The sequence below is a fragment of the Robinsoniella sp. KNHs210 genome, assembly GCF_000686105.1.
Lineage (GTDB): Bacteria > Bacillota > Clostridia > Lachnospirales > Lachnospiraceae > Robinsoniella > Robinsoniella peoriensis.
On the sequence record NZ_JMLZ01000001.1, the window covers coordinates 461,373 to 519,043 of the forward strand.

The 57,671-nt window shown below is 43.1% G+C and carries 28 protein-coding genes (2 of these 28 cut by a window edge); 1 reads left to right on the top strand and 27 read right to left on the bottom strand.

The annotated features are described in order from the left end of the window. The 19 genes from CD03_RS0101815 to CD03_RS0101915 all read right to left on the bottom strand — a co-directional run. Positions 1-708, bottom strand: partial view of a MalY/PatB family protein gene (locus CD03_RS0101815; RefSeq protein WP_027292169.1) — the 5' portion only. The gene continues 471 nt to the left of window position 1, outside the view; 708 of the gene's 1,179 nt are visible here — the first part of the coding sequence; it begins with the start codon at positions 706-708; its stop codon lies off the left edge, out of view. Positions 709-811: 103 nt separating this feature from the next. Then, the gene (locus tag CD03_RS0101820; RefSeq protein ID WP_027292170.1) at positions 812-1,426 is read right to left on the bottom strand and encodes a LysE family translocator; all 615 of its coding nucleotides are present in this window, start codon (positions 1,424-1,426) and stop codon (positions 812-814) included. A 57-nt stretch (positions 1,427-1,483) separates the two neighbouring features. Next, positions 1,484-2,029, bottom strand: a complete 546-nt coding sequence (locus CD03_RS0101825; RefSeq protein ID WP_027292171.1) for a cyclophilin-like fold protein — start codon at positions 2,027-2,029, stop codon at positions 1,484-1,486. 61 nt (positions 2,030-2,090) lie between these two features. Further along, positions 2,091-2,957 carry a DUF3737 family protein gene (locus CD03_RS0101830; protein WP_027292172.1) on the bottom strand — a complete coding sequence of 289 codons (867 nt, stop codon included), beginning with the start codon at positions 2,955-2,957 and terminating at the stop codon, positions 2,091-2,093. A gap of 60 nt (positions 2,958-3,017) precedes the next feature. After that, positions 3,018-3,650, bottom strand: a complete 633-nt coding sequence (locus CD03_RS0101835; RefSeq protein WP_027292173.1) for a cyclophilin-like fold protein — start codon at positions 3,648-3,650, stop codon at positions 3,018-3,020. A 115-nt stretch (positions 3,651-3,765) separates the two neighbouring features. Continuing rightward, a complete protein-coding gene (locus CD03_RS0101845) occupies positions 3,766-6,114 on the bottom strand; it encodes an ABC transporter permease (protein WP_027292174.1) in 2,349 nt (782 codons plus the stop codon). Between the two features lie 11 nt (positions 6,115-6,125). Beyond that, the gene (locus CD03_RS0101850; RefSeq protein WP_027292175.1) at positions 6,126-6,887 is read right to left on the bottom strand and encodes an ABC transporter ATP-binding protein; all 762 of its coding nucleotides are present in this window, start codon (positions 6,885-6,887) and stop codon (positions 6,126-6,128) included. Continuing rightward, positions 6,862-8,247, bottom strand: coding sequence for a phenylacetate--CoA ligase family protein (locus CD03_RS0101855; RefSeq protein WP_027292176.1), 1,386 nt, complete (start codon positions 8,245-8,247; stop codon positions 6,862-6,864). Before CD03_RS0101855 ends, CD03_RS0101850 begins: the two co-directional genes overlap by 26 nt. A 15-nt stretch (positions 8,248-8,262) precedes the next feature. Further along, on the bottom strand, positions 8,263-9,357 hold the full coding sequence (locus tag CD03_RS0101860) for a linear amide C-N hydrolase (RefSeq protein ID WP_027292177.1): 1,095 nt from the start codon (positions 9,355-9,357) through the stop codon (positions 8,263-8,265). A gap of 203 nt (positions 9,358-9,560) precedes the next feature. After that, on the bottom strand, positions 9,561-10,169 hold the full coding sequence (locus tag CD03_RS0101865) for a hypothetical protein (protein WP_027292178.1): 609 nt from the start codon (positions 10,167-10,169) through the stop codon (positions 9,561-9,563). Continuing rightward, positions 10,166-12,604, bottom strand: a complete 2,439-nt coding sequence (locus CD03_RS0101870) for a glycoside hydrolase family 3 C-terminal domain-containing protein (RefSeq protein WP_027292179.1) — start codon at positions 12,602-12,604, stop codon at positions 10,166-10,168. The genes CD03_RS0101865 and CD03_RS0101870 overlap by 4 nt, the downstream gene beginning before the upstream one ends. Positions 12,605-12,680: 76 nt before the next feature. Beyond that, positions 12,681-15,713: a glycoside hydrolase family 3 N-terminal domain-containing protein gene (locus tag CD03_RS32025; RefSeq protein WP_044288847.1), complete on the bottom strand. Its 3,033-nt coding sequence runs from the start codon at positions 15,711-15,713 to the stop codon at positions 12,681-12,683. 127 nt (positions 15,714-15,840) lie between these two features. Then, complete coding sequence (locus CD03_RS35635) at positions 15,841-17,163, bottom strand: ATP-binding protein (RefSeq protein WP_052377618.1); 1,323 nt, start codon at positions 17,161-17,163, stop codon at positions 15,841-15,843. A 1-nt stretch (position 17,164) separates the two neighbouring features. Further along, positions 17,165-17,869, bottom strand: a complete 705-nt coding sequence (locus CD03_RS0101885; RefSeq protein ID WP_044288849.1) for a LytR/AlgR family response regulator transcription factor — start codon at positions 17,867-17,869, stop codon at positions 17,165-17,167. A gap of 332 nt (positions 17,870-18,201) precedes the next feature. After that, on the bottom strand, positions 18,202-19,374 hold the full coding sequence (locus tag CD03_RS0101890) for an iron-containing alcohol dehydrogenase (protein ID WP_027292181.1): 1,173 nt from the start codon (positions 19,372-19,374) through the stop codon (positions 18,202-18,204). Between the two features lie 139 nt (positions 19,375-19,513). Beyond that, positions 19,514-20,065: a flavin reductase family protein gene (locus CD03_RS0101895; protein ID WP_027292182.1), complete on the bottom strand. Its 552-nt coding sequence runs from the start codon at positions 20,063-20,065 to the stop codon at positions 19,514-19,516. Between the two features lie 15 nt (positions 20,066-20,080). Continuing rightward, positions 20,081-20,488 (bottom strand): MerR family transcriptional regulator, encoded by a 408-nt coding sequence (locus CD03_RS0101900; RefSeq protein WP_027292183.1) that lies wholly within the window; start codon positions 20,486-20,488, stop codon positions 20,081-20,083. Between the two features lie 96 nt (positions 20,489-20,584). Next, entirely contained in the window at positions 20,585-21,280 is a 696-nt protein-coding gene (locus tag CD03_RS0101910; RefSeq protein ID WP_027292184.1) for a response regulator transcription factor, read from the bottom strand. Continuing rightward, positions 21,281-22,774 (bottom strand): HAMP domain-containing sensor histidine kinase, encoded by a 1,494-nt coding sequence (locus tag CD03_RS0101915; RefSeq protein WP_027292185.1) that lies wholly within the window; start codon positions 22,772-22,774, stop codon positions 21,281-21,283. It abuts the gene before it with no gap. A gap of 262 nt (positions 22,775-23,036) precedes the next feature. Between CD03_RS0101915 and CD03_RS0101920 the strand changes: the two genes are divergently transcribed. Further along, positions 23,037-23,957: a LysR family transcriptional regulator gene (locus CD03_RS0101920; protein ID WP_027292186.1), complete on the top strand. Its 921-nt coding sequence runs from the start codon at positions 23,037-23,039 to the stop codon at positions 23,955-23,957. Between the two features lie 274 nt (positions 23,958-24,231). Here CD03_RS0101920 and CD03_RS0101925 read toward each other — a convergent pair whose 3' ends face one another. The 8 genes from CD03_RS0101925 to CD03_RS32060 form a co-directional block, all read right to left on the bottom strand. Beyond that, complete coding sequence (locus CD03_RS0101925) at positions 24,232-29,220, bottom strand: LamG-like jellyroll fold domain-containing protein (RefSeq protein ID WP_027292187.1); 4,989 nt, start codon at positions 29,218-29,220, stop codon at positions 24,232-24,234. Between the two features lie 112 nt (positions 29,221-29,332). Further along, positions 29,333-35,224, bottom strand: a complete 5,892-nt coding sequence (locus CD03_RS0101930; protein ID WP_027292188.1) for a glycoside hydrolase family 97 N-terminal domain-containing protein — start codon at positions 35,222-35,224, stop codon at positions 29,333-29,335. A gap of 336 nt (positions 35,225-35,560) precedes the next feature. Then, complete coding sequence (locus CD03_RS35640; RefSeq protein ID WP_052377619.1) at positions 35,561-41,200, bottom strand: glycoside hydrolase family 3 C-terminal domain-containing protein; 5,640 nt, start codon at positions 41,198-41,200, stop codon at positions 35,561-35,563. An 84-nt stretch (positions 41,201-41,284) separates the two neighbouring features. After that, positions 41,285-42,832, bottom strand: a complete 1,548-nt coding sequence (locus tag CD03_RS38425) for a C40 family peptidase (RefSeq protein WP_052377620.1) — start codon at positions 42,830-42,832, stop codon at positions 41,285-41,287. Next, on the bottom strand, positions 42,804-44,513 hold the full coding sequence (locus CD03_RS0101950) for a hypothetical protein (protein ID WP_027292189.1): 1,710 nt from the start codon (positions 44,511-44,513) through the stop codon (positions 42,804-42,806). Before CD03_RS0101950 ends, CD03_RS38425 begins: the two co-directional genes overlap by 29 nt. A 117-nt stretch (positions 44,514-44,630) precedes the next feature. Further along, on the bottom strand, positions 44,631-49,496 hold the full coding sequence (locus CD03_RS35650) for a glycoside hydrolase family 3 C-terminal domain-containing protein (protein ID WP_052377621.1): 4,866 nt from the start codon (positions 49,494-49,496) through the stop codon (positions 44,631-44,633). Between the two features lie 181 nt (positions 49,497-49,677). After that, positions 49,678-52,425: a glycoside hydrolase family 76 protein gene (locus tag CD03_RS35655; RefSeq protein ID WP_027292190.1), complete on the bottom strand. Its 2,748-nt coding sequence runs from the start codon at positions 52,423-52,425 to the stop codon at positions 49,678-49,680. A gap of 19 nt (positions 52,426-52,444) precedes the next feature. Continuing rightward, positions 52,445-57,671, bottom strand: the 3' portion of a protein-coding gene (locus CD03_RS32060; protein WP_052377622.1) for a glycoside hydrolase family 2 TIM barrel-domain containing protein. Its footprint extends 764 nt past the window's final position; 5,227 of the gene's 5,991 nt are visible here — the last part of the coding sequence; its start codon lies off the right edge, out of view — the gene reads right to left on this strand; it ends in the stop codon at positions 52,445-52,447.

A 57,671-nucleotide genomic window follows, 5' to 3' on the forward strand; every position in this document is an offset into this window, starting at 1 on the left:
CCCTGCCAGATTAAATGCCTTGGTAGGGGATACACATGTTATACTGTTGTTTTGGCAGTTTTCCGATACTGAGGCAAACGGTGTATAATCAGAACCAGGCTCAGTAATATCACAGTGTATCTCATCCGATAAAACAGTCACATGGTATTTGACACATAAATCCCCAATCCTCTTAAGCGTTTCTCTGTCCCAGATTTTGCCCACCGGATTATGTGGATTACAAAGGATCAGTAGGGTCGTCTGGGCATCTGCCAGTTTCTCTTGCAAATCTGTAAAATCAATCTGATATTCATTGCCATCGTATTTCAATGGGTTTTCCAATACATTTCTGCCATTATTACTTATAGAGTTAAAAAATATGTTATATACCGGAGTCATTACTACAACATTTTCCCCTACGGTAGTTATCTTACGGACTATGCTGGAGACAGCGGGCACTACACCAGTGCAAAAAACCAGCCACTCTTTCCTGATTTCAAACTGATGCCGTTTTTTCCACCAGGTCTGGTAAGCCCCATACCATTCATCTGTCACCAATGTATATCCAAATACTCCCTGTCTGGCTCTATCCACCATGCTTTCTGTTATTTCCGGTGCTGTCTGAAAATCCATATCAGCCACCCACATGGGAAGTTCATTTTCATTCACATCCCATTTCATGGCCCCCGTATTCCTGCGCTCTATTTTTTGATCAAACTGAAAATTCATGCCTTTTCCTCCTATTTTCTTTTAATTTCAAGCTCAGTGCCCGCTTAGTATTCAACAGTCTTCCATCTCATTCTAAGCTTCCCTTTTTCAGCGAAACCCAAATTTAAGATATAATTGTTTGATGTAGTACTACTGCACCAAAAAGGATTAAAATGATACCGAATATGCGGTTTATAGCTGCGAGATGATCCTTCTTTGCTTTTTTCTTTAGTAATGTAACCACTCCGGAAAGTGTTCCCCACCAGATATAGGTCCCGATAAATACGCCGCACACCAATCCGATCCCGGATGTAATTCCCGTCTCTCCATCTATACCAAACCAGGAAAACGCAAACAGAAAGGTAAGAATGGCTGCCGGGTTTGTTATTCCCACTGCAAAGGACGAAACGAACATCCGGATACCTCTGACAGGATTCTGTACATTTTGAGGCCTGGCATTTTTTATCGTCAGCATACTGATACCCATGCCCAGAATCAGGCAGCCTCCCCCCAGATGAATGATACTTTGATGCCGAAGTAAAAAATCGGAGATAAAGGTAAATCCACAGGCACCGATACAAGCATACAGGCAGTCCGCAGCAGAGGATCCTAATCCCGTTATCAGGCCTGCTTTCATGCCATAATTCATGGTTCTTTGTGCTGTCATTGCCCCAACTGCTCCGGCCGGCATGCCAAAGATAAGCCCGATTAGAATCCCCTTTATAATAAAAATACCCATTTGTTCCTTCCTCTCCTCTCCCGCCTGTTCGTCTGGCGGAAATCCTCATCTTTTCTTTTACTCACCGTTTACTGCTTCAATCTTTAGTTTTCCTGATAAAGTTTCAATCTGTTCCGTACCAGACACAGCTTCGCCAAGTGCATACAGGCCGCTTGCGCCTCCACACTCACCGTAGTAAAGAACCACATTCCCCCACGGTTCATAGTAAGCCAGTGTTCCTGCAGGTCCCTTGGCCAGGGGAGTGTCCCTTGTATCCAATTCATTGGGGGGATAAAATATTTTTTCATCATTGCTGTAATCTTCTGCCGGGACAGAAAGAGGGAGCTGGTCATACAATGCATGTGCTGCGGAGCTGTTATTCAACTGAAAAACAATATTCTGCCCGTCTTCTCCTTCTACCCGGATTTGTAATTCCTTTATGGGGGGTTCCTTTGTATCAGAAGCTGTTTCTTCTGATGGCGGGGGCGGGGCCTCCGTTACAGGAATGGTTTGTTCTGTCTGGTCTGCATTTATACTTTCCGTATGCAGCCTGGAACTGCTGCTGCAGGCTGAAAGGATAAACAGCAATACGACACAAAGGAAAAGGGGGGTTAATTTTTTCATGTGCAATACCTCCTGTTGTGGCTGTTGTTCTCATATATATCCATTATGTATGTTTCATTGGTTAAACCGCCATTTTGTCTGGACTTTGGTCCATTGTGCAGGTAATGACTGTTTTATGCGGATCCACTTTGTCTTTTTCAATAATCAGTTCCTTGATGTAATCTGCCCGGATACTTCCTCCTGTTGGATTCATAACGCTGTCAATCTTTCCGTCAATTTCTACATCCACGGTAGAATACTCGAATGCAAGGGTGGTATTCAGCAGCCTGCAGTTCTTCATAACAAGATTGTCAATATAACACATTCCCTGCAGGCTTTCGACGGTACAGTTAATCAGTGTCAGATTTTTTGCATTCCAGCCAAGATATTCCCCTGATATAAAGGAATCATATACCGTCACGTTTTCACTGTTCCAGAAAGCATCTTTGGAGAGCAGTCTGGCATTATGGATTTCCATATTTTTTACCCCGTCAAAGGAATAGTTCCCGATCAGTTGAAAATTCTGAAGCTTCATGTTCCGGCTGTTCATGGCAAAGTAGTCTCCTTTTGCCGTAACCTGCTCCATGATGACTTCATCACAGTTCCACAGGGTTTCTGCTGCATTTGGAAAATGTACATTCTGAAGAGTCACGCCATGACACCGGCGGAAATTCTTTGGTGCCTCAATGACTGCATTCTTTACCGTGATATTGTCCGTATACCACACCCCTGCACGGCCCATTTCAAACCAGGTGCAGTCCTCGGCAATGATATTCTTGCTGTACCACAATGGATATTTCCATTTGAACATACTGCCGAAAAGCTCAATATCATGACTTTCCTTCAGCGGTGATTCCCCATCCGTAAATATGGTGTCGTATATTTTTAAATTTTCTCCTTTAAAAAGTGCACGTTCTCCTGTTAAAAACTCACGTCTGATTTCTTTCATTTCTACCTCTCCTTTAATATGTTGTCTTTATGTTATTTTTATGTTATTTTTATGTTATCTTTATGGCTGTGCAATCTGCACGATCTTGTTTCCCCAGCCTTCTAACACAGGGTTTTCCTCTACAGCAGTCACAAAGTCATCCGTTGTATCAAAGGTTCCTATTTTGGTATATTCTCCCGTGATTTCTGCGTCATGATAAAACAATACGATACGGTTTGGGTCCGAATAATAGACTTCCCCGGCTTTTTCCGATGTTACTGTTTTCCCATTGGATGGGATATTATATCTGCCGGATACATCGTAATACTGCATCACGTCATAGTCCGCATCATCATCTCTTTCATAAATGGGAAGTCTCCAGTCAGAAGTTCCCACATAGCGGGCAATCGCTGCCGCGGTCTCGTTATCTTCCAGCTGCATCATGAACGGGGAGCCGTTATCTCCGAACCGTACTTCCAGTTCAGTTACTCCGCTTGTATTCTGGCTGTCAGCTGAATTGCCGCTTTTGGCCTCTGTTTCTGTTACTGTATCCGTCTCTGTTCCTGCATTGGTGCCGGCCACAGTATCTGATGTACTTTGTCCGGTGCTTACGCTCCCCTGTCGTTCCTCCTTGCCGCAGCCAGCCAGAAGTGCCGCAGATAGCATAATTAAAGTTGCTGCTCCCATTGCTTTTTTTACGAGTCTATTCTTCATAATCCATACTTATTGAGATGTTTTTCCTCAATAAGATCTCCTTTCTGCGCATTTGCGCTCAGCTTATTTCTCTTTACCATGTCCTGACTCCTATCTAATGATATGTGTTACACGACTATTCAGCCGTCAACACTGTCATATCTGACTTCTTTATACGGCCGGCTGCCAGATAAGAAAATCCCAAAAACAACAGGATAACGATGAAACCTGGCAGAACCATAGTGAGAATATCCGGATGAGATGCAAAGTTGCTGATTCCCGCAAGCCGCATGACTGCGGAAACCAACGGGTCTGTAAAAATGGATGCCAGTACAGTCCCCACTGCCGCGCCCGTCACTGCTGCGATGCCAAACCGCAGCGAAAATGACAGGCGCAGCATTCTGGTGGAACATCCAATGGCTTTATAAATCCCCATGTCCTTCTGCTCCGCTGTAAGAATCTTGCTTCCGGTCATGATTGTCACAATCAATACAAATAATGCGATCATCCCGTACATAAATGCCAGAAGCCCATGCATAGCCGAAATGATTCCGAACAACCCCGGCCAGGAATTCTCATGCACAAGTACGTCACCTCCAAAAGCTGCCTGAAGCTCCTCTGTTATCGCTGTCCTCTGTGACTCGTCTGAGAGGAAATAATGGTGGCACCATAATTGGGGGGCATCCTGCCCGATAGTGAGATATCCTTCCCGGCTCATCCCGATATTGGCCCCCATGTCATTTGCACAGTGGTAGATTCCGGAAACCGTAAAGGTACCGCTCCCCATGTCCCCACGGATCGCCACCGTATCTCCAATGGATACCCCCAGGTCGGAGGCGGCGGTTTCTGTCAGTACCACCTCATCTTCTCTCAGGCTGGTCTCACCCTGGCTGATATGGAACCGTTCCGGCTCTGTGATTACGTTTGCCGTAAAATTGGTCCCATTTACGGATATACTTGGCATGGCAAGTTGGTAGCTATCGGTGATGTCGGTGTAAGAGCGGACCATGTCCTCCATCACCTCCGGTTCAAGCTCTCCCAGCGCCTGCACGCCGATATCCAGATCCGCCGGATTAAATGCATCCATCATTCCTTTGCCCTCTGGTCCAAGCCATGCATTTGTCCTTCCTGTCAGTGCGGCAAAGAAAACCAGCAAAACCGCAATCAGGCAGGCGCTTATGTACTGCTTTTTTCCAGTCTGAAGCTGGCGCATTGCAAGCCTTAGAGGAAGCCCTTCTTTTTTCATCTGGACTGTTTTTAGCGGTTTCCATTTTCGTTCTGCTGTTTCACCCCGGATCGCCCTCATGGGTGTGACAAACATGATTTTCCTTAAGTTAAAAACTGCGAATCCCACCAACAGGAGAAAAATCACTGCAAAAACTATAAGAGAAGGCAGAATCGGTATATTCTGGGGCAGAAGGACTCCTGTGGCCGTCAGCGTAATCTTTCCTGCCATGCTGACTGCAGGAAATGCCGCCAGTATTCCTGGCAGGATCCCGATGCACATGGCTGTGGCATACTGCACAAGCTGCAGCCGGACCAGCCGGTTTGCGGTAAGCCCGATGGTTTTTAATATCCCCAGATTTTTATATTCCTGTTCGATCACACCGGAAATGCTGTGCCCCAGAACCACCATGGCTGCCGTTAGAAGAACCAGGGCAAATGCCGCCAGCAGCCCACAGAAGGCATTCTGCAGGATACCCATAAAGCTCCGGATTGCCTCTGCACTGTGTATAAACTCTGTGTATTGGGAAATGGGGGTGTTTTCATTGAGTCTCTGGTTGATTTCGTTTACACTGAACTGTTTATTATTCGTAAAGATATGGATCATCGCACCGTTCCTGGCCAGACTGTCCATCCCAGTCTCTTCAATCATCTTCTGAATCTCCGCGTAATCCGATTCTGATACCAGGAAGCCTTTCATTCCAATCATGGAGCTGCCCATGAACGGATCCTCATAATATCCGGAAACCGTAAAGCTTTTGGTGATTCCGCTTCTAGCCACAGGAAATGTGATGGTGTCACCAATTTTAAGGTCCATGACGGAGACCATGGAAGGAGATACATAGATTGTTCCCGGAACGATTTCCTTTGGAGCGTCCCTGTAATCGTTCAGCCCGTCACGGAAGAAATGATAAGTTTCTGTTCCCGAATTCCAGGGGATTAGCTGTCCTTCGCTGTCTGACTTCACGCCATTTGCTTCGTAACCGGAAAAGATAAGGTCCTGTACTTCTGTCCTTTCAATCCCCTCCTGTGTCCCTATGCTGTTGGTCAGTGCCGCAAGATCCGGCACACCCGATACCCAGGCGGTAAGGTTTCCAAACCCAGCCCGCTGCATCTCCTGCTGTATATGCCTGCCGCCGCCAAGGTACACCGTGAGTACTGTGGTCAGGGACAGGGAAACGAAAAACAAAAGGACTGCGATTCCGAAAAGGCTTGCTTTATGCCTTCGGATTCCGGCTCTGCATATGATTGTATTTTCCATGTTGTATCCTCCTACCACTGTAATTCGGAAAGCCATTCTTTTAATTTGTTTTCCCTCTGCCTTTCCTCAGCCATCTGATATTTTGTCATGGTCAGCTCATCCAGGACTTTTCCGTCCTCCAGATATAAAATCCGGTTCCCTCTTAGAGCTGCCCTAAGGTCGTGGGTTACCATCAGGATACTCTGTCCGCAATTGTTTAAGGAGGTCAAAAGGTTTAAGACCTCATCGGTATGGGATTTGTTCAGAGCCCCGGTAGGTTCATCCGCAAACAGGAGTCCGGGATTTCCAATCATGGCTCTCGCAATGGCGGCACGCTGTGCCTCGCCGCCTGACACCTGGGAGGGAAGACGGTTCTCTGCTTTTTCTACACCCATCTGGGTCAGCAGCGTCCTGGCACGTTTCCGGATTTCCCCCGTACTGCCTTTTTTACTTACGAAGCCTGCGACCGCCACATTTTCAAAAAGTGTAAGATTGCTTACCAGATGTGTCTGCTGGAATACAAATCCAAATTCCTCCGCCCGAAGCTTCGCCATCTGCTTTTCCTTTAAGCGGCTGATCTGTATTCCTTTGTATTCCACCGTCCCATCTGAAATAGCATCCATTCCGCTTAAGGCATATAAAAGTGTGGATTTTCCGGCACCGGAGGAGCCCATGATAATGGTAAAGTCCTGTTCATAGATATCTACATCCACCAGGTCCAGTATCTTATTCTTAACCTGGCCCTGCACAAAGACTTTGCTCACCTGTCTACCCTGCAATAACACTTTTTTCATACTGGCCTTCTGCCCCTTTCTGAAGTATCAATGATTTTTTGCCTGTCCTTGGATCCGGAAGGATTTCATTTGTAAAAATCACATAAAACTGTACATAATCCAGCTTCTTGCCGGCAAGGATCTTTTTCATCTGATACAGCATTTCTGCTTTTATTTTTTCTCTGGAGGCAGATGCAGAAGTTTCTGCGTACATTTCAAATGCATCCTTTCCGACCTGCCGGAACTGGTAATCCATAAGCCCTTCGATACAAAAGCCCTCAATGGCAAGAGGATGCAGGAACTCTTCGTTTCCGGATCCGTCTTCAAACCAGAGGATATCTTCGTTTCTGCCCAGAAGACCGACCGCCCTGGTAAATGGATAGGGACTGTTGACCTCTGCCGCTTTCAGAACAAGACTGTCAGAAATACGGTAACGGATCAGAGGCTGTGCAAAGTTATACAGACATGTCAGATACATCACTCCGCTCTCCACTTCAATAAAGTTCATATCATCAAAGAGTATCATACCTTCCTCCGGGTTCAACTCCACGCCTATAGTCAGTGATTCACTGGCTCCATAGAAATTGACCACCTTTGTCTGAAAACTTCTTTCCAGGTAGTTCCGAAGGCTTGCCCCAAGAGGCTCCCCGCAGGAAATCACCCGTACTGCATTTACTTCTACCCTGCCTTTTTCTACAAGTTCCGCCAATATCTTGATGGCGGATGGATATCCAATGATAATATTGGGTTTGAATTCTTTGATCTGCCGTATCCACTCGTCAAGCGGTGTCTTGATATCCAGATACATCCGGCTCGCACCCACTCCGTCAATTCCGTCACCGACTGCCATTGCGCCCCCGTATCGTCCATCCGTTGCTGCAATATATACAATTCTGGGACGTTTTGCCAGCAGGGACAGTATCTGGGGCATGGTCATGTTCCAGAGCGCTGCCCGGATCATGCCAAGCAGCATATGATTCCATGCCGCTTCATCATATACAAAATATCCCGGTTTTCCGGTACTCCCGGAGGAATGTACCACATGGTATTTCCCTTTGTATGGCTTTCGGTCGGATGAATCTGCCGCATCAAATTCACGGAGTTCTTTCTGGCGCAGATCTATTGGAACAATCAGCTCGTCAAAATGCTCTAAAAATTCTTTCTTATCGATGGTAGGGAAGCAGGATAGCGGGAGTTCATCCAATTGTTCCTCTGTGATGCCTGCCGCCGTAAAGGTTCTTCTGTAGTAGGCAGAATGTTTCCATGCGTAATGCAGCATGTTTCTTAACTTTTTATTCTGCAGGGTGCGCATCTGTTGTGCGGTAAGCTTTGCCTGTTTTTTCAAACGGTATAGATCCACCAGCGTCTTAAAATAATTCATCGTTCTCCTCCTTTTCTATTCAACCGATATGGTATATCCCTGCTTATAATTTTCCCTGTGATAGTAAGTCAGTTCCTTTGTCTCCTGATTCATGACGATGCTCCATTCCGTAGATTCAAACTCTCCGAAATTGTCTTTACTCACGCTGTCCAGTGCATTTCTCACATCCGTTTCCGTCATGCTTTCCTGCTTTTCCAGTGTCTCGTTCAAAATATCATATCTCGTATGGGACTGGGAAGTTCCTATCCCGTATTTCTCTCCTGCCGACAGGTAAAAATTGGTGACAACCGGGGTCTCTGTTACAATCATCTGATTGTTTACATATTCCACCACGACACTGTTTCCTTCTGCATCAGAAAGTGCCAGATGGATCATCATTCCCATAGAAGCATGGAAGTCGTACCGGGAAAGCAGATTCAGTGCTTCCTCCACATTTGCGGCCTGATCCAGAAGCAGGCGGATGGCTGTCGTGGTTGTAATGTCCGGCTTATCTGTATTCTGTTCAATGGTGTCTGAATCCTCAATCATGTTGACAGATACCGCGAATCCTTCTTCATTCATACCATCCAGCGGCGCATACAATCCGATTATAGCCTGTGCCATGTCAGGCAGTTTAGAAATATCAAGCCCGCCAGCCTGAATAAAATCCATGTTGACAGTTGAAACGGATGCGTAACCATTGTCCGGTTTTGAACTGATAATCAAAGCGTTACAGGCATCCCAGTCAAAGTTTCTGCCGAACAGGTAACCGCCATCGGTATTCTTCACTGAAAGTGTGCTGCACCCGAATGGGTTCCCGCCAAATAGCAGTTCTGGTATGCTTGATGTGAGCTGGCTGCTCAAATACTCCACCACCCCTTCATCGGAGACAGCGCCGCCCTGCTCCAGAAAACTGCCGAAGCCATAGTCTCCTTCATAGCGGACTAATGACAGCCCTTCTTCCAGCTCTGTGATTTCTGTTCCCGGTTCTACCTTTTCCATAACCATATCTTCTCCTTTTGCTGTTTCCGTCTGTACTGTATTTTCAGGTGTTTTTGTATTCTCTCCACAGCCGACGACTGTACCGAGAATCAATGACATCATGAAAGCCATGTATATTTTTTTCTTCATCTCATTTATTTCCTTTCTTCATCTGCTACTACTGTAACTCCCACGGATAACATGCATCTAACAAAAAGATAAACAATTTCTAAACGGATTCTTTCGTATTGAACCAATAATTCCAGATGCATCATTTTTTTAATGACAGAAGCCCTATTGTCTCAGCATGTTTACTACGGTTCCATTTATGACTTTTTAGACAACATCAATTTTTAGTTCTTTTGCGCTTCACCTTCCGGAAAGATAATCTTGAATACAAAAAAGAAAATAATCATAGATACGCCACCGGTGATAAATGTCACCAGCAGGTTATAGACTGCCGGGGCCACATAAACGGAGGCAATCGGCATCCATAAGTTATTGAATCCATTGCAGATCAGGGAAATCACGACCCAGGCAAGGAAATACCATACAGCCTGATACCAGGGATTACCGTGGCTTTTAAAAGTGATGTTCCTCTGCAGTGGGAAATTGATACACTGGGCAAGAAAAGACCCAACTTCATAACTGATAAAGTATCCAAGCCCTCCACCTATCATCACAGCGCCTCCGGCATCATAGAGAACATTGTAGCCAAGAAGGCTCCATGTGAAGTCAACACCGAAGAGATGCAGCTCTTTTTGCGGCCACATAAACCTGGTTCCGGCAAGCCCCATTCCCAGAAATCCCGGCAGAAAGGTAAAGACCAGGTACTGAAATACCGTTACCATCATGCTGAATACAAAAAAATAAAAAATCTGATATACCCACTTGGAAAGTTTCGGGTGCTTTTCTTCAAAGCCGTTCCATCTCGTAATCCATTTTCCTTTTATCTGACTCATCTTGTTTTCCCCTTCTTTCCTGATAATCTTCTTTCATATGCCTTATTTGCCCTGGCATTGCCAAAGAATCCACCTATTATCTTTTTCATTCCCCTAAAGAACTGACCGTTCACAACTGCTACAATGCCATCTACCATATCCATGCTGACTGCCCCTGCCGTCATTTTTGCCAATGCCCGAAACGGCATGTTATAAATAAAGAGGATATTCAAATCCGGTTTTCCCCTTTCCTCACTTTTCTTTTTTATGCTGGTCAGACGGTTATAAATGAATCTGGCAAGTCCGCTCTTTGCATAATACATTTGACAAATGGCATCATTCGATGTAAGTTCCCCCGTCCATTTTCCTTCCGGAATCGGATACCCCAGAAGTGTCTCAAATTCCAGGTCAGATATCTGCTGTACAATCCCTGTATAATAGTAGGGAAGCATTGCCGGATGATATGGATATTCAGAAGTGGTGCCTTCCACTTCCCATTCTGCCTCCAGCCGGATATCATTTACACTTGCACCGACCATAATGCGGTAGGTTCCCATTTCTTCTTCCCAGCAGTTCGTTTTTATGTTCCAGTAACGGAAGGTTTTATCGTCGAATGGAATATGCACTTTACGGCTTTCCCCTGTTTTCAAAAATACTTTTATAAATCCTTTCAATTCTTTTTCCGGGCGGAACACAATGGCATTTGGAAGTCCCACATACAGCTGCACCACTTCTGCGCCATCCATGTTTCCGCTGTTTGTCACATTCAAGGTAACCCCCTGGCTGTCAGTTTTCATATCCGAATAGGTAAATTCGGTATAGGACAGGCCGAACCCGAATGGATACTGTATCCGGACTTTGCTGGTATCATAATAGCGGTACCCCACATAGATACTCTCCCGGTACTCTGCATTTCTCTCTGTGCTTGGAAAATGCCTTAGTGCCGGTGTATCCTCATACCGGATAGGATAAGTCTCCGCAAGCCTTCCGGATGGGTTTGTTTTTCCGGTCAGGATATCCAGCATGGCGCTGGCTCCCGCCTGTCCAGAAAGGTATCCATGCAGAATCGCTTTGCAGTTCTTCTGCCACGGCATTTCCACAGAGGCCCCAGCGCTCATAATTCCAACGATATTCTCATTTACCTGCAGAATGGACTGCAAAAGTTCAATCTGGTTCTGCGGGATCCGCATATGTGTACGGTCCAGCCCTTCCGACTCACTGAGTTCATCCAGTCCAAAAAAGTACAGTATAACATCTGCCGTGGAAACAAGATTCAATGCTTCCTTCTTCAAAACTTCGTCCGCCTCACCGGTACGTCTATAGCCCCTTGACACTCCAGCCACCTGCAAGTCATACTCTGTAATGGAGTTCTCTATGGTCTCTATTTTTGTGGGTTTCACCATAGATGAGCCTGCGCCCTGATATCTCGGTTCTGCCGCAAAATCCCCGATTACTGCAACTTTACAGCCTGCGTTCAGCGGAAGTATGTGATCGGCATTTTTTAGAAGCACCGCACTTTCAGCCGCCGCTTTTTTGGCAAGCTTGTGATGTGCTGCCTCGTCAAAGTGCGCTTTCTTTACTCTGTGGATTTCACTTACTGTGAACACGGCATCCAGCAGATCGTCTACACAGTCATCCAGTTCTTCCATTGTAAGCTCCCCATCTTCGATGGCAGATAGAATCTGTCTTGCCGAGTCCAGTCCCGGTGCAGGCATTTCCAGAGTTGAACCTGCTTTTACGCCTTTCACATGGTCGTTAGAACCGCCCCAGTCTGTAATAACAATCCCATCAAACCCCCACTCTTTTCGCAGAATGTCTAAAAGAAGATGCTGGTTTTCATTGGCATATATTCCATTCACCTGGTTATAGCTGGACATTATAGCCTTCGCGCCACCCTCTTTTACAGCTATCTCAAATCCGGTCAGATAGATTTCCCGAAGCGCCCGCTCATCCAGCACTGCATTCATCGCCATCCTGCGGAGCTCCTGGCTGTTCACTGCAAAATGCTTCGGGCAGGCATACACTCCCTGGCTCTGTATTCCCCGGATATAAGAAGCTGCCATTTTCCCGGACAGATAAGGGTCTTCCGAAAAATATTCAAAGTTCCTGCCGCAAAACGGACTTCGTTTGATATTAAGTCCCGGTCCCAGCAGCACTTGTACATCCAGTACCGCGGCTTCTTTGCCCAGTGCTTCTCCGATTTCTTTTCCCAGATTCACATCCCAGCTGTTTGCTATGGTAGCTGCTGTCGGAAAACAGGTGGCCGGCAGAGACTCATTTAACCCCAGATGGTCACCGGCTCCCGCCTGCTTGCGGATTCCATGAGGTCCGTCAGAACAGAACACAGAAGGAATACCAAGGCGGGGGATATCACGGGTATCCCATTCCCCTTTCCCGCTTAAGAAGGCTGCTTTCTCCTCAAGAGTCATTTTTTCTATCATATCTAAATGTTTCATTACATTCTCCTTTTTCTAAAGGGCAGTTGAGAACGAAAGGGCTTCCCATTACTGAGAAGCCCCGTTATCCTGCCTGTTACTCTTCTGTCTTTGGAACTATTTCAATGGTAACTTTTTTTCTCTTTTTAAAGTACCTGACAAGAACAAGTGCCATAATACCAAGTGATACCACTGCTACGGCAGCATCAATTCCAATGAATAATTTTGTCATATTCGGCATCTTGTCTGCATTTGGATCCTCTATGGTGTAGTTTCCGCTGTTAGAAACCGTATAGAGAATGTTTTTAGCCGCCTGCCGCATAGCCAGAACCATTGTGGGTGAGGTGTTTGTAATCTGGTTGGACTCTGCTGCAAAGAATCCAAGCATAGCATCGTTTCCATTACGGACAGCGTCATCCGTATTCTGATATCCGTAAGAACCATTCCAGTCAGATAATACCATTCCCTGGAATCCCCATTCATCCCGAAGTACGTTATTCAAGAGGTTTGCATTGGCACCAGTCCATCTGTCCCCGATAAAGGTAAAGGAGGACATCACAGCCAGTGACTTTCCGTCAAAGTTCTTTACACAGATCTCAAACGGTTTCAGATAGATTTCCCGGATGGCCTGTTCATCAGAATAGGTCAGGAGCAGACTGCAGCGGTTTGTCTCCTGTTCATTCAGTGCAAAATGCTTCAGATATGCATAGACACCTTTTGTTGCCATTCCATTTACCGTGGCCGATGCCATATGACCGGACAGCACGCTGTCCTCGGAATAATATTCAAAGTTTCGTCCGGTAAATGCAGAGCGGTGGATGTTCATGGCCGGCGCGTAAGCCCCGAAAATTCGGCAGTCAGCATATTCTGCGCCAACGCCTTCACCAATGCGGCTGGAAAGATCTTTATTCCATGTCTGTGCGATGAGAAGCTGTACCGGGTAAGCAGTACCATATACCCCGATATACCAGTCATTTAAACCCGATGTGCCATCGGAATCCAGTGTTCCGACTTTTCCAATAGAATCCACGGCAACGGTCTGGAACCCTCCAAGATTGACCATGTTAATCATATCTTCCACGGACAGCTCATCCAGCAGTTCCTCCCACAATGGGTCGTCGTATTCTTTTCCCGTCAGATCCGCTACGGTTACTCCATTGTCTGCCTCTGTTACAGGCATCTTATCCTCCGGATTATCGTATTTGGTGGAATCATAATGTGCAACAGATTTCTCTCTTACAAACGCTTTTGTTTCCTCATCCATCTCATACAGCTCTTCGCCTGGCGCTGCTGTGGCTGCCTCATAGTTTGCAAAGCCATTTGCCCGTGACAGATAGGTGACTCTGCCTGCGGAATACTCCTGGAATTGATTTACTGCTGTGGTATCATCGGATACACGGCCATCTGCAGCATAATTGATATCTGCATCCACATGGAAAGTCTCCTCATCCAATACCGTATGGGAATCGGATCTGACAGAAAGGTTATAATCTCCGGCTTCCAGGATGTAACCGCCATTTTCTACCTTGATGCCTCTGGAGTCATAAGCAGCCATATCTTCCTTCATGATCTCAAAGGAAACTACTTCTGATGCTCCCGGCTCCAGCACTGCTGTTTTACCAAAATCGATTAAGTTCACAGATGCTTTTTCAATTCCGCCATTGGTATATGGAGGGGTATAGTAAAGCTCAACTACATCTTTTCCTGCTGTGTTTCCCGTATTTGTAACCGTCACATCTACAGAAACAGTATCCCCATTATCTTTCAGATTTTGAAGCTCCTGAGTGAATGTGGTATAGCTCAATCCATATCCAAATGGGTACTGCACTATTTCGTCATAGTTAATTAAATTTTCCTGTGCAGCCGTCTCATAGAATTTGTATCCCACATAGATATTCTCCACATAGTTTACAAAGGGAAGCCCTCCCTCATATGCCTCGTCTGCTTTTGTGAGTTCTTCTTTTAAATCCTCCACATTGCTGAATGGGAAATTCCCATAGTTGTTGTATGTAGGGGTACTTTTCAAGTCATATACATATGTGTCCACGGTTTTACCTGATGGGTTCACAGAACCGTTTAAGATTTCTCCTAAGGCAGCCATACCGGTTGCTCCGGTGCCCGGTGCCAGAATCACAGAGCCAATACTTTCGTATTCGTCTACCCATCCAAGCTCCATTGTATTATTTGCATTGATGACTACAATGACATTGTCAAATTCAGAGCATACTTTCTGAATCATAGCCTCTTCTGTATTGGAAAGCTCCAGATAGCTTTCTCCTTCATCAAAGTCATCATAATCACCGTTATTATCGTATTTGCAGGCAAAATAGTTATAAAGGTCATTTCCATTAGCCACCTCGTCACGGGGATCGTAGGTTCCGTCAATGACTGCTTTCATATCAAGGGGAACATCCTGCCCCTCTCCGCCTGACCTTGACAGAACGATGATGGACGTGTCAGAAAATTCTTTTGCTTCCTTCATCAGATCATCTGTGTAATACTCTTGCGTTGGTTCCGGCAGAGACCAGTCAGTATAAAAGACGCTGCCGGCACTTCTGGTGGGACTGTATTCCTTATACATATCTGCAAGTTCCTGATTTACTTGAAACCCGGCATCCGTCAGCGAAGTAAGGATATCCACACTTCCGGAATTATCAGCCGCCCCTGCCCCTGTACCGCCATAAATCGGATTGGTGGATGCCCACCCAAATACATTCACATTGGTATTGGCTTCCAGAGGTAAGGTTCCCTCATTTTTTACCAGTGTCAGTCCTTCCTCACCGGTTTCTTTGATAATCTCCCTGGATGATTCTATGGTTTCCTCAGAAACAGAACCTTTGCCATTCAGAATCGGCGCTAAGTTATTGTACATGGGGCCAAAGGAAATCATATTGGCCAGAACTGTCACAATGAGTATCCATGAAATACCGGCGGCCCAGCGGACAACATGTCTGGTTCCTTTTTTTACCACCCAGTGGGCTGCTATCATAATAACAACTGCTGCAACCAGCAACCCTGCAATCATATAAATATAACCGCCTAAAGTATGTACATACCGCTGTACATCCGTTTCACTGACACCCATGCTGTTAAAAATAGGGGTCAGCCAGTCAATTAAAAATTGAAGCATGTTTCTTCCTCCCTTGCTTTAAAAATTATAGTTGATTTCTTTAACTGTGTTTATTATAGCAGGGAAAAGTCTATGTAAATGTAAATGCGAAAACTGGTCGTTTTTTTACGATAATCGGTAAACTGGTCTATTCTTCTGCCAATGACGGAAGTAAGATATCCAGATTGAACTTACCGTCCCGCACAGACATTACAATATCACCATGATATTTATCCACAATATAAGTCATGCTTTTTACACCAAAACCGTGTCGCGTCTTATCTTTTTTTTCTGTGACAGGCATACCGTTTTCAAAGGAAATCGAGCTGCTGCATCTGTTTTCCAGATGAATCAGCATCATATCATTATGGTGTTTGATCTGAAAGCTGATGATACGTTCCCCTCTCTTTTCCTTCATCACACGTTCCAGTGCATTGTCTAATGCGTTTCCCAAGAGAGCATACACATCGGCAGAGGTCATGTATGAGATCATTTTACCTTCCACCATACAGCTGAACTCAATCTGTCGTTCATTGAATATCAGTGTTTTTTCCCGGAGCACATAATCCAGCGCGCTGCACCCGGTATGGTAGGTAGCGTCATAAATGGATACCGCATCCCGAATCTCCTGTAAATACTCTGTTCTGGAACTGTCATCTTCTATCTTCGCCAATGCTTTCATCTGGTGTTTCAGGTCATGGCACTTCATATTGATGATATCGATGGCTTCTTTTGAGCTTTTCTGCTGTGCAGTTGATATTTGGAGAAGCTGCTCCATCATTTCCTGTTCATGTTTCAAGCTGTTTTCCCGGAGCACGTAATACTCCATCAAAAGTACAAGCACGCAGCATAAAAAGCTGTATGCAGGACAGATGATGTCCCCAATCCGGGTGCCGATATATTCCTTGGGATAGGACCAGTAAACACTGAATCCAATGGCAAAGACCATGATGATAAAACCAAGCACTGCAATCCTAAAATCACTGTCCCTCAGTTTATTCTCTTTTTTCTTTGTTCGGATGATTAAAAGGTATACCGCCGCTGCCCCAAACACATAAATAAGGTATCGTGTGACCAACAGGTGAAGCAGGCTGCCATATAATTGATATCTTACACGTATCAGGTGCAGAACAATCCTGCTGAGTGCAAAAGTCATATGTTCTGTCGCATATCCACCTGCCAGAATAAAAATCAGCTCCTGAATTCCGATATCGAAACTGCCCAGAATGGGTATCATCGTTAAAAGCGCGTAGCCAAAATACAACAGGACGTATTGGAATAAGGATTGAGGTAATAAGTATGTTAGTGCAGATTCCCACAGAATGCCCAAAATGATTTGCAGAGCCAGGCAAATGACCAGCCTCGGTACAAAGCGCTTTCTTCTAGGTACATCAAGTAAAAAGATCCCTTCTGAAATAAGCAGCTGAAATGGAAATTGAATACAAAGATTTTCAAAAAAGTTATATATCATCTTACAAGCCTCCCATGAATCTAATATAATCTTGTGCAAACAGTTTTTTTAACCTTCTGGAAAGCGGAAGCTTCTGATCTGTAGTCAATACCACACTTTCTTTCTCTACCCTCCTTACATAATTCAGATTGATTAAACAGCCGGAGCTGCACTCGGCAAAAGGAAGGGATTTCAGTTTATCCTTGATTTCCTTCATACTCCCTCTGCTCTTGGAACATCCCTGCCTTGTATAAAACAAAAGATAATCACGGTCTTTCTCTATGTAAAAGATATCAGAAGCTGTTATTCGGACAATGCCATCTTTATTGCTGATTAAAATATCCTGCTCTTTATGAATTTCTATAAAACGGAATGCTTTTTCCAGTTTCATCGAAAAATTGTAGTATCCGACTGGTTTTACCATGAAATCAATTGCCTGGACCTCATACCCCTCAATGGCATACTGGGCCAGACTGGTAATAAAGATGATACCGACTGCCTGGTCTCTCCCTCTTATTTCCCGCGCCACCTCTAAGCCATTACTCCCGGGCATTTCGATATCCAAAAAAATAACATCGTAATCCCCACAATATTCTTCTAAAAAGTCAAAGCTGGCATAAAAGACTTTTGTCTGAAAACTTTGGCTGTTTTCTCGTTCAAACTGCTCTAAATATGATACAATACGATCCGCATCCTCTATTGAATCATCTACTACCGCTACTCTCATATCCTTTATTCTCCTTTTTCCTGCGTTGTTCTGCTTTCTGCGGCGAAATACTTTCCATCTTTACTTCCATATTAGCATGTGCTACGATTTATAACAAATACGTATCCTTAATGCATTTCTATAGCTTTAAATAATGCAAAATAGTAATGAGAGTTCTTTGAGTAATACAGAAAGTGTTTGAATTATAATTAAAACAAGGATGTACCAAATCCGCTTAAGATTGGTGCATCCCTGAAAATATATAACATTATAAAAATTCTCAGCCCATACCACTACCTTTAGATGTAGCGAATGGTATGATAGACTGGAAACAGGCCTTTTATATATCCATATTACAGACTTTCTTTAAAAATCACCTTAATTTCTTCAGGTGTCAGCACTTTATAACCACCTTCCATAACAAGGGTACTCTTAAAAAGGTCATCCAGCATCTCCTCTGTCACACCCAGTTCCTTGATGTTCATCACTACACCAATCTCTTTCATCCAGGCTTCCATCGCATCTAAACCAGCTTTTGCAACTTCCTTATCACTCTTTCCTGTCGGATTAATATTCCAGACATTCTCTGCAAATCTTTTAAACTTCAAAAGCCCGTATGGCATGATATGTCGGTAATAGGGCAGCGAGACAGCAGAAAGTGTCATACCGTGTGTTGCATCTGTATGAGCACCCACTGCCTGGCCAAGCATATGCACCATCCAGTCTGTGGTTTTTCCCATAGCTACCAGGGTATTCAGTGCCCATGTGGCCGTCCACATGATATTGCTTCTTGCCTCATAGTTTTCCGGCTCCTTTATTGCAATTCTGGAGCTGTGGATCAGTGACCTCATCAGTCCCTCCATCAGATAATCAGATGTATTATCATCCTCTCCTGAAAAATACTGTTCGCAGATATGATTCAGGATATCATAAAATCCGGATACCATCTGGTACTTCGGCAGGGAATAGGTAAAGGTCGGATTTAAAACGGCAAATTTCGGGAATACCCGTTCTCCGAAGATATGTCCGATTTTCAGCTTACTCTCATGGTTTGTTATCACTGCGCCGCCATTCATCTCAGACCCGGTCCCAACCATAGTCAGCACACATCCTACCGGGATAATCTTTGTGTCTGCATCCACGTCCTCGAATTTCAGATAATACTTTTCCCACGGATCCTCCTTGCAATTGACAGATATAGAGACTGCTTTTGCATAATCGCAGCAGGAACCGCCGCCCACCGCCAAAATAAAGTCCACCTTATTCTCCCTTGCAATCTGAACACCCTCATAGAGCTTTTCAACCGTTGGATTTGGCATAACGCCGCCATCCTCGAAGATTGCTTTTCCATTGGCTTTTAAGATTGCTGTGACCTTATCGTAAATGCCTGTCTTTTTAATGGAGCCGCCGCCATATACAAGCTGTATATTCTTTCCGTATTTTGGCAGTTCCTCATTCAGATAGCTTAAGGAATCTTCTCCAAAATAAAGTTTCGTTGGGTTTGTAAACGCAAAATTTCCTAACATGTTTAAATTCTCCTTTTTATCTTCTAATTTCTATTTTATATGTAACAGTTTTCTCTGCATCTGATATGCTGCAAATAGGAAATCTAAATGCACGATGCTGCAAATACTGTTTGTTTCTCGATTATCAGCAAACTGCCTGTTATGCTTCCTCTTTACCAATCTTCATACATTTCCCAATGATATCTCCGGTCCGGAGGTACTCATAGGTTGGCATTTCAAACAGTACGGGTTTTAAAGTATGATAATCCAGTTTTCCCTGTCCATTGATTACCTGTTCCTCTGCATAAACATGGTCGATGGTGCAGATAAAGCTTTCAAATCCTTGTGTTTGATAGATATCCTCAACGCTGCACTCCATAACCACAGGTGCCTCATCCATGATTGGTACCCCAGAATCGCTCATATGATAAGCAAATATTCCAGATTTATCTTCCTTCGCGCCGCTGACACAGCCCACATAATCTGCTTTTGTAAGCATTGCTTCGTCCACAATTGCTACGGAAAGCTTTTTTGTTTCTTTGATGCCCTTATTCGTGTAATGTGCGTTTGCCAGACTCACCATAATGTGGTCATGGCCCATAATTCCCAAATGTCCGACTAAAAGCCAGTTTGGTTTTCCTTCCACAACAGCCCCTACAACTACTAAGGGTGTCGGATATAATGCTAATGATTTTCCAATATCTTTTTTCATGGTTTACCTCCAAATTTATGATTCCTGTTCTTTTTTCTTCTTCCAGTCATTTACCATATCTATCGTGACGGGACCGCATTTCTGGTCATAAGTGTCCAGCTTGTAACTGATTACATCAAGGCTTTCCTGGATTTCCACTAATTTAATTTCCAGCTGTTCTTTTGTTTCCAATAAAATTTCTTTTCTGGCGGGTTTTGTTTCTTCCCCTTCCATCGCAAGCTGTACATACTCACGAATGGATTCCAGTGCCATGCCACCACGTTTAAAGCGCATTACAAAATCTATCCAGCTTAACGTGACATCATCATAATTTCTAATTTTGGAAGCACTGCGCGGTACTTCCGGAATAAGTCCTATCCTTTCGTAATAACGGAGATTATCAACGGATATGCCAGTTTTTTCGGATGCCTCTTTAATGGTCATATTTCATTCCTCCTGTCTGTAGAATCGATTCTGTAATGACTATAAACCCTGAACCTAACTCAAGGTCAATACTCTTTTTTCTTTTTTTTCTATACATCAACTAATTCTGAAACGGTATCCTGCTCCCCAGACAGTCTCGATAAACTGTGCTTTTTCTGAATTTTTTCCAAGCTTATCCCGCAAGCGGTTGATATGTACCGTTACTGTCGCCATATCGCCTATGGAATCCATTCCCCATATGCGGTCAAAAAGTGTGTCTTTAGAAAAGACGATATTCGGATTCTCTGCCAGAAAAAGCAGAAGTTCAAACTCTTTGTTTACCAGGATAACCTCTTTCTTGTCCAGATACACCATTCTGGATTTTGGAAGAATGGTAAGATTCTGATAAGTGATATCAGTCTCTGCATTTTCATCCTGCGATTCCAGCAGCAGACTGTGGATATGGATATGGGACTTCACTCTGGCTACCAGTTCTGCCGGACTGAAGGGTTTCACCAGATAATCGTCTGCACCCAGACCAAGTCCCCGGATTTTGTCGATATCTTCTTTCTTTGCCGTCACCATAATAATCGGCAGATGTAAAAACCGCCTCAATTCCCGGCATACATCAAAACCTGTTTTTCCCGGAAGCATCACATCCAGTAAAATAGCATCATAGCCTCCTGTTTTTGCCTTTCTTTCTCCTTCCAGCCCATCATAAGCAATTTCAGTCCCGAACCCATTGGCTTCCAGATAATCCCGCTCCAGCTCCGCAATCAGTTCATCGTCTTCCACAATCAATATTTTTTCCATCTATGTTATATCCTCCCTGGTTATTGGCAGATGGATGATCATAGCCAGCCCTTCCCTGTTCTCCGCCCGGACTTTACCGCCGTGTCCAAGAATGATTTCTTTCACCACGGCCAGCCCAATGCCGCTTCCTTTTTCAGACTGGGTTCTTGCATCATCCACCCGGTAAAAACTGTCAAATATCTGTTCCAGGCTCTCACATGGCACTCCCGGTCCGTCATCTTGAAATACCAGTTCGATATCCGTGCCTTCCATCGTGCGTTTTAGTGATATCTGAATGTTTGATTTTTCTAACGTGCGGTATTTGACCGTGTTTGCAAACAGATTGTCAAACACCCGTTTGAATTCCTCCCTGTCAATCTGTACCGGATAGGTCTCTTTTCCATATAAGAAAGTTATTTCCACATGGTTCTGTTCTGCGTCAGACCGATAGGTTCCCAGGTACTGATCCACAAAATCCTTAAAATCTGCTTTCTCCATCCGGTACCGGAACCCATTGTCCAGCCTGCTGTACTCCGAGAGACTGTCCACAAGGCTTACGAGATTCCCCGTCCGGGTCTTAATCGCCTGCAGATAACGGCTTCTTTTTTCCCGGGTATCTGCAATCCCATCCATCAGCCCGTCAAGATAGCCGCTGATGGATGTAAGTGGCGTCCTTAGGTCGTGGGAAATACCGGTGATGAGAGAACGTCTGCGTTTTTCATCTCTCAGGCGCTGGTCAACAGACTCTTTCAGATAAGCACGCATCTCGTCAAAGTCCCTGCATACTTCCCCAAACTCATCTTTCTTCTGATATTCCATCCTGGTATCCAGATTCCCTTCCCGGATTTCTTTTGTACCCAGACTCAACTGATGCAGCGGTTTTAAGATGCTTCTTGATATCCACCAAGAGGTTATTCCATTCACAAATACAGTCAGTGCTACAAAGAATGCAAGTATTCCAATCAAGTATTTCAGGATATAATTCTTCAGATAATTCACAACCCCCTGATCTGTCTGCTGACGGTGAACAGCCGTAATACAGAATACTTTCTCACCATGATAAAAAGTATTCTTGATAACAGAAACCTCATGCCTGCTGGCGGTAAGAGTCTTTGCCGTATCAATCGCATCCCCGGCTACCGACCGGGCCGCCTGCATATCTTCTTCCGTAAGATTGGTATAGATCAATTTTTCATTTTTTGTGATCATGAACTGGTATCCCATCCCTGACAGCTTATCTTCCAGATGGTTCATCTCGTCACTGCGGTTAATTTCAGATATCGCATCCGGGTATTTCCCCTGCCCCCAATTATTCTCCCACAACTCCTGCTGGTAGGTATAGATCATGCTCTGAGCAAACTGAATACTGTTTTCATCGCTGTACATGGCTTCCAGAGTATACCAGTAACTTCCCAATGACGTGTGCAGGCAAACATTTATCACGATTGCCGTAAATAAAATGGGAATCAGGACCATCATAATATTGGATATCCTGATTTTTTTCTTAATTGTCAATATCTTACTCTCCTTTATCGTTACTGAACCAGGTATCCGGTATTTTATTTTTACCTGACCGTTCTGCGTCAAAGGTCAGGTTCTTGAATTTTTTCGTTTTCCTCCTCCTTATTTGCACTTAAAACGACTTCTGTTTTCAATTACAGTATAGTCCGAACGAATAATAATAGCCAATACTTATATCATATTCATTATCATAGTTGAAACCTATACATTTTCATGTTAAAGTATTAGTAAATCTTATTGCAAAGGAGATTTACTAATGGAATTAAGAGTACTTCAATATTTTCTGGCAATAGCAAGAGAGCAGAGCATTGTACGGGCTGCAGAATCTCTGCATCTTTCCCAGCCCACCCTTTCCACACAAATTAAAAATATGGAAGAGGAATTGGGCAAGCAGCTTCTGATACGGGGGACAAAGGGGTCACGGAAGGTTACACTGACGGAAGAAGGCATGATCTTGCGGAAACGCGCAGAAGAGATACTGGAACTGGTAAAGAAAACAGAGTCTGAAATCACGCTTTCCGACAATATTATCTTAGGTGATGTTTATATCGGGATGGGAGAAACAGATGCCGTGCGTCTGATTGCCAAAGCCGCTAAGACTCTTCAGGAGTCTCATCCCGGAATCCATTACCATATTTCCAGTGGAAATGCCACTTTTGTCATGGAACAACTAGATAAAGGACTAATTGACTTTGGCGTTGTATTTGGAACAGTGGATTTAACAAAATACAACGTATTAAAAATGTCAGATACAGACATGTGGGGGGTATTAATGCGTAAGGATTCTCCTCTAGCAGAAAAAGAATTGATTACGCCAGAGGATTTGTGGAACAAACCTCTAATCCTATCCCAGCAGGAAAATAGAGGCGGAGATGTTATCCGGTGGCTAAATCGGGAAGTATCCGAATTAAACATCACTGCAACTTATAACCTTATGTTTAATGCTTCTTTGCTGGTCGAAGAAGGTCTAGGGTATGTTATTGGCTTGGCTCATATCATCAATACCTCCGGAGACAGCAATCTCTGCTTTCGCCCGCTTGCACCCAAGCTGGAAAATGAACTGAGCATTATCTGGAAGAAATATCAGTTATTTTCTAAACCATCACAAAAGTTTTTAGAGGTTTTGCGGCTGTATCTTGATACGGACTTGAAACTGCATACGACCAAGTTCCCTTGAGAGCGCTGGCCTTGCAACTCCCAAATAATCGGCAATTACTTCTCTGGTTTCATTAAGTACAAGCCAACCAGTGTATGTATTGTTTTTGTCAGATGAATGCTGCTTTATACTATACCATGGATTCAAAGCTTATCCACCATCTACAATGCTATCAGGTATTTAAATAAACCAAGGGCTGAAGCTCATTATGAGAGACTCCAGCCCGGCTATTATCATTTAAGATCAGTATTTACAGTCTTTTTTCACTCAAATTTTATGAATCAAAGAGACCCTTTTATTTTTTAATAATCACGGTTTCCTTTTGTCCTTTTTTCGCAAATCTGCTCTGATATGATTTCAGTTTAGATTTCGGTACCTTGATGACCGCTCTGGCATGAATACCTTTCAATGCATTTTTACCGACACTCTTAATCACTTTGGAATATACGGTTATTGTTTTCAGTGCCTTATCGTTATAAAATGCTGCTGTTCCAATCTTTTTCACATTCTTTCCGATCTTCACTGTCTTAAGTTTCTTATTGCCCTTAAATGCACTCTTGCCAATTTCGGTCACTTTATATCTGTAGTTACCGATCTTTACCGTATCCGGAACCTTGACTGTTTTTAATGTAATCTTCACTGGTTTGGTCAGGCTCACCGTTCCGCTCTTGGTGGATGCACTTAATACTTTGTATTTGTAATTTCCTACTGTATAAGTTCTTCCTTTTTTCGCCAGTATCACAAATGTCTTCGTCAAGCTTCCCTTATAAGTACCCTTTCCTGTGATAATGATCTGAGCAGTTCCTGGATTTTTGTTATTCTTATAATAAACCGTGTAATCTACATCCTGTTTCAGTACTTTACTGCCATCTTTTATCGATATTATCGGTTTTAAAGAAGATCCGGTATGGGTTTGTGCCTTAATGCTGCCAATTGTCAATTTTGATATTTCTTTCTGTACAACCGGCGGTGTTACTGGTTTCTTAACAAGGCCTTTCATTGCTGCCTGCAATGCCGCAGCTGCTGCATCTACTTCTTTCTGGCTGGCTTTTTCTGACAGTCCAACTGCCGCAGCCAGTGCATTTTTAAAGGTTCTTACACTTTCGTCTGTATAATGCTTCAGTACCTCAGCAGAGATAGCATTGGCTTGCACTATTGCATCTTTCAGCGCCTTCTTATCAACTACAACTTCCGGCTTCGCTGCCACAAGAGCTTCTAATGCTGCTTCAATTGCTGCTGTTGCATCATTCACTTCCTGCTGTGTAGCCTTCTCATCTGCTGCTGCCTCTCTTGCTGCTTTCACGGCTGTTTCTAATGCTTTCCAGCTATCTACCGTGTAATCTGCTTCTTTTAACACTTCTGCTGTTGTGATTGCTTCATTCAGCATTGCCTTATCAACTTTCGTATCCTGATTCTTCAGCTCTTCCAGTTTTACTTCGGCATCAGTCAGCTTTTTCAGAGTTTCTGGTGTAATCAGCAGCTTCTGTACATCGGTCAGTTCCTCATATGCAGCACGTGCCTCAACAATCTCTGACTCTTTCTCCAGTGTAATCTCTTCACCGATCGCTACTATTGCTTTCTCAACTGCATCTGCAGCTTCCTGATCAAGGAATCCCTGCATAAAGTCTTCTGCACTGAGAAGCATCTTATATGCTTCCTCAGAAACCAGCTTCTTCTCTTCTTCTGTAAGAGCATCATACTTCTCCCGTATCTGTTGAACCATACTAAGCTGCGCAAAATCATCTACTGTACCAAGCTGACTTAAAATCAAATCCTCTACTTCCGCCGCCGCTGCGTAATCTGCCCTTTTCAGTACGACCTTGACAAGGGATGGCGCATTACCGTTCGGATTTCCGAATACCAATGTATTTTTTCCTTTGTTCAGGGATACTTTTTCGACTGTGATTACCGAAGCTGCACTTGGGTCATCCCAGCTATCGCCCTCCGGACAAGTTACTGTCTGTGCATTTGCCGTGTCACTATTTACAGTAACAACGAAATCACGGATATTGGCACCTACTCCTCCACTGCTGCTTGCCTTACTGAGATAATAAATATCCATGTTCCACTCAGCAGCTTCTTTCGCATTAAAATTAAAGGTAACAGTACCCTCCTCTTCATCGATTGCATCACTGCTCTTGCCAATCCAGCCTACATATCCCTGACCCTCTGTGAAGTGGGAAGCTGCCTGACCGCTAATTACACCGTTTCCATCGGCATTCAGCACAATCTCTTTTTGCTCTTCAAATCTCTCTTTGTACAGTCTCTGTACCTGACCCTCTGAGAAAGCTTTGTCATAAACAGTAATACTGTCCATAGCACCTGCAAAATGAGTATCTGTATTTGACACATTAGGCAGGAATCCAAAGTAGTAATTATCCGGTGTATTTCCGTCTGTGGCAAAACCAAGTAACGTTTTATCGCTGGAGCCACAAGATCCGCGCTCCACTCCATCAATATAAAGCGTTCCGGTACCATCTCCATTTTCAACGAAGGTAACCAACTGCCAGGTGTCCTTCACATAAGGATTTCCTACCTTTCCCACCTTGTGTCCTCCGGTGCTTCCGGATGCATTGCGGTAAAATACGGTATCCCCGTCTATATTATTTCTTCCTAAAATCTGAAGACTTGCACCAAGATCACCTGTACCTGCATCTTTTCGTGATCCATAAGTGAACAATGAGCTGCTGAAAGTATCCTGTCCAGTTTTTATCCACATTGCAATGGTAGCACCGCTGCCTGATTCAAGTTCCCTCATCGGGTCGTTATCACCATTATCACCTGGAATATAAGTGATACCTGTTGCTGCATTATCTCCATCTGCCGGAAATACTGCGATATCATTAGAATCTTCATCAGATATAAAGGTTACATTCTGAGCAGTAGCAGTTACTTTTTCACCATTAGCAGTTCCAGTTACAGTTGTACCGCTGTCATCTGTTGCTGACTCCGAAAAATCAAATTCCAGAATAGCATTTGCGTCAATCTCTTCCGAAATCTCACCCACATAGTCAACCCTCACATCATCAAACATCAAATACTCGCCGGTAGCTCCATAAGAGTAAAACTCCACCTGGATCTGTCCGTTTGTAACGTTAAACTGCGGAATCTCGATATAAGTCCAGTCGTTTAATTCACCCATCTTCTGGATATCAACATATTCGCTGCCCCCATAATTGGAAACATAGAAGCCGGCACTCGTCTTGTGATTACCGCCTGGCGCCGTACGTGAATGCTCTGATGCCTTGACATAACAGGAAGCCTTATATACGCCATTCGCCACACTCTTATTTAGCTGATAAGTAGATACTTCATAGTTACTGTTTGAAGTATGAATGCCGGAATACGCTCCCGAATATCCACCTTCACTAATATAGGAAGCATTTGTATTGTTTGAACGGTGCCAGTCTGCCGCAGTTACAGACTCCATAGTCTGACCCATATTGGCATCATAATGGAAATTCTCGAAAGATCCATTGTTAACGCCCCATCTTTCAATACGGGCATTGGTCTCAGCCGGAGCTGCGAAATCAGTTTCCTCACCTATTTGCAGAACAAGACCCGGATCGGAAGAATCTCCTTCTGTTGCTGCAGAAAGTCCGATTTCTTCAAGTAACTTCCCGTCAATTGTAAGTGTATTTCCGTCAATCTGTACTTCAGAAGTTATATCCTGCGCCTGGGTAGCAAGCATATCCTGTGCATAAATCTTTTTGCCGCTTAAATCCTGATTGAATGTAAGACTCAGGCTTCCATAATAACCAAAGACCCCAATCTTTCCAGTCAGATCCCCTGCATTCAGAGTAACTTTTGCTGATTTTACCGGCTTGTATCCCGTATTCGTGTGCGTTCTTGCGTAAGCAGCAATACTAATTGCACCATTCGGATTACGGCTAGCCGTCAGGAATGGTATGTCATCACCACTATCCACTGTAACCGTAGGAAGATCAATTCCTCTTGCCATGAATGCAGGTGCTTTCTGACTTAACATATTTTTTGTTCCATCCCATGCAGGTTCACTTGAAGAAAAGGTCCAGTCATCCTGCAGATACGCATTGGAAAGAGCCGTATCGTAATCCCCTACCGTATACGCCGGTGCAATTCTCTGCCAACGTACAGTACGGGCAACTTCATCCAAGCGGTTTCTCGTTGCCTTTGTATCGACAAATTTCTTTCCTCCGGCAAAATAGGTATCTTTTTCTGTTCCCAGACCGAAATACCCATCACCGGAATTTTTGGAATCTGTTGTCAGATAAGGTGTGAAACGCATAACACCGGCACTAAGACCAAGGGAAGCGCAGATATAGAGTTCATCCTCAGCATTCATTAGTCCCATGGCATTACCTGTCTCTGTGTATCCGCCAATCAACTGCTCACCAACTCGATCCAGGGTAATTGCTGTAGCAAGGTTATCCAATACATCATATGTACGGAACACATCTGAAAAGGCCGCAAATTCTATATTGTCAGCAAGAAGGTCCTCCTCAATACGCTCATTATTTGTATTCTTACCACGGCCGCCAACAACATGCTCAATAATAAGTTCCGGGTATTCTTCCTCCGCCCATTCAGAAATCTTACGGCGCCATGTTATCTTCTTCTGTTCGGTACCCCAGTCAATTTTCCAGTAAGAAATACCTGCATATTTACTCCACCTAAGACGCATGCGCCAGAAGTCTTCCTCATCCTTTCCTGCATATTCTTTATAAGCAGAACTTGTCTGGGCACATATCCAGATACCGGTACCCTTCCAGCCATAACTCTTAATCTCTTCGTTCAGAGTCTTCAGTTTTTCCTGGGGAGTATTTCCCCACTCCGCTTTTGGAAATTTATCATCCGGCAGAACCTGGCATCCAAAATATTCTTTATTATATCCATTTTTCTTGGTTCCGTAAGGCAAATCCCAGCCATCATCCAGAAGGAAAATTAAATCTCCTCTGCTTTCCGGATACATGGTAGAGATCCATCCTGTCTTTTCATTAAACAGATGCTCCGGGTCTACAACATCACGTTTGTCGCTTGATTCATGCCAAGCAACCCAATCCTGGATGTTCCAGGTGCAGACATAGTTTGCTGTTTCCGCTGCCGGTTCTGTTGGTACCAGGTTTATCGGAACCCGGTTCGTTGGAGGCGGGTTTGTTGGTGCCGGGTTTGTTGGTGCCGGGTTTGTTGGTGCCGGGTTTGTTGGTGCCGGGTTTGTTGGTGCCGCCGCTTGAACAGCAGGTATAGGGGTTGTTAACAGTACGACTGTCGACATTAACAAACTCACCATTTTCTTTAGCTTCATAATCTTTTTCCTCTTTTCTGTATTCTAATAGGCTGGTATTGTCCACCTATTATTCTTCATTACTGTACATACGCTGGAGCGTGCTGTAAAATACAACACGCTCCATCTTCCTTTACTTTCTAATAACTACTGTACTCTTCTGACCTTTTTTCGCAAACCTGCTCTGGTATGATTTCAGTTTGGATTTCGGTACCTTGATGACCGCTCTGGCATGAATACCTTTCAATGCATTTTTACCGACACTCTTAATCACTTTGGAGTATACGGTTATTGTTTTCAGTGCCTTATCGTTATAAAATGCCGCTGTTCCAATCTTTTTCACATTTTTTCCGATCTTCACTGTTTTAAGCTTATTATTTCGCTTAAATGCACTCTTGCCAATTTCGGTTACTTTATATCTGTAGTTACCGATCTTTACCGTATCCGGAACCTTAACCGTTTTTAATGTATTCTTCACTGGTTTGGTCAGACTCACCGTTCCGCTCTTGGTGGATGCGCTTAATACTTTGTATTTGTAATTTCCTACTGTGTAAGTTCTTCCTTTTTTCGCCAGTATCACAAATGTCTTCGTCAAGCTTCCCTTATAACTACCCTTTCCGGTGATAATGATCTGAGCAGTTCCTGGATTTTTGTTATTCTTATAATAAACCGTGTAATCCACATCCTGTTTCAGTACTTTACTGCCATCTTTTATCGATATTATCGGTTTTAAAGAAGATCCGGTATGGGTTTGTGCCTTAATGCTGCCAATTGACAGTTTTGATATTTCTTTCTGTACAACCGGCGGTGTTACTGGTTTCTTAACAAGACCTTTCATTGCTGCCTGCAATGCCGCTGCTGCTGCATCTACTTCTTTCTGGCTGGCTTTTTCCGCCAGTCCAGCTGCCGCTGCCAGTGCATTTTTAAAGGTTCTTACACTTTCGTCTGTATACTGCTTCAGTGCCTCAGCAGAGATAGCATTGGCTTGTGCTATTGCTTCTTTCAGCGCTTTCCTGTCAACTACAACTTCCGGCTTCGCTGCCACAAGAGCTTCTAATGCTTCTGCTATTGCTGCTGTTGCATCATTCACTTCCTGCTGTGTAGCCTTCTCATCTGCTGCTGCATCTTTTGCTGCTTTCACGGCTGATGCTAATACCTTCCAGCTTTCTGACGTGTAATCTGCTTCTTTTAACGCTTCTGCTGTTGCGATTGCTTTGTTCAGCGCCGTCTTGTCAACTTCTTCCTGTGCCTGGGTATCAATTGCTACCGGTACCTTTACACCATTGTAAGTAAAATCACTGAATGTGATGTCAATTGCAGTGTCTTCACCACCGGACCCTGCATAGAATCCTACACAAAGATTTGCGCTTGCTGCCAGATTTGCATTCGTCGTCGTCTGGGATGTTCCTTTGTTGGTAATTACTGTCCAGGTTTCTCCATCGTAACTATAGCTACTGGTAAATGTATTTCCAGTTTTTTCAAGCTTCACGTAAACATCAACGCCATAGTCTTTATCCTCACAGTAAAATTCAGTGGTACGTCCTGAGGCTGTTGACATTACGCCAAATCCCTGGGGATGGCTGCCACCCAGCATGCCTGAGTGATGGCGTCGTCCTGCTGCTACCGACTGGCCGTTTGGATCTGCTTTGTCAAAGACTGTGATAAATCCACCCTGGTAATTCGCCTTAAGGCCGCCAGTCATCTTTGCTGTGATCGTAAAGTCCCTGTCACCTTCCGGTACGTCCATGGAGAACATATTTTCCCAGTTTCCTGCACCAAGTACTCCATTTTCTGTTGTTATTGTTGCCGAACCGGTATCTTTGATCATGACATTCTCATTCGCATTTAGGATTGACCATGTTTTTTCATCAAGAACATATCTAGCCGGGGTAACCGTTACTTTAATTTCTGCTTTTACTGTCTTGTCGTATGCAGAAGCTACCGTCACGGTCGTCTTTCCTTCTGCTACACCTCTGATTACTCCGCGGTCACTTACCGTTGCGATTGCTTCGTCTGCAGTACTCCATGCAACATCTTTGAATTCTGCATTTTCCGGACTGAGCGTTATTGCAACCTGATCCGATAAATGTCCTTTTTCTACTTTCACCTCTGCCGGCTCTGCAGCGATTGACTTAATACTGTCCATCTCTGCTGTGGGAACTGCACGCAACGCATATCCGCCGCCATAAAGTACATCTACCTCTAATACTGTTTCATTTGTAACATTCGGGATAATATCCATATCCACATCCCGTCTGCCATTTTCTCTGTAAAGCAATACTGTATACTCTTTGTTTTCGTCAAGACACTCTAATGGAACCTGCATAGTTCTTGGTTCTACACTGATGCCGGAGACATACCAGTTATTTCCGGTGCGTCTCGCTATGCTTACCTGCTCGCCAACGGCTCCGTCAACCAGTTTGGTTTCATCCCACTTTTTCGGATAGTTTTTATAGTAGGACATTCCCTCCGGAATGCTTCTGTATACATCCGGTGCAGAACCCATGCTGTGAATCCCGTCTTCCACCAGGGCTGTCAACGCGAACTGGAATCCCATTGTCGTCTTATTGTAATCCTTGGATCTGATTTCTTCCGTAACCTCTGCCGGTCCGATTGCTGCCCGGATAAACGGAATCATGGTATACTGTTCTGCCGTAATTCCTCCTGCTTCCTGTCCACGGATCGCTTCACGTCCATATACGTTTGGCCAGGTACGGATTTCACCGGTCGGTTTATTTGCTCCATGTACAAGAAGCATAAGTCCGTATTTCGCCGCATCTTTATACAGATCATCATATAACTGCATCCGGCCCTGGCCCTCTCCATCAAAGAAGTCCGGCTTAATTCCTACAATGCCTTCTTTTGCCCATTCAGAAAAGTGCCTGTCGCGTTCTTCCTGGGTATCAATATCGCTTACATGTACCCATGCCCACAGGCGAACTCCGTTTTCTTCCGCACACGCTTTTACTTCCGGCCACCAGTCATACATGCCGCTGACGTTTCCACGTCCGCCCTTATTCCAGCCTTCGTCAAGAATATAATAATCCCATCCTATTTCTGCCCCGAACTTAATCCAGTTCAGATGTGTTTCCGCTTTTGACTGGTCACTGACTCCGCTTCCCCAGTTGGTTACCCATGACCAGGAAGATAATCCAGGATCTACCCAGGATTCAAAGTCGTATGTCTCATAATCTGCCGGGGTACTCAGGTTCTCAATCATTGTATTTTCTACAATGTCTGCCGGAGTACCTGTGATTGCCGCTCTCCATGGAGATTTAAATGGCGTGGTTGTCACTACATCCTTCGTCTGCTGTTTCGCAAATGATACATCCAGCATCCCGTTTTCTTTTACGGTAAACATCGAACCACAGAAACTTCCGTTCAGGTCCGCTTCTGAGAACAGCGTCCATACCCCGTCTTTTCCATATAAGAATGGCATAGAGGGAGTTGCATCCACTGCCAGTCCTTCCGTTGTAGTTACCTGATACTGACTTTCATAGTTCCAGGTAGCTGAGGTATAGTTCATCCAATATACATCTGCTTCTTTTGGAAGCTGCAAGCCCGATACTTCATCACTGATCCTGATCTCTTGTTCCCCATCTGTGCGGACCGCATATCTGTAAGCGGTTCCGTCATCATATGCACGGATTACCAGGTCAAATTCCACAGAATCATTGTTTTTCACTGTAAATGTGAGCGTCTGCTCATTACAGTGGTCTGTATACTCATCACTTTTACCGGAAAGCACCTTATAGCTTTCGTTGATTTCTTTTACTTCTGAAGCTTTCTTAAATACAAGCCCTTTTGAAAAGTCGCCTAGACTGGTTACTAATCCAAGTGGTGATGTTCCAATATTTTGTACCTTGTTCTGTTCTGCACGATATTGAAGTACTCCACCTGTGATCATTTCAACTGCCATCTTTGTATTGCCATCCGGAGATGAGAGTTCCCATGTCTTTTCAACAATATCTCCAATCTGAATTGACAGATCGGCTGTTTTTGTAATACCGCCCACGGTTGCTGCAGCGGTAATTACGACTTTACCATTATGTACACCGGTAACAACACCATCTTTACTAACCGTTGCCACCTCTTCATCACTGCTTGTGTAAACTACTGAATCAAACTTTTTAATTTCATTTCCATCATAATCAGTACCTGCCAGGCTAAGTGCCTGCGTAGCCGCTATTTCCATTTTAGCTTCACCAGAAAGCACGACGGATGCTAATGCACTTGTATTTATACCCATCGGTACTGGTTGTCCACCGATTCTCAAATCAGAAAATGTAATGTTTGTAGGATTATTTTCACCGCCGTTTGCTGCGGCGATTGCTACATAAATATTTTCAGGATCAATCAGCCCGTTTCCCTTATCTACATACTCTGTATTTGTATTACTGTCAATAATCTGATTCCAGTCTTCTTTGTTGTCACTGTACTCCGCTGCATAGAAACCAGTGATTCTTCCGTTCTGCTTCTGCAGCTTCAGATAGAACTCATTGCCGATATCAGCAGCACCTTCATAATATTCGTTTGGTGAACCACCATTCTGCATAACACCCATGAGCATGCTTGTTCCATATTTTCCGCTAAGATATCCATGATATCTGCGAACCACGGCAACGGCATTTTCGCGGTTCTTTCCGCTTGCGATCATTAGATGAGCACCCTGATAGTTTGCTGTAAAATTCCCTTTGACTTTTACCGTAAAATCATAGTCTGTCTGGTTTGGAATCTTATAGTAAAGAATGTTTTTCATTCCCCCTGCAGTATCTACTGTTCCGCCTTCTGTTGTGATAGTTACGCTTCCATCCTCATTAACCACCAGATTTCCTTCTGTCGGATTTTCTATTTCCCATCCGGCATCCAGCACCATGTCTGGTTTTTCCGGCTCTACAGCTACAAGTGCCTCTATCGCTGCTGTTATTGATGCAATTGCCGCATTCACTTCCTGTTCTGTAGCATCTATATTTCCTGATACTGCTTTAGCATCATTCACTGCTGTTGCTAATATTTCCCAGCTTTCGGCTGTGTAATCTGCTTCTGCCAAATCTTCTGCGGATGTGATAGCATCATTCAGCGCCGTCTTGTCAACTTCCGGCTTCACTCTTTCGTTATACAGGCTTTGTACCTGCTCCGCCGTGAATGCTTTGTCATAAACCGAAATGCTGTCCATTGCACCTGTAAAATGAGTATCTGTACCTGACACATAAGGCAGGAATCCAAAGTAGTAATGATCCGGTGTGGCTCCATCTGTGGCAAAACCAAGTAAAGTCTTATCACTGGATTTACAAGTCCCTCGTTCCACTCCATCTACATAAAGCGTTCCGGTACCATTTTCATTTTCAACAAACGTAACCAACTGCCAGGTGTTCGTCAAATACGGGTTGCCGACACCCGCTACCTTGTGCCCGCCAGTGCTTCCTGATGCATTACGGTAGAATACCGTATCTCCGCTGGTGTTATTTCTTCCTATGATCTGAATACTTGCACCAAGATCACCTGCATCTGCATTTTGGCGTGAACCATAAGCGAACAAAGTGCTGCTGAACGTATCCTGAGCGGTTTTTACCCACATGGCAATCGTTGCTCCGTTTCCCTGTGCAAGGCTCTTCATCGGGTCGTTATCTCCCGGTGTATAAGTAATACCTGTCGCAGCATTATCTCCGCCTTCCGGGAATACTGCAATATCGTTTGAATCTTCATCGGTTTCAAAGATTACATTCTGAGCAGTCGCAATCGCTTCTTCACCATTTGCGATGCCAACTACACTTGTAACATTGTCAACTGTTTCAGTCTTGGAAAAATCAAATTCTAAGATTGGTCCAACCGACACGCTCTCAAATACTTCTTTTAGTGCTTGCGTTTCCTGTTCTGTTTCGTAAATAAGGTCCGTCTGTATATCATCCCGGACCTGTTCGTTTGCAAACGCCGGCATTACTGATCCTATCGATAGTTGAATCGATAACATCACTGCAACTGCAGCATTCACTTTTTTAAAGCCTGATCTCTTCTTTTTCCCCATACTTCCTCCTTCTGTAATGTACTGTGTTCCATAACAACATAGCTACTTGTTACAAAATTATTAATAACAGCTGTATTGTATCATGATACTTTTGTGTATACCATGCAATTTTCTTTTCCGTACCTACAATTTTCTTTGCATATTGACGTATTTTTTTATTCTTATTTATTTTCTTTGCACGTATATGTTATTTGCAGAATTTATTCACATTTTTATTAAAACAGATTTGTAATATTATTGTTTTCTGTATTGCAAAAAGGCGGGATTCCATTAAGCCCTGCCGGGTTATCTGGTCACTCGCCTTTTGCTTATCCTCCATTAATAGAATATTCCATTTTATCCAATTTTAACCGTTTTTGCCTGTCCTTTCCCATTCAGCAATTTTCTATACTGTTTCCGTTTAGAAGCCGGTACTTTTATACTGGCTTTCTTATAAATATTCTTAAATGCATTTTTGCCAACCGTCTTCAGTTTTTTGCTTTGGATGGTAATCGTTTTCAGCTTCTTGTCATTTAGGAATACCTCGCTGCCAATTTTTATAACGCCCTTACCGACTGTTACTTTTGTAAGTACTTTACAACCGCTAAACGCTTTGGTATCAATCTGTTTAACATTGCTGCCTACTTTCACTGTCTTTAATTTTTTATTGTTCATAAAAGCTTTTTTCGCAATACTTTCTACCCTAAATGTAAATGCTCCACTCTTAACAGTAGACGGTATCGTGATCTTCTGTAAGGTCTTCTTGGCTGGTCCCGTAACCTGGACAGAACCTGTCGTTTTAGCCGTGGCTGCTTTTGTTACCTTGTAATTTAAATTGCCGGACTTGAATTTATATCCCTTTTTGGGAGATACCTTCTTTTCCCAGCGGGCATAGATTATAACATTCGCAGATACCTTGTAGTCAGCTGACACCAGGCTTCCTCCAGTCCTGGCCGTATACCATCCTCTAAAATTATAATTATCTCTGATGGGGGTTGGCAGTGCTCCAATCTTATTATCCTTCTTTACATTCCTCTTTCCATCTGCTGCTACTGCAAGCTTCCCGCCATTAGGATCCAGGGTTACGGCATAAACAGTGTTCTCCACCACTATCCCTTTTGCTTCTGTTTTTACCATCAGAACTTTACTTACAGGAGAGGCAATGTATACATCTGTTTCTGCCAGCCTCTGATAGAATTGATACTCTTTATTAGGAGTCAATCCGGTAAATACCGGAGATGTCTGCCACTTTTCGTTATCTCTTTTATATTCCATTCCGGCTGTAGATGACAACGTCACACTCGTTTCTGTTTTACTGCTTACCGTTGGCGCAGCTAAAGCCTTCGTCTGGCTGCCTTTGTTTACAGTCAATACCGCTGTTACTTTTTCTCCAGCTGCATGGGTTGGCGTTGCCTGCGTTATAAGTCCAATTGCAAAAGTTCCCGCCTTGGTTACTGTCAATGTCCTGCCATCATTCGGATCGATCTTTCCTGCTCCAGTTGCCGTTTTTGTGTTTTCAATGCTGTATGTTGCCTCTCCGGCACCCTCGGCAATATCAAATAGATTTTCAAGTTCTGATAAGTCGATCGCTGCACCTTCATAAGTAACCGTTTCACTGCCAGGAGCATTCATTACTGATACGATCGTTGTAGCTGTAATTGTAACGGAAGCATCGGGCATCACAAAGGAATAATATCCATTTTGTTGTACCTCAAGCCGAATCTCTTGATCTCCATATTGTATGAATACACCACTTATTTCTCTGTCCCCCTCAGCAACAACGTTGAACCGCACTGTATCACCAGGAACTACATCACTTCGTCCGTCAATGGTTATGGCAACGTCATCTGCCTCACCAATCGTAACCGGCTGTGACGGTTGATGATCAAATTGCAGCCAGGATAGATCCGGACCATCCGCAATTATATACAATTTCAGTCTGTGTCTTCCCGCAGCGAGGTAGACACGCTGGGGATCCAGCGTTGCCCAATTAGTCCAGCCACCTGTACCTTCAAACATCGTCCATTTTGTCAACAAGATGCCATCAGCCTCAAGTGCAAAATCTGTCTGGACTGGCCATGTTCGAGGTGATGCCCAACGCATACTCAGATTATAATAACCGCTTTCTTCCACATCTACGTTATACAAAGCATAAGCACCTGGGCTTGTGCTGCCAAGAGTCTTCTTGCCTGTCTCACTACCGCTGCCATTGGCACTGACCATACCCTCAAGATAGTACGGTGTTTCTCCCAACTGCAAACGGTTGGTATCGTCACCACTAACCGGTTTAATTACAGTTGGTTCAGGAACCTCAGGCTCAGGTGTTGAAGTAGATTTATCTTCAAATGTAACGTAATCGAACTGAACCTCCATTGGTTTTGTTGAAGCACTATTATATGCAGCTAAAGCAAATGTTGGATTGTTATACGCCTGCGTTGTTGCCCCCATTGGCGTATAGTTCTCTCCATCTACGCTCACCGAGAAGGTATATGTATTTTCCCGTTTTGTTACCTTGAAATACAAGCTGTCGCTGATAAGCGTATCTTCGTTCTTGGGGTAGGTGTGATTTCTTGTAATTTGAGCTGCATTAGTACCCATTTTGTTAACTCGGATGGCACTGGGACCATTGCTAGTTCCCCCTACATATTCATAACGGAACCATATAAAATTACGGTCCGAGTTGCCTTCCATAATTTTGATACCGAAAGATTGATGTGTCTCACTGAAAGCCGTTGCGTCAAACGTGGCATGGGTTACACTGTCCCAGTCTCCTGCCCCAGACTGAGCGACAATATTATTTGCCGTGGGATTCGCCGTGTCTCCGGCATTCCATGAGCCATTTTCGGTAATTATTTGGATATATCCGTCATGCTTAGAAAAGTTTTCATTCTGATTAAGGACTGTCCAGAAATCATTTAGCTCTTCGGATTCAAAGTTATCGCTTTGGGGTGCGGATACACCTGATATACATTTAACATAGTACTCAATCGCCTGATGATCGCTCTCAGACCGAATGATAATAGTGCTTTGCTCTTCATCGATAGTATAAGAAGCACTCACTCCATCAGGAACCATATATGTAACTTCTGCATCTTCAAGATTACCATCAATCTTCATCTCATAATTCGTTCTGTTTACATAGAAACCGGGAACTTCCACACCATTCACCTGGATTCCGTTAAGATAAGCATATTTCGGATTCTCAACGCTGACAGGCATGCCCGCTTGATTTGAAAATATTACCCGGTAAATGTTTTCGACACCTCCAGCGGATGTTTTAATTGTGGTAATCGGTATTTCTGGAGTCGCTGAGATAAGTTCTACGTTTATATCTGCTGAAGCATCATAAGTTACATTGGGTGTATCTGCTAAATCCCGGCTATAAAGCACATAATCCAGCACAAGCGGATCAAAGTTAGTGATTTTTTCACCATCCAGATAGATCGCATCTAAACGCGGATTTCCTGTCTCGGCTTTCTCTACCGTGAATATCTGGTCCTCGGGAACCTGGTACGGATACAATTCAAGATTATTTGCCCGGGCAAAGGCTGGTGATTTCAGTAAATACTTCAGACAATTTATCGCACTTCTTTGCACCTCTGCCCTGGTTATACCATCGGATGCTGCTAAAGAGGGTTCTAATGTATTAGGGTGCGTTCTTCCAGACATAGAGACATCACACTGTGCCTGCACCAAATAGGCGTGATTCGTCAAAGTGCCTCTGCTGCCAGTGTAAGAATCGGCACGCGGACCCCAGTCAGTCATTACCATGCCGTCCCACCCCCATTCATCACGAAGTATAGTGGTGCAAAGGTCGAAGCTATAGTTAACATACTCTCCGTTAACCCTATTGACTCCGGTCATAATGGTATATGGGTTGGATTCCTTAACCGCAATTTCAAATCCTTTTAAATAGATCTCCCGCAATGCACGTTCTGACATCCTGGCATCAAACTTATCGTTAATTTGTCCTTTATTATTTCCTACATAATGTTTTAATGTAGAAGCAATTCCTGCCGATTGGAGCCCCTTTGTATAGGAAGCCCCCATCTTTCCACTCAGTACAGGATCTTCAGAAAAATATTCGTAATTCCGTCCGCAAGCCGGATCTCTGATAATATTCATACCGGGAGCCAAAAGCACGTCCACCTTATTAAGCACACACTCCTGCCCCAGCAGTTTATATACCGCTTCCACAAGGTCATCATTCCAGGTACTGGCCATGCTGATTCCTGACGGTATAACCGAAGCACTTCCCGTATGACGAATACCCGATGGTCCGTCACAGGTACTGGCCACAATGACACCAAACTTCTTCAAAGAATCTGTGTGGCCACCGAATGCACTGGCATTTCCAGGAATACCCTGACTGTCGTTCATACCTCCGGCACCTCTGCAGAGTTTTGCAATATCATCATCACTTAGCTGAGCAACAAAATCTTCTATAGTATTCTTTTTATCATATACATCACGCAAGGAAATACCTTTATTTCCAGTAGGCTTAATTTCATCCGGTATTGCGCTTAAAATGCGTTTTTCATAATCATCTGCCGTTCTAACGGCTTTCGGTACAGCTTCCGAACCTTGAACAATATTGCCGTTTCCATCATCCGAAGCAGTAATTCTGTTAAAATTCTCAGCGGGAGGCGATACCTCCTGCAGTTGCTCAACGAGTGTCAATTTATCAACAACATATCCCTCATAACCATCTGCCTTTGGTGCACGAACAGAATTTCCTACATATATTGGATAAATACCTGCCTCTAAGACATAGGCAAACCGATGACCAGTCTTTCCGGCATCATCATACGAAGCCATAGCACCAACCCGGAAGCTGATAGACATATCTTGGGACTCTCCAGGCTGTATAATTCCTGTTTTCGTATAGGCAGCCAGGGATCTTGACGATTTTCCAAGCTTGCCCTGCGGTGCGCCATAATAAATCTGAACCGTTTCCTTGCCCGCATAGTCTCCGGTATTGGTCACCTTAACCTGCACATTAATAGTATCATCAGTAATGCCATCCGAAGATTCTGTTACCGTTACCCCAGTCGTTTCTGTATCAAACGTTGTATAGCTCAAGCCATAACCAAAAGGGTATAGCACGGCATCTTGCCGGAATGTTTCAAAATAACGGTATCCCAGAAAGATATCTTCTTCGTATACATTTACGTTTTGGTTAGCAAAATCTTTTGAAGTAGTATAATCAGAATATCTATTCGCTATGGTAACCGGGAGCTTTCCAGAAGGATTTACATCCCCTGCGAGTACTTCAGCAATTGCCCGTCCGCTTTCCATCCCCCCTTGCCACGCAAGAATATATGCATCTATATCATATTCCTGCTTTGCAATCCATTCCATATCCATTACGGATCCGGTGTTAAACACCACAACAACTTCATCAAATGCATTGGATACCTGACGCAGCATATCTTTTTCAGCAGTAGTCAGATAATAACTCCCGTCATTAGCACCCATTTTCAAATCGACACCTTCACCAAAACGACGACCTATTACGATTACTGCCGTGTCAGATTTCTTTGCAGCATCCGTAACCAGGTTGTTCTCCAAAGGCATCTCCGGAAGAGAATGTATACCATCCCGCCAGTTATTTCCTGTAGTTATATTACTTCCGGGGTTTGCCCTTTCCCAATCAGTATATACTTTAGCCAGGTCTTCATTCACTTTAATATTGGGATTCTGGCGAAGTCCGTCTATGATTGTTGTGATATAGGATGGAGTTACATATCCCCCCGAACCGTAACCAGTATAAAATGTATTGATTTGCGTCCGTCCAAAAACTGAAATTGTCTTTCCTGCTAAGGGCAATACATTGTTTTCATTCTTAAGTAAAACCATAGCTTCATTTGCTGCTTGCTTACTGATTGAAGCCAATGAGGGCAATTCCTTGGCACTAACTGTAATACCCGAGGACACCGTGCCCAATAATAAGATAATACTCATTAGCATTGCAAGTAATCTTTTTGCAATTTTCATTTTATTCTATTCTCCTTTTCTCATAACCCTGCTTCATGCTGCTTTCTAACTTATAACATAAAACATTCTTTTCTTCTCCAGGTTCTATTCAGCCAAATATACATCGGTATACTGTAAGCCGAACATGATTGCATCCTGGTGATTGTTCATAAAAATATCAACATGACCATACGGTGTACCCCGATCCTCAACTGTATAGATCTGTCCTCCAATGATCAGTTTTGTGCCAAAATCAACTCCTCCCATTGCTACGGTCCTGTCCTCAACCGGCATAAGACCGCTGGCAGTTGCTCCGCCTGACCAAACTCCACAACACTTTGGACAGGCACAGTATGCGGTTAATTTAAATTTACCCAGATATTTACCATATGTAACTTCTTCATCTTGATACGAATAATCGGCTAAAGCATTTTCGTCTTCTTCAGAAATAATCCTCACTGCCCATGCTGCCACATCCCAATTGATTCCTGCATTTACGATCCCTGTAGCGCTGCTCTGTGCCTCTATTGTCTCACCATTTCCAGCACACATTACAACATGGTAAATATAGTTGTTTCTTTCATAGAAGATCAGATCTCCCGGCTGTGCTTGCTCTACCGGGATCCGGGTTCCGAACTTCGCCTGATCCTCCGCAACCCGGGGGATGTTGTAGCCAAAATCACCATAGATACTCTGTACAAACCCAGAACAGTCTGCTCCCTGTGTCAGGCTTGTTCCCCCCCAAACATAAGGATTTCCTATAAATTGCGCTGCATAACTGATTATCGCTTCCCTGATATGGCTTAATCCACCATTTCCATTTTCTGGTTCTTGCTCCTCTTCATAATCAGCTGCCGCTTCTTTCACCGAAAGATAGGTATAATAGCAAGCACGGTTTTCTTTTGGCCTGATATATTCTTTAGCAGTCAGATAAGATTCCTCGCCACCTTCTGTAACCTGCTCCTCAATACCTTCTACAATCAGTGTATTGAATGGAACAAATCCTCGAACATCCCCCGATTCAATGAAAACCCACTCTTCCTCTTCGTCTTCGATGATAAAGCAGAGCGCACCCTCTTCAAGAAGTCCGACTGCTTTTGATTTTTCATTGCTTTTGTTTTCATCTTTTGCTGGAATCCTGTCCATTATTTCTATATCCACGGTTGGCGATGCATATACTTTTTCTGCTATCGTCTCATATCCAGTGGTACGGGTATAATAAAAGGATTCATTTTCTAGAGGTGACATTAACGCTACGGCTGTCTCCAGGCATTCTTCTTTATTTTGTTTTACATATTTCTCGGCCTTTTTCCCAGTCATCAAACCTTTCGACAAGATAAATCCCCGGACTTCCCCGGACTCCACATAATACCAGTCATCTTCTTCCTCGGATAAAATGTGCAGTACTCCGTATACTTCAAGCCTTCCTGTCAGTTCTGACCCTTCGTCCTTTTCCTCGTATATCGGAATCTTATCCCGCTTTGCGATGGCATAGACCGGATCTGTTTTAAAAAAACGGAAATCCTGGTTAGTATCCTTGTCTTCAGGTGCCGCCAATATCTGTAGACCAGGTGCTAATAACATCATCCCAGAGACTACGAAAATAGTGATCATCTTTATAAACTTATTTCGATACGCTTTTCTTTTTTCCATATGCATACAGTACTATTAGCATAGATACTGCCTCCATGATTAGCCAAAGTGTCGTGTTATTTTCATCACCTGTTTTTGGTGCGGTTGTTTTTTTTGCGGCAGATCCGGATGATGTAGTGTCAGTCATCTGACTCTTGCTGGTCATCTGTGTTGTTTCCGCTTCTGACTCGGTTTCATCTTCCTCCACATCGCCTTCATCATTTTCTTTTACTTTATAAGTACTTTGCTTGACATCTGTAGTCAAATCTGCAGAACCATTCTTCATTTCATTGACCTTGAGCTTCAGTTCGTAAACATCTCCCACTTTCGCTGATGACATCAGATCAAAGTAAAGATAAAGCATATCCCCTTTCAACTTAACTCCCTGTGTTGAAGAAAAGATCATCTCTATCGTTCCCTCTGATGAACCACTATTATTTACATCATTGATCCGACTCGTCATATTATTATCTTCAAAAGCCTCTAAATCTTCTGCGTCGGCACTATCAAGAGTCATTATATTTGCATCATAGGTGATTGTTATTTTTCCATTGGTTATTTCTTTAGTTGATGCAATTGCACATGATGCTGTAAGCATATCTTCACCTGCGGACATGTCATCGATAGTGAGCGTTAGCGTAATGTCTTTATTTCTACTATTAGTATTAGTACTAGTATTTGTGTTAGTATCATTCGAATCATCTTCATCATCATTGGAGTCATCGTTATTTGAGGACCTGGCCCTATTAAGTGACAGCCCCCTATCATTTAACACGGGTCCCTGATCTTCAATTCCAGAAACTTTCTCCGAACTGCTTTCTTCTCCTGCTTCCTTACTCAGAACCATGGTTTTTGGTAGTTCGGTTTCCAAATCTTCACCCAGTCTTTCTCTAATCTTATCGATACGCTGATAGTAATCATTACGGGTCTCTTCTATATTCAGAAACTTTATCATTTCTTCCAATTCCGCTTTTTTTACCGTCACCTCTAACACTTTTACTATTACATTTGAATACTCCACCAGACACAAATCGTCTTCCAGGACACAGCCATTAAAGATCACTACTACTTCCGAGAATGTTTTTGACACCTTTTTTATGTACTCTTTCTGCTTTTTCGTTAAGGAAACCTTCTGTACCGGAATACTTGTCTCGGTACCTTCTATTCCCGGACTTTCTATTTCCGGACTTTCTGTTTCCGGACTTTCTGTTTCCGGGCTTTCTGTTTCCAGACTTTCTGTTTCCGGGCTTTCTGTTTCCGGGCTTTCTGTTTCGGGGCTTTTTTCTAACAACTCAGCAGTCTCAGAAATATTGGATTCGGATACCTCCTGGTACACCTCACCTAACTCAGACATCTCTGTTTCAGCAGTTTCCACCAGCGCCTCTGTATCTGTTGCCTGTCCAGACAGTTCTGTTTGGGGAACTTTTTCCACTGCTGCTACCTGTGGCTGCAATATGACGACAGCAGTTTTTTGTATCTCTCTTTTTCCCTCTTGAATCATATTCCATTCTTCTTCACTGACACTCGCCAACAGATCTTCTTCTTCCTCCTGCCACCTTACATAAAGAAATTGTTCCAGACTATTCTCTTTCTCTGATTTAGCTACAGTGATTTCTTGATCTGATGCATAAACTGTCAATGAAAACAATGACACCAGAATGAGCGACGCTATCCCTTTTACTACTAATTTGTTATTTTTCATATTTCCATGTCCTTTTGTTAAAATATTCTTGCCCTTTTGAGTGACTTCTTTGGATCAACCTGATAATCGCCGGCACTTCTGCTTTTCCGATGGTAGAAATGGCAAATTACCTTGATATTATTTAACTGTTAATTTGATTTCAACCGATTTGCTGCCACATTTTACTGTGATCTTTGCAGTTCCTTTCTTCTTCGCTGTAATCTTGCCAGCTTTATCGACCGTTGCAACCTTAGTCCTGCCTGATTTATAAGTCACTCGATCCGTTGTTTTCACCGGCGAAACCCTGGTCTTAATTTGAGTTGTCTTACCACGCTTTAATGCTATTTTCTTTTTACTGGTCACACTAAGCGATTTAACCTTCTCAGCCTTTTTTTGTACCTTAATGGTAATTGTTTTGGACTTATTTTTGTCTTTTGAAGTTATTACAATTTTTGTGGTACCGGATTTTAAACCTGTAATCACACCACTTTTTGATACCTTTGCAATTTTCTTATTCTTCGAGGTATAAGTAACTCCCTGGGCTGCTTTGGCAGGAGAGACCACACCCTTGATTGTAACTTTCTTACCCTTTGTAATGTAAATGGTTGTGGTTTTCTGGTTCGTTGCCAGGCCAATTGTTGTTACCGCCACCTTTGAAGCTTTCACAATTTTCTGAAGTTTAGACTCTGCATTTTTCAATGAAATAAGTGCTGCATTGATCTGCTCTTTTGTTGCATTTTGATCACCATAAATCTTTCTGGCATCTGCCAATACCTTTGTGTATTCGTTCCAGCTTTTTAAGTCATAATTCTCTTTCTTATAGTTACCGGATCTGTTGATTTGTGTCTGCAGATCCAGAAGCTCTTGCTGCGTTGGCTTCTCATCACCACTTGGCTGAACCGGATTGCGCTGTAAACTGCTGATTGCTGCTAACAAGTCTTTTTCAGCCTGATTCACTGCTTCCTGGGCGGAATTGGCATCAAGCAACACTTTTTTAGCCGCATTCAGTGCATCTGCAAATTTGCTATAGCTTTCAGTTGTATATATATCCTTATTGGGGATAACCTCCTTCTCTGCTTTTGCGATACTGTTCTTTAAACCGTCAACCACCGGCGGAACCGGCTTTTTCTCCAATCCGTCAATTGCTGTCTGTAGTGCCGCTTTGGAATCATCTACCATCGTCTGAGATGCGGCGGCAAGTTCCATCACATCCTGTGCTTCTTTTAATTCTTCCTCAAGTTTCTGCCAGCTATCTGAAGTGTATTCTTCTTTCGTCAGATTGTCGACGGATGCGATTAACTCCTCAAGTTCTTTTTTATCGGCTCTTTCTTCCAATAACGCAAAATCAAACCAATTAACATTCAAACTTCCAGAAACAAATAAAACTTTAAACTCATGTTGACCGGCCGGTATCTCAACTGCTGCTCCCTCCGTCGTAAACCATTTCTGCCATCCGCCTGAATTATGACTTGTCTTTATTAAACCAATTTCCTGATCATCAATAAATAATTTCATCTCAGCTGACCCACTTACTGTAGCAAGCCTACTTTTGACCTCATACAAGCCAGTCTTTTCAACATCCACATAGTAGGATATAAACCGATCCTCATATGTTCCTGTTGTATTCAAACCACCATCTTCATCTTCACAAGACTCCGTACCAATACCTGAGCTTTTCTCCACCCATTCAACCGCTTTGACCCGGCTGATTTCTGATCCGGTAATGTTATGAACAACCGGTTCCGGAATCAAACGATTCATCGCATTGGATTTGAGAATTAAATTGAGTACTCGCTTTGCGCAAATTTCCATATCTTCTCTGGTTATAAAACCAGCTTTTAACGCACTGACCAGATGGTTGGGTTTTCCATCCGCCATTTTCAGATCGTTGCCGGCTAATGTCTCCCGGTACTGGGTACTGTCATTCCACCAGTCAGACATAACCAAACCATCAAATCCCCATTCATCTCGAAGAATAGTCGTCAGCAGAGCATAACTTTCGCTGGTTTCTACACCATTGATCGAATTATACGTGGACATCACACACCATGGATCTGCTTCCTTAATTGCAATCTCAAATCCTTTTAGATATATTTCACGTATAGCCCGTTCCGATATTCGACTGTCACTGTTATTGCGCGCTGTTTCTTTGTTATTCGCAATAAAATGTTTCACAGTTATACCGACATTCTGAGACTGTACACCTTTTGTAATTGCCGCAGCTATTTTCCCGGTAACCACCGGGTCTTCGGAATAATATTCAAAATTTCGGCCGCATAATGGATTCCGGTGAATATTCATTCCGGGCGCCAGCCATATATCTGCACCATTTTCTGCCGCTTCGACACCGACTGCTTTCCCCAATCTTTCAATTAATGCTACATCCCAGGTACATGCCAGGAGAGTTGAACAAGGCCATGCCGTACATGAAACATTTAAACGGATACCAGCAGGACCATCTACCGTCTCAGTAGCAGGAATTCCATATTTCAGAGAATTACCGATGCTGCCTGTACCACCCGGTAATACGGTACTTTGTCCCCCCAGTAAATTAGCAACCTCATAATCTGATAACTGTGATACAAACTCATCCATCAACGTTACATCTTCTGCAACTTCTCTGAACATAATACGTCTGCCTGCTCTAACATATGCTGTGGTACGTTTAGCCGCTGATGTATCACTCATTTCAGATGTGGCACGCTGTGTAGAATTTTCAGGCAGTTTTTCCAGGGTAAAGTAATTCAGATTCCCCATCTGGCTGTTTACAATAAACTTCAGAACACATTTCCCCTCAGGTAAATTAATCGTACCTGTTTCCAGATCAATGAAATTAAACCACTGATTTCCCGATACCCCGGTATATGGCAGATCCAATCGGAAGTTATTCTGTTTTGTCCAGCCAACATAAGCATTTGCACCGTTTACTATATCGCCTAATCCATTAGCCGACCGCATGGTTATTTTATAGGTTCCCGCTTCGGCTACCTCCAGTCCATAATTAACCCAGTATCCGGCGGTATGTAAATTCTTAAGGCTTGTACCACCTTTATCATCACCCGCGTTAATAGATTCTATATCAACTACAGAATGTTTCGTTGAAAAATCTTCCGCCTCGATTTTGGTTGTTTCCTGCGCCGTTACCTGATGGTAAGGTCCTGGTTCCTCCGGGATTGGATTGTCACTTTTTACAAGTTTAAAATAATCAAAGATATCATCCCAGGCATTATGTAGTGTAAACTCAATCTTCAGTACAGATTTACCTTCTGGCAATTCAATCGTAGCCGGACTTGTTTCCTGAATATTCCATTTTCCACCAGTTCCCGGAATGCTTACTGGTTTGATAGGTGCACTTAAATCCTCTACATAAACAGCTAACCCATTTGCAAATGTATTTTTAGTATTAGACACACCCAGAGTAAGATCATAGGAACCAGCCTCTTCCACATCTAGGACATACGTCAGCCAACGGTTGGTTCCGGTATCCGAAGTATATATCTTCATGCCGCAAATAGATGAGTCATCATTAAAATCCATAATGGCATGAACATGTTTTTTAGTAAAGTCTTCAGCCTGAATTTCAGTATAACGCCCATCGGCATATACCGGAATTCCCCATCCCTCATACATGTCGAGATTTTCATAGCTGCCATCAGCCAATAACCGTTTGTCCAGCTGTTTTGGTTTCAGCTCTTCCGTCAACTGCTCAACTATCTGATAATCCATATGGAGTGTATGTACAGCGCCGTTTTCTTTCGCATTCCTAACCGAATTTCCAACAAATATCTCATAATCTCCTTCTTCCAGGATGTATGCCGACTTCTGCTGTTTCCCGGTATCATCATAGCTAGCCATATCATCAATATTAAATGTTATCGTTAAAGTCTCTGTCTCACCTTTTTCAAGCAGCCCTGTTTTAACAAATCCAGCCAGTTCCATTGCCGGCTTGCCAAGCACCCCCTGAGGTGCACGGTAATACAGCTGAACTACTTCTTTTCCCGCTGTATCTCCTGTATTCGTTACGTCAACCGTTACATCAATAGTTCCGTCCGAATCATCTACTTCTTTAACATTAATGTCAAAGGTTGTATAAGATAGGCCATAACCAAACTCATAGTTTACTTTTTCATAATCCGGATCAAAAGTTTCAAACCAGCGGTATCCGACAAAAATATCTTCTGTATAGCGAACATACTGCTGATCTTCCAAAAATGTTTCTGATGTGGGATAATCCATAAAGTCCTTAGCAAATGTATCCGTCAATTTACCTGAAGGGTTAACATCTCCTACCAGAATGTCCGCTACTGCCAGCCCGCCTTCCATTCCCGGCTGCCAGGCTAATAAAACCGAATCCAGTTTATCATAATCGTCTACCCACGAGGTGTCCACGATACCTCCTACGTTAAGGACTACGATAAACTTATCAAAACCTGCATCATTAACCTGCTGAAGCATTTTTATCTCATCATTACTTAAATAATAATCGCCCTTGGAAGCAGACCGGTCACTGCCTTCATTGGAATATCTTCCAATTGCCACCACTGCTGTCCCGGAATTTTTTGCCACTTCCTTAACCTTATCGTTGGTTAACGGCATTTCATTTTTATTTCCGTTATTACGCCACTGTGTATATTCATCCGCCAGTGGTTTGTATATTTTAACTTTCTTGTCGTTTTCTTTCATTTGCATTCCCTGCAGCAAATTACGAACATAGCTTACTGTTACATCACCAGATCCACCGCCTCCTTTGACGAAATCTATCTGGGTTTTACCAAATAAAGCTACTGTCTCATCTGATGCAATAGGCAAAGCATCATTTTTATTTTCCAGTAAAACCATCCCTTCAGTTGCAACTTCCCGGGATAACTCAATATTGCCTGGAGCTGATTCAGCTTTTACCTGTAAACTGTCAAAGCTAACATTTCCAGTAATCAGCATCACTGCCAGCACACTGGATATTATTCTTTGTATCAACTTAATCTTTCTCGTTTTTGATTTATTCATATTCCCTCCACTTTTGTTTTCATTATTTTTGTCACAAAATATAAAAATAGTTACTTTTATAAACAATTATATCAACATTTTTCACAAATTAAATATATTTTTCTTTTCACTATCATCAAATTTCTTTTATACAGCTTAATTATATACATTTCTTTGTGAATTTTATACAATTTTGATACCATCATGATAAGAGCGTTGAACTCTTCTGGCCTTTTTTCATGAACTTGCTTTTGTATGATTTAAGTTTTGATCTTGGAACCATGATAACCGCCTTGCCATAGATGCCTTTCAATGCGTTTTTTCCGACACTCTTTATCACTTTGGAATAAATGGTTATTTTTTTCAGTTCCTTATCATTATAAAATGCCCCAGTTCCAATCTTTTTTACATTCTTGCCGATCGTCACTGTTTTAAGCTTCTTATTGCCCTTAAATGCATACTTACCAATTTCAGTTACTTTATATTTGTAGTTACCAACCTTGACTGTATCCAAAACCTTAACTGTTTTCAATGTATTCTTCACTGGTTTGGTAAGGCTCACAGTTCCGCTCCTGATGGATGCGTTCAATACTTTGAATTTGTAATTTCCGACTATATAAGTTCTTCCTTTTTTCGCAACAATTACAAAACTCTTCGTGACGCTTCCCTTATAGCTGCCCCGTCCGGTGATGGTAAGCTGAGCAATACCGGGGTATTTATTATTCTTATAAAAAACAGAGTAATCCACATCTTGTTTCAGAACTTTACTTCCATCTTTTATCGTAACGGATGGTTTTAAAACACATCCGGTATGGGTTTGTGCTTTCATGCTGCTAATGGACAATTTTGATATTTCTTTCTGTACAATCGGCGGTGTTAACGGCTCTGCCGGCGGCTTTACAGGCACCAATGCATTCCTTGCGTCTGCCAGTGCAATCCTTGCTGACTCTAACTGTTCCTTTGTTGCATTTACATTAATTACTGCCGTGTGTGCCGCTGTCAGTGCAGTTCTTAAAGCAGCCCAGCTGTCTGCTGTGTAATCCTCCTCTGTCAATCCATTTACCTCTATAATAACATTCTGCAGGGCTAATATTGCCTCTTCCATCTCTTTAGAAGAATCTTCTCCTGAACCCAGCTTTGCAATTGCCTGTATCACTTCATTCAGCTTACTTACATTTGTAACCGTTGTCTTATCTGGTAGAGAATCATAGGCTGCATATACTGCATTCGCACGAAGCTCATCATTTTCAGTTACTGCGTCAGCATCCGGAAGCCGATCAATCAGGTTTATTACGGTTTTCTGCGCCTCAGACCCGGTCAAATAAAACTGTACATAGTCGATATTCGGTGCATCCGCACCATTTATCCCTCCAAGAACAATGGTATTTACTCCAACCTCCAGCTTTACTTCCACAATTGCCGGAGCAGCGTTCGTTTTCGTCTCATTTGATCCTTTACAGCTTACCGTAGCCTTCGTTCCGTTTGCAGAAACCTGCATATACCCAGAATCATCGGCTACATAATAGATTCTCATCGCAATTGTACGTGCCGAATCGGAGCTCATCGTCAGGATCACAGTTCCGTTTTCCGCTCCACCCATATTTCCGACAAACTGCCCGCCAGAGCAATCCTCGGAGTATGACGGCACAGCGCTTCCCGAAAGCAGCCCGGCCTCCGCTTCCACGGTAAACATATCCGGATCAGGGATCGTTCTAACTGTTTCTGCAGATGCATTCAGGATCCATGCAACTGCTGCGGAGCAGCCCCATGCTGTATGGTTCCTTATGCCGTCTATTTTTTCCAGTTCTTCTTGACCTTTATCGTTTATTATTGTTTTAGCTTGATACTCTTGAATATTTTCAGCCGTCTGTTCCGTGAAATCTGTCCACATCAAGCCATCGCTGTTACGTTTCCTCCATGTGGATAATGCATTATCCTGCATCCAGGAATCATATGCTGTAATACCTGTTTCTCTTGCCAGATAACCCAGCCAACGCCCCAGTATACCTTTGAATGCTAACGAATCTGCATCACCTTTACTGGATTCTCTGCTCATTACATTGCCCTTGATCTCATCTCCCATTTTTGCTGCTGTATACGCTGCTGCCTTTTTAGCACGCTCCAGATATTTGACGTCTCCGGTATATTCATACAGCATGGTATTCGCTCCGATAAAGGTACCCTGATTATAAGTGAATTTCCAACCAGTTACCTTGCCATCCTTATCCATATTGTCTAATACAGCACCATCATCTCCAATCAGATGATCGCTTACCCAATCGATCATGAAGATGGCTTTGTCGTAGTATTCCGTTAGTCCGGTAGCTTCTGCCAACAGACAGGCTGCGATAGCTCCCGGACCATTTACGCAGGCATTTTTTTGTCCTTTGTCTGTAGTCCACCAAATACCGCCGCCTAAAGTATCGTCTGCCGAACGATTATAGCACAAAGAAAAGTTTTCAAGCGCAACATCCAGATATTTTTCTTCCCCAGTCAGAAGATATGCCCTTGCGGAACCGATAACCATCCACATAATATCGTCGTTATAGCTATTGCCTGCCCAGTTCCTGCCTTTCATGTCTATAAATCCATCAAAATACCGGCTCATTACATCCTCATATTTCTGATCACCAAAACGTTCATATGCGTCAACCATTGTTTCGAACATCTCGGCACTCTTCCAGAAATCATTATATCTACCTGCCGATTTACGGTTTCTCACCCTTCCCAGTCCATTGAATTCTTCATAATAAAACATTTCCAGGAAATTGTCATAAGCTTTTCTGGCACTGATGGGTTCATTGGGATCACTCTCATTAAGATCCCCTGGGGATACTGCAGTTACTGCTTGTGCAACCGCAGCATCTGACAATATCGCCAGCATTGTACCTAACAGTATGGCAAAAACAAATGCAAGCAATTTGGGAGTTATTCTTTTTCTTACTGCCATTTTTCTCTCCCACCCCTTACTATTTAATAGTTACAGTATTCTTCTGGCCCTTTTTAATAAATATTTTCCGATATGATTTCAGTTTGGATTTTGGAACCTTGATAATCGCTTTTCCATTAATACCTTTTAATGCGTTTTTACCAACACCCTTGATCACCTTGGAGTTTACCGTTATTTTTTTCAGCAATTTTGCGTTATAAAATGCCGATGAACCAATCTTTTTCACATTCTTGCCGATGGTTACTGTTTTAAGCTTCTTACTGCCCTTAAATGCATTCTTGCCAATTTCGGTTACTTTATATTTGTAGTTACCGATCTTTACCGAATCTGGAACCTTGACCGTTTTGAGTGTATTCTTAAGCGGTCTGCTAAGGCTCACCGTTCTGATCTTGGTGGATGCACTCAATAATTTGTATTTGTAATTTCCAACTGTATAAGTTCTTCCTTTTTTCGCCAGAATTACAAAAGTCTTCGTAACACTTCCCTTATAACTGGCCCTTCCGGTGATAATGATCTGGGCAGTTCCTGGATTTTTGTTATTCTTATAATAAACGGTATAATCCACATCCTGCTTCAGTACTTTACTTCCATCCTTTATCGTTACTAACGGTTTTAATGCAGCGCCGCTATGCGTTTGTGCCTTAATGCTTCCAATTGTCAGTTTTGATAATTCTTTCTGTACAACAGACGGTGTTACCGGCTTCCTGGTAAGACCTTGGATTGCTGCCTTCAACGCCGCTGCTGCCGCATCCACTTCTTTCTGGCTGGCTTTTTCCGACAGGACAGCTGCCGCTGCCAGTGCATTTTTAAAGGTTCTTACACTTTCGTCTGTATACTGCTTCAATGCTTCAGCAGAGATAGCATTGGCTTGCTCTATTACTTCATTTAACAACTTCATAACAGCAACTTCCGATCCCGGATTCTTAAACTCTTCCAGTCTCGCTTCTGCATCAGTCAGCTTCTTCAGGGCTTCTGGCTTAACCAGCAGCTTCTGCGCATCAGTCAGTTTCTCATATGCAGCACGTGCAGCAGTTATTTCTGCCTCTTTCTCCTCTGTAATCTCTTCTCCAATTGCTTCTATTGCTTTCACTACTGTATCTGCAGCTTCCTGATCCAGGAATCCCTGCATAAAGGCTTCTGCGTCAAGAAGCATCTTGTATGCTTCCTCAGAAACCAGCTTCTTCTCTTCCTCTGTCAGCGCGTCATACTTCCCACGGATCTCCTGAACGATACTAAGCTGCTCATAATCGTCAACAGTATCAAGCTGGCTCATGATCAAATCCTCTACCTCTGATGCCCCTGTGTAATCCGTCCTTGTCAATACAATCTTAACAAGTGATGGAGCATTGGCGTCAGGATTTCCAAATACCAGTGTATTTTTTCCCTTGTTAAAAAATACTTTTGGGGCAGTAATTACCGAAGCTGCACCTGGGTTATTCCAGCTATTTCCCTCCGGACAGGTTACTCTGACTGCATTGCCGGTATCACCGTTTATAGTGATAACAAAATCTCGGATATTTACTCCTACTGCACCGCTGCTATTTGCTTTGCTCAGATAATAAATGTCCAGGTTCCAGGTTGCTGCCACGTCGGCTGTGAACTCAAAAGTAACGGTACCTTCCTCACCTGTTGCATCATTACCATGACCAATCCACCCCACATATCCCTGACCAGGCGCAAAATTTTCTGCTGCCTGACCACCCAGTATTCCATCTCCATCTGCCTGCAGAACCGTTCCCGCAACTACATCTCGATATGGTCTTGTCAATTCTGTCAAATTCTCGCTTGCAGTTCTCTCATAAGGAATCATCGTATATTCATAAGTATAGGTACTATCGGTTTTATACTTATATTCATCATGAGTGTCACCGCCACAGCTGGCATTTCCGGTTCCCTCCGAACCAAAGTTAATGGAAACAATGGTTTCTTTGCGTTTCGTCAGTTCATATGGATGTTTTGCATCGGTCATATCATCCGGGGTGAAATGAAGGGCAGTTGCTTCTACCGTATTTGCTGCAGCGAATACCATCGCATATTCTCTTGTACTGTCAGTAACTGTGAACCACTTCGTATCTGTTAATGTGCCGGTATCCTGTGTCTCAACATACGGATAAAACAGTTCAGAAGCTGTAGTGGCATATTTACCGATTGTTGCACCTGATTTTCTGTCATACATTGTTTCAATAGCCTTGTTATCAAATCCATTACCATAGTAAGTTACATCTTCATAACCTTCGGGCAAAATAAGATTTGCACCAAAACGTTTAAATCTCTTCTGGTTTGTCATTGTTGCATCCACTGTGGAAGTTATCGTAACTGCACCGCTGCCATCAATCGTATATATTACTGTTTCTTTTAGATTTGCTATGTTGTCAAACGTAAGATTCGTAGTAATCACCTGCTGACCGTCGCCGTTCTTTGTTACTGTTACTTCGCTTAGAGTAATCTTATCGTCTGCTTTCCGCCAATCTCCAATATCATTTTTGTCATTGTTGGTCAGCGCCCGCCAGAAGTTCGGTCGTGGTCCCTGATCTAACAATAACTCACCCTTGTAGGTATAACTTTCCATAATGCCGGTTTTTTTATCTAACTTAAAGCTGAATTCCTTTCCAGTTACTGTAATTTCGTCAGTTCCTGACTGGTCTATCTTTACCTCTTCTGTAGAAATTTTCTTTACTGCCCTCTGTACAGTAACCGGAATCTGTAACTGTTCATGTGCAATTTCATAACCTGTAAATGCCCACTCTGTATCAGTTTTCAGACGCACAGACAAATTTAGATAATACTCTGCTCCCGCTTTCTTAACGGACGGAAGATCTTCCAGGTACGGTATCGTAATGTCCATGTTCTCTCTGCCTGCCACATCTACAGTCATCGTACCGGTTCCAATTTCCTCATCGTCTTCCATCAGGCTCCATACAAGATCATATTCGTTCAGGTTAGCAAAGCTTGATTCATTATAAAGTTCTACGATACCATCCTTAAGCTTTGTATCTGTAGATGTGAACCAGAAATTCTGATACTGATACTTAACTTCATAAAGTTCAGGCTGGGGATCTCTGTCCGGAGATAGTAAACCATTTACACAGAAAGAACCTTTATTGGGCTTGTCACCCCAGTCACCTCCGTAACCGAAATAAGATGTTTCAGCCACTTCTTTGTATAGGTTTGTATGAGCATTTTCCTCAGTATATGGATTATAAACACCTGATGTGTCAGTCTCCACTGAAGAATAATCAATCCAAGCAACTACGTCATCAGAATTAGCTATAATTGTCGGATCATTGCTGTTTTGCTTTTTGATTTCATCTGCGGAAAGTGCTCTGTTGTATACGCGTGCTGCTGCTATCTCTCCGTCAAAATCGTAAGAAGAATCCTTATCCGGTGCATAACCAATTGCCAAACCATAGTCACCATCGTTAATCTGTGCATTTGTTGTGCCTTTACCTATTTCATTACCGTCACAATAGAAAATCACATTACCTTTGTCATAGGTTATTGCAACCTGATGCCAGTTATTCAACCAGTTATCCGGTGTGTCCACCAGCACTTCATTCCAATTACCGTTATAAGCAAAGAATTCCAGTTTTGTATTATCCTTATTAATCTTAAGGGCTAACTGCTTATCTCCTCTTGCCATTAACACCTGATTTGCGTCATTGCTTGTCGGCTTACAAATCACCTCCATGGTAAAGGATTTGTTGCTTCCGGACAATGCATCACTGTAAACAGAACTGTTTGGCATAAGAGTGTATCCTGTCACACTTTTTGACGAAACGGAGGTCCCCGGATTCGAATTAATTTTTAATGCATTTAACTTGCCTTCCAGTGCATTTTTGCTTGAATCCTTTACTGTATACTGAACTGGAAGACTGATGAATCTTGACTGATCTACCCAATCCCATATAAATCCACCAAGGAGGTTAGGAGCGCTTCGAAAAGCATCCCAATATTCTTTTATGTTACCAACTGCATTCCCCATGGCATGGTTATACTCACATTGGATATACGGGAACATGTTTCCATCCTTAGCCTTATCAAACACTTCCCAGACACGTTTATACATGGTGCCGTAGATATCCACACCATTTTCATCAAAACAACTCTCGTTATGAACCGGTCTTGTTAGATCATTATTTTTAAAATACCAGATTAAATCATAAAACATGCCATCTGCATAATTTTTGGAATCCGTTTTATAGTAATTCTCATTACCAATAGACCAGAACAGAACGGATGACCTGTTCTTCAAACGATTAAATGCAGTAATGGTACGATCCATAACCATTTTCTTGAACAGTTTCTGGGCTTCTCCATTTCCTTTATTTGTTTCCGAAATTTTTGTTGCCGGGTCATTCATAAGGTCATGGGCTTCAATATTAGTCTCAGCCATTACATAAAGACCATATTTGTCACACAAATAATAAAGATATTCATCATTGCTATAGTGTCCGGTACGGATTGCATTTACATTAAACTTCTTCATAAGTGAAATATCTTCCCACATCACATCCTGGGGAACATGTTTGCCATAAACCGGATCCGTATCATGACGGTTCACCCCTTTTAGATAGAATGGCTTTCCATTAATCAGCATTTGCTGAAAATCCTTCCGGTCTATATTCAGCTTACCATTGTCGTCTACCGTTGCTCTTGTAAATTCAATCTCACGGAATCCCAGCTGCTGTGAAATACTCTCGATATAATTACCTGTCTTCCTGTTATATAGTGTTAAAACCATTGTATACAGATTCGGATTCTCACAAGACCAGAGCTTCGGCTCATAAATCGTCTTTATTTCAGACTTCGTGAGAGTTGTTTTCGTTCCGTCAGGGCTTGCAGCATTAATTCCATCAAAGGAAATAGTAAAGTCCTGCATAAACGGTGATCCGTCTGCATCAAACAGCTGTACATCCACTGCATAATCGGTAACCTTTGTGTCACTGCTGTTACCCAATGTAACATCCAGTTCCAGATTTGCATTTGTATAATTGTCAGTTAGATCTGTACGTACAAAATAATCATTGATATGTACTAATGGGGTAGAATATAAATAAATATCACGGAAAATACCACCGTCATATATCATATCCTGATCCTCGAACCAAGTTCCATCACAGAATTTATGAACTTTTACTGCTAGCAGATTTTCTTTTCCATCGTTTGTGAGATAATCTGTGATATCAAAGCTGTGCGGGCTGTAGGAATCCTCACTGTAACCAACTTCCTGCCCATTCAAATATACA

What these genes read in the sequence shown, in the direction of transcription:
- CD03_RS35640 (WP_052377619.1), bottom strand. Translation starts at nt 41,200, where the DNA reads ATGAAAATTGCAAAAAGATTACTTGCAATGCTAATGAGTATTATCTTA.
- CD03_RS38425 (WP_052377620.1), bottom strand. Translation starts at nt 42,832, where the DNA reads ATGGAAAAAAGAAAAGCGTATCGAAATAAGTTTATAAAGATGATCACT.
- CD03_RS0101920 (WP_027292186.1), top strand. Translation starts at nt 23,037, where the DNA reads ATGGAATTAAGAGTACTTCAATATTTTCTGGCAATAGCAAGAGAGCAG.
- CD03_RS0101895 (WP_027292182.1), bottom strand. Translation starts at nt 20,065, where the DNA reads ATGAAAAAAGATATTGGAAAATCATTAGCATTATATCCGACACCCTTA.
- CD03_RS0101910 (WP_027292184.1), bottom strand. Translation starts at nt 21,280, where the DNA reads ATGGAAAAAATATTGATTGTGGAAGACGATGAACTGATTGCGGAGCTG.
- CD03_RS0101845 (WP_027292174.1), bottom strand. Translation starts at nt 6,114, where the DNA reads ATGGAAAATACAATCATATGCAGAGCCGGAATCCGAAGGCATAAAGCA.
- CD03_RS0101860 (WP_027292177.1), bottom strand. Translation starts at nt 9,357, where the DNA reads ATGAAGAAAAAAATATACATGGCTTTCATGATGTCATTGATTCTCGGT.
- CD03_RS35650 (WP_052377621.1), bottom strand. Translation starts at nt 49,496, where the DNA reads ATGAATAAATCAAAAACGAGAAAGATTAAGTTGATACAAAGAATAATA.
- CD03_RS35635 (WP_052377618.1), bottom strand. Translation starts at nt 17,163, where the DNA reads ATGATATATAACTTTTTTGAAAATCTTTGTATTCAATTTCCATTTCAG.
- CD03_RS0101930 (WP_027292188.1), bottom strand. Translation starts at nt 35,224, where the DNA reads ATGGGGAAAAAGAAGAGATCAGGCTTTAAAAAAGTGAATGCTGCAGTT.
- CD03_RS0101820 (WP_027292170.1), bottom strand. Translation starts at nt 1,426, where the DNA reads ATGGGTATTTTTATTATAAAGGGGATTCTAATCGGGCTTATCTTTGGC.
- CD03_RS0101950 (WP_027292189.1), bottom strand. Translation starts at nt 44,513, where the DNA reads ATGAAAAATAACAAATTAGTAGTAAAAGGGATAGCGTCGCTCATTCTG.
- CD03_RS35655 (WP_027292190.1), bottom strand. Translation starts at nt 52,425, where the DNA reads ATGGCAGTAAGAAAAAGAATAACTCCCAAATTGCTTGCATTTGTTTTT.
- CD03_RS0101835 (WP_027292173.1), bottom strand. Translation starts at nt 3,650, where the DNA reads ATGAAGAATAGACTCGTAAAAAAAGCAATGGGAGCAGCAACTTTAATT.
- CD03_RS32025 (WP_044288847.1), bottom strand. Translation starts at nt 15,713, where the DNA reads ATGCTTCAATTTTTAATTGACTGGCTGACCCCTATTTTTAACAGCATG.
- CD03_RS0101870 (WP_027292179.1), bottom strand. Translation starts at nt 12,604, where the DNA reads ATGAAACATTTAGATATGATAGAAAAAATGACTCTTGAGGAGAAAGCA.
- CD03_RS0101850 (WP_027292175.1), bottom strand. Translation starts at nt 6,887, where the DNA reads ATGAAAAAAGTGTTATTGCAGGGTAGACAGGTGAGCAAAGTCTTTGTG.
- CD03_RS0101830 (WP_027292172.1), bottom strand. Translation starts at nt 2,957, where the DNA reads ATGAAAGAAATCAGACGTGAGTTTTTAACAGGAGAACGTGCACTTTTT.
- CD03_RS0101885 (WP_044288849.1), bottom strand. Translation starts at nt 17,869, where the DNA reads ATGAGAGTAGCGGTAGTAGATGATTCAATAGAGGATGCGGATCGTATT.
- CD03_RS0101925 (WP_027292187.1), bottom strand. Translation starts at nt 29,220, where the DNA reads ATGAAGCTAAAGAAAATGGTGAGTTTGTTAATGTCGACAGTCGTACTG.
- CD03_RS0101855 (WP_027292176.1), bottom strand. Translation starts at nt 8,247, where the DNA reads ATGAATTATTTTAAGACGCTGGTGGATCTATACCGTTTGAAAAAACAG.
- CD03_RS0101900 (WP_027292183.1), bottom strand. Translation starts at nt 20,488, where the DNA reads ATGACCATTAAAGAGGCATCCGAAAAAACTGGCATATCCGTTGATAAT.
- CD03_RS0101825 (WP_027292171.1), bottom strand. Translation starts at nt 2,029, where the DNA reads ATGAAAAAATTAACCCCCCTTTTCCTTTGTGTCGTATTGCTGTTTATC.
- CD03_RS0101865 (WP_027292178.1), bottom strand. Translation starts at nt 10,169, where the DNA reads ATGAGTCAGATAAAAGGAAAATGGATTACGAGATGGAACGGCTTTGAA.
- CD03_RS0101890 (WP_027292181.1), bottom strand. Translation starts at nt 19,374, where the DNA reads ATGTTAGGAAATTTTGCGTTTACAAACCCAACGAAACTTTATTTTGGA.